The organism is Roseateles sp. 22389 (assembly GCF_052044995.1).
GTDB lineage: Bacteria > Pseudomonadota > Gammaproteobacteria > Burkholderiales > Burkholderiaceae_C > Roseateles.
On sequence record NZ_JBQEOF010000005.1, the window covers coordinates 1 to 57,671 of the forward strand.

The 57,671-nt window shown below is 63.4% G+C and carries 33 protein-coding genes (1 of these 33 running past the window's edge); 22 read left to right on the forward strand and 11 right to left on the reverse strand.

Annotated elements, in window-relative coordinates; all coding sequences use genetic code 11:
• Positions 1-307 (reverse strand): H-NS histone family protein (locus ACTJKJ_RS08600; protein ID WP_440820175.1); only part of this gene is annotated, 307 nt, incomplete at its 3' end.
• A 211-nt stretch (positions 308-518) separates the two neighbouring features.
• Positions 519-1,331, reverse strand: coding sequence for a hypothetical protein (locus ACTJKJ_RS08605; RefSeq protein WP_440820176.1), 813 nt, complete (start codon positions 1,329-1,331; stop codon positions 519-521).
• A gap of 209 nt (positions 1,332-1,540) precedes the next feature.
• On the opposite strand from ACTJKJ_RS08605, the gene ACTJKJ_RS08610 reads away from it, so the two are divergent.
• Complete coding sequence (locus ACTJKJ_RS08610; RefSeq protein WP_440820177.1) at positions 1,541-1,783, forward strand: helix-turn-helix domain-containing protein; 243 nt, start codon at positions 1,541-1,543, stop codon at positions 1,781-1,783.
• 176 nt (positions 1,784-1,959) lie between these two features.
• On the opposite strand, the gene ACTJKJ_RS08615 is transcribed toward ACTJKJ_RS08610, so the two are convergent.
• Positions 1,960-2,208, reverse strand: coding sequence for a hypothetical protein (locus ACTJKJ_RS08615; RefSeq protein ID WP_440820178.1), 249 nt, complete (start codon positions 2,206-2,208; stop codon positions 1,960-1,962).
• Positions 2,205-2,390: a hypothetical protein gene (locus tag ACTJKJ_RS08620; protein ID WP_440820179.1), complete on the reverse strand. Its 186-nt coding sequence runs from the start codon at positions 2,388-2,390 to the stop codon at positions 2,205-2,207. Before ACTJKJ_RS08620 ends, ACTJKJ_RS08615 begins: the two co-directional genes overlap by 4 nt.
• 718 nt (positions 2,391-3,108) lie before the next feature.
• Between ACTJKJ_RS08620 and ACTJKJ_RS08625 the strand changes: the two genes are divergently transcribed.
• The 6 genes from ACTJKJ_RS08625 to ACTJKJ_RS08650 all read left to right on the forward strand — a co-directional run bounded on the left by ACTJKJ_RS08625 (position 3,109) and on the right by ACTJKJ_RS08650 (position 17,873).
• The gene (locus ACTJKJ_RS08625) at positions 3,109-4,992 is read left to right on the forward strand and encodes a peptidase domain-containing ABC transporter (protein WP_440820180.1); all 1,884 of its coding nucleotides are present in this window, start codon (positions 3,109-3,111) and stop codon (positions 4,990-4,992) included.
• Positions 4,993-5,004: 12 nt separating this feature from the next.
• The gene (locus ACTJKJ_RS08630) at positions 5,005-5,502 is read left to right on the forward strand and encodes an N-acetyltransferase family protein (protein WP_440820181.1); all 498 of its coding nucleotides are present in this window, start codon (positions 5,005-5,007) and stop codon (positions 5,500-5,502) included.
• A gap of 136 nt (positions 5,503-5,638) precedes the next feature.
• A complete protein-coding gene (locus ACTJKJ_RS08635) occupies positions 5,639-6,076 on the forward strand; it encodes a hypothetical protein (protein ID WP_440820182.1) in 438 nt (145 codons plus the stop codon).
• Positions 6,077-6,136: 60 nt separating this feature from the next.
• Positions 6,137-15,949, forward strand: coding sequence for a Calx-beta domain-containing protein (locus ACTJKJ_RS08640; protein WP_440820183.1), 9,813 nt, complete (start codon positions 6,137-6,139; stop codon positions 15,947-15,949).
• Between the two features lie 111 nt (positions 15,950-16,060).
• Positions 16,061-16,519, forward strand: coding sequence for a toxin-activating lysine-acyltransferase (locus ACTJKJ_RS08645; RefSeq protein ID WP_440820184.1), 459 nt, complete (start codon positions 16,061-16,063; stop codon positions 16,517-16,519).
• Positions 16,509-17,873 (forward strand): HlyD family type I secretion periplasmic adaptor subunit, encoded by a 1,365-nt coding sequence (locus ACTJKJ_RS08650; RefSeq protein WP_440820185.1) that lies wholly within the window; start codon positions 16,509-16,511, stop codon positions 17,871-17,873. The genes ACTJKJ_RS08645 and ACTJKJ_RS08650 overlap by 11 nt, the downstream gene beginning before the upstream one ends.
• Positions 17,874-17,918: 45 nt before the next feature.
• Here the strand turns inward: ACTJKJ_RS08650 and ACTJKJ_RS08655 are convergent, their stop codons facing one another.
• Positions 17,919-18,920, reverse strand: a complete 1,002-nt coding sequence (locus tag ACTJKJ_RS08655; RefSeq protein WP_440820186.1) for a glycosyltransferase family 2 protein — start codon at positions 18,918-18,920, stop codon at positions 17,919-17,921.
• Between the two features lie 303 nt (positions 18,921-19,223).
• On the opposite strand from ACTJKJ_RS08655, the gene ACTJKJ_RS08660 reads away from it, so the two are divergent.
• Complete coding sequence (locus tag ACTJKJ_RS08660) at positions 19,224-19,640, forward strand: hypothetical protein (RefSeq protein WP_440820187.1); 417 nt, start codon at positions 19,224-19,226, stop codon at positions 19,638-19,640.
• Positions 19,641-19,796: 156 nt separating this feature from the next.
• A complete protein-coding gene (locus tag ACTJKJ_RS08665) occupies positions 19,797-20,339 on the forward strand; it encodes a hypothetical protein (protein WP_440820188.1) in 543 nt (180 codons plus the stop codon).
• 427 nt (positions 20,340-20,766) lie between these two features.
• On the opposite strand, the gene ACTJKJ_RS08670 is transcribed toward ACTJKJ_RS08665, so the two are convergent.
• Positions 20,767-23,859, reverse strand: a complete 3,093-nt coding sequence (locus tag ACTJKJ_RS08670) for an STAND family AAA ATPase (protein ID WP_440820189.1) — start codon at positions 23,857-23,859, stop codon at positions 20,767-20,769.
• A 288-nt stretch (positions 23,860-24,147) separates the two neighbouring features.
• Here ACTJKJ_RS08670 and azu point away from each other — a divergent pair, with 288 nt between their 5' ends.
• The 3 genes from azu (at position 24,148) to ACTJKJ_RS08685 (ending at position 26,037) form a co-directional block, all read left to right on the forward strand.
• The gene (gene azu, locus ACTJKJ_RS08675; RefSeq protein ID WP_440820190.1) at positions 24,148-24,594 is read left to right on the forward strand and encodes an azurin; all 447 of its coding nucleotides are present in this window, start codon (positions 24,148-24,150) and stop codon (positions 24,592-24,594) included.
• Between the two features lie 168 nt (positions 24,595-24,762).
• Entirely contained in the window at positions 24,763-25,761 is a 999-nt protein-coding gene (locus ACTJKJ_RS08680) for a DUF3883 domain-containing protein (protein ID WP_440820191.1), read from the forward strand.
• A 75-nt stretch (positions 25,762-25,836) separates the two neighbouring features.
• The gene (locus ACTJKJ_RS08685; RefSeq protein ID WP_440820192.1) at positions 25,837-26,037 is read left to right on the forward strand and encodes a hypothetical protein; all 201 of its coding nucleotides are present in this window, start codon (positions 25,837-25,839) and stop codon (positions 26,035-26,037) included.
• Between the two features lie 328 nt (positions 26,038-26,365).
• Here the strand turns inward: ACTJKJ_RS08685 and ACTJKJ_RS08690 are convergent, their stop codons facing one another.
• Positions 26,366-27,043, reverse strand: coding sequence for a hypothetical protein (locus ACTJKJ_RS08690; protein WP_440820193.1), 678 nt, complete (start codon positions 27,041-27,043; stop codon positions 26,366-26,368).
• Positions 27,044-27,385: 342 nt separating this feature from the next.
• Here ACTJKJ_RS08690 and ACTJKJ_RS08695 point away from each other — a divergent pair, with 342 nt between their 5' ends.
• The 9 genes from ACTJKJ_RS08695 to ACTJKJ_RS08735 all read left to right on the forward strand — a co-directional run bounded on the left by ACTJKJ_RS08695 (position 27,386) and on the right by ACTJKJ_RS08735 (position 53,682).
• Complete coding sequence (locus tag ACTJKJ_RS08695) at positions 27,386-27,886, forward strand: phage integrase N-terminal SAM-like domain-containing protein (protein ID WP_440820194.1); 501 nt, start codon at positions 27,386-27,388, stop codon at positions 27,884-27,886.
• Complete coding sequence (locus tag ACTJKJ_RS08700) at positions 27,855-28,067, forward strand: hypothetical protein (protein ID WP_440820195.1); 213 nt, start codon at positions 27,855-27,857, stop codon at positions 28,065-28,067. Before ACTJKJ_RS08695 ends, ACTJKJ_RS08700 begins: the two co-directional genes overlap by 32 nt.
• Before the next feature lie 337 nt (positions 28,068-28,404).
• Positions 28,405-38,688, forward strand: coding sequence for a hypothetical protein (locus ACTJKJ_RS08705; RefSeq protein ID WP_440820196.1), 10,284 nt, complete (start codon positions 28,405-28,407; stop codon positions 38,686-38,688).
• Between the two features lie 20 nt (positions 38,689-38,708).
• Positions 38,709-45,683, forward strand: coding sequence for a hypothetical protein (locus ACTJKJ_RS08710; protein ID WP_440820197.1), 6,975 nt, complete (start codon positions 38,709-38,711; stop codon positions 45,681-45,683).
• Positions 45,684-46,036: 353 nt separating this feature from the next.
• Positions 46,037-46,618: a L,D-transpeptidase gene (locus ACTJKJ_RS08715; protein WP_440820198.1), complete on the forward strand. Its 582-nt coding sequence runs from the start codon at positions 46,037-46,039 to the stop codon at positions 46,616-46,618.
• A 281-nt stretch (positions 46,619-46,899) separates the two neighbouring features.
• Positions 46,900-48,348, forward strand: a complete 1,449-nt coding sequence (locus tag ACTJKJ_RS08720; RefSeq protein WP_440820199.1) for an IS1182 family transposase — start codon at positions 46,900-46,902, stop codon at positions 48,346-48,348.
• An 827-nt stretch (positions 48,349-49,175) separates the two neighbouring features.
• Complete coding sequence (locus tag ACTJKJ_RS08725) at positions 49,176-51,245, forward strand: hypothetical protein (protein ID WP_440820200.1); 2,070 nt, start codon at positions 49,176-49,178, stop codon at positions 51,243-51,245.
• A gap of 932 nt (positions 51,246-52,177) precedes the next feature.
• Complete coding sequence (locus ACTJKJ_RS08730) at positions 52,178-52,651, forward strand: hypothetical protein (protein WP_440820201.1); 474 nt, start codon at positions 52,178-52,180, stop codon at positions 52,649-52,651.
• A complete protein-coding gene (locus ACTJKJ_RS08735; RefSeq protein ID WP_440820202.1) occupies positions 52,651-53,682 on the forward strand; it encodes a serine/threonine-protein kinase in 1,032 nt (343 codons plus the stop codon). Before ACTJKJ_RS08730 ends, ACTJKJ_RS08735 begins: the two co-directional genes overlap by 1 nt.
• A gap of 533 nt (positions 53,683-54,215) precedes the next feature.
• Here ACTJKJ_RS08735 and ACTJKJ_RS08740 read toward each other — a convergent pair.
• The 4 genes from ACTJKJ_RS08740 to ACTJKJ_RS08755 are packed head-to-tail and all read right to left on the reverse strand — an operon-like array spanning position 54,216 to position 57,136.
• Positions 54,216-55,766 carry a ThiF family adenylyltransferase gene (locus ACTJKJ_RS08740; RefSeq protein WP_440820203.1) on the reverse strand — a complete coding sequence of 517 codons (1,551 nt, stop codon included), beginning with the start codon at positions 55,764-55,766 and terminating at the stop codon, positions 54,216-54,218.
• Positions 55,767-55,770: 4 nt separating this feature from the next.
• Positions 55,771-56,310 (reverse strand): Mov34/MPN/PAD-1 family protein, encoded by a 540-nt coding sequence (locus ACTJKJ_RS08745; RefSeq protein ID WP_440820204.1) that lies wholly within the window; start codon positions 56,308-56,310, stop codon positions 55,771-55,773.
• Entirely contained in the window at positions 56,307-56,801 is a 495-nt protein-coding gene (locus ACTJKJ_RS08750; RefSeq protein ID WP_440820205.1) for a hypothetical protein, read from the reverse strand. The genes ACTJKJ_RS08745 and ACTJKJ_RS08750 overlap by 4 nt, the downstream gene beginning before the upstream one ends.
• 8 nt (positions 56,802-56,809) lie before the next feature.
• Positions 56,810-57,136 carry a hypothetical protein gene (locus ACTJKJ_RS08755; RefSeq protein ID WP_440820206.1) on the reverse strand — a complete coding sequence of 109 codons (327 nt, stop codon included), beginning with the start codon at positions 57,134-57,136 and terminating at the stop codon, positions 56,810-56,812.
• 367 nt (positions 57,137-57,503) lie between these two features.
• Between ACTJKJ_RS08755 and ACTJKJ_RS08760 the strand changes: the two genes are divergently transcribed.
• Positions 57,504-57,671, forward strand: the 5' portion of a protein-coding gene (locus ACTJKJ_RS08760; RefSeq protein WP_440820207.1) for a helix-turn-helix domain-containing protein. 156 nt of this gene lie beyond the right edge of the window; 168 of the gene's 324 nt are visible here — the first part of the coding sequence; its start codon is at positions 57,504-57,506; the stop codon falls past the right edge of the window.

Consider the following 57,671-nt stretch of genomic DNA (forward strand, 5'->3'; position numbering starts at 1 on the left):
CTCGCCCGTTCGCCAGCGCCTCGACGAACCAGGCCGGACGCTTGCCGACACCGCTCCACGTGCGCCCGTCGTCGCTCTGGTACTTCGGCACGCCGCGGCCGCGCTTTGCCACTGTGCTCGAGGAAGTAGCAGAACCCTTCGCCTTGCGCCCAGCGCGCCCGAACAGCTGCTCGGGCGTCAGGTTGTAGTGGGCGATCGCCTCTTGGATGCGCGCCACGACTCCCGACACCTCCTTGGCTCGAAGCGAGTCCGCTTCCTTCTGCAGTTTGTCGATCTGGCTCAAAACATGTTGCAGGGACTTCGGCATGACTCTCTCCTTTTGGATCTATGGTCGTCGCTCGTGGCGACGCGGCGCCATTTAACCAGACCCCAAGGAGGCGTTAGGCCTTCTTCCATGTTCGGTGACAGCGGGGCGGCTCTGACGTTGCGTCAACAGGTCGCAACGCCTGGCCCCCTGCACACCGGGCAGCAGAGGGTCCAGACGACCAACAGCCGCATGGTCGAAGTTGGCCGGGGGATCAGCGACGCATGCCCGCCCGGAGTTCTCCGAGCCAGCGAACGTAGTCGGTGGGCTCGTTCAGGGATGTCACCGTCAGTCCGCTCCCGTCGACCCTGATGGCCATAGCGAGGTCGCCGAGCTGCACGGTTGGCGAGAACGCGTCGAAGCTCGAGACCTTCTTCGCTTCCACCGCACCGTTGACCATTACTGCAACTTCGAAGCTAGCCGAGGCACCGGCCAAGCCCAGGAAGGTCACGGCAACCGCCTGGGTGCGCGGCTTGGTCAGACCAGCATCCGCTGTTTGGCTGATCAAGGGCTCCTGCTGGTAGACCGTCGGCATGCCAACGGCCACCAGCTTGTCATCCAGGCGATCCGAGCAGAGGAACCCTGCGTCGTCGACCAAGGTCAGGAAACCGCTATAGCCGCTGCCCACGCCGACCACGTCATAACGTCGTCCGCTGTTGCTCGTGAAGGTACCGAGCACGGGTAATGGCATCTCGGGCGTGATCTTCACATCCGGTGTCATGGGGCTCGAATCGATGACCTCGATCTGCTTCTTGGCCCGATAGACCTTCTTGCTTTCAGCCAAGCTGGCGTAGAAGACGACCTCGCCGGGAGCCAGAACCTTGCCGATGGACAGGCGCCTGTTGGCGACGTTCAGACTGGTACTGCCGCGCACCAGGGTGCCCATGGCAGTCAACGACTCGGCGCGGCTGGCGCCGCACTTCTTCTGCGCCACGTTGCCTTCGGTGGGGGTGAGCCCGGCCAGAGCCGGAGAGGTCATCGCCAAGCTGGCGAGGATCGAGATGAGTGACCTGGATGCGAGAGACATGGCTTCCCTGAGATTGACGTTGTCGAGCAGCCCCGGGGACCGGGGCTCCACTTGCTCCGTACGGCCGTGAAAACGGCCGCGATGTCACGTCCCGCCAGCGAGCGAGGAACGCTCACTTTGCTGTCAGTTGACACGTGTCTTCAGTTTACGATCCATGAAAACTGCGTCGCGCAATGCGACCCAGCAGGAATCCGGAATTAATCGACGCCATGGCCGTGGAAATCAAGGCCAGACGGATTGAGCTCGGCTACTCGCAGGAAGATCTGGCCGGCCAGTGTGACCTTGACCGCCCCTACATCTCGCTGATCGAAGTCGGGCGCAAGCAGCCCACCATCAGCGTGCTGTTCAAGATTGCGGCCGGCCTGGAGTTCACGTTCTCGGAGTTCGCCGAGCGCATCGAGGTGCGCTACAAGCGCTCACTACGAGCGAAGGCCAAGACCGCCAAGCAATGACGGCGACCCTTCGCCGACGAGCTCAGGCGAAAAAAATCCAGCCGAACTGGCTGGTTGAGGCCGCACGCGGATATCAGGGAGGGAGGCGCGCGGGAGTGGGCCGAATTCTAGCCCTGGCTGGGGACAGTCCCGAACGCCAGCAGCGCCCCGACGCCTGATCGGGACGCTCACCCACTTCAGCCCTTCGTGCCCCACTGTTTGAAGACGAAATCGCTGAACCGCTCATGGAGCGGGCGGATCGTTGGTGTGTCGTTAATGTCGAAGGCGTACGTCGGGAGATCGTCGCGGTAGGTTCCCGCCAGCACGTAGAGGAATGTGTCCTGGAACTGGAGGAACGGAATGGCGTTGTCCATCCCGAGCAGCGGGATGCCCTCGGCCCTGTAGCGGCTGACCCAGTCGGCCAGCCAGTCCTGCATGTACTTCATCTCCCGAGTTCCACGATGTGGTACTCGGAATTGGGCGGGCTCTCGCCCATCAACAGCAGGCACTCCCTGAGCACGGCCGGGATCGGGAGACCCAACTCCCGCTCCAGCTGGTCCACATCATGCGCGGCGGAGCCAGCCAAGGTTCTCAAGACATCGAACGGTACGAAGGAGAGACGTTTCATCTAAAAGAGTGCGCAGCCGCTTGAGGGGCGGTGTCGGGTCTTCTACAGAGTCCGCGGCTCGTCGCTTCGCCGGCCCCAACCGACCTCTCACGAACATCCGACGACCCGACCGCATAACGGTGCAGGCGTCGATGGCATACAGGATGGGTCGACATGAACAGCCATGCGAACCTCTCAGCACCGATGTCAAGCGCTTGGACAGAACTGTATCCCGACTAAAGGCGCTCACTCAGAAGATGCTAGAGGTGCGGGGAGATGTCTTTGAGAGACGACATCGCAGTTATTGCGCCGTTAAAGTTCCGTTGTCATCTCCAACGAATCGGCGTGAAGATGTCGCATTCAGCCCTCAAAGTGGCCTTGCGCCCCCACAAAGAGGGGTGATGCGCCGCGTTACGGATCTGTAAATTGCACGCCCATAACAAATGAGGGCGTTGTGAAGAACAGTCGTAGGGAGGTGCCTCAGGAAGAGATCCTGTGGGCGTTGGGATCGATGTGCGCGTTGCATCGCCGGCCATTCGCGCCGGAGCTCGTGGCGAAGGACTTTCCGCCACCGTGCACGACGCAGACGCTGGTTGCCGCAGCCAAGGCGCTGTCGTTTCGAATTAAGCCATTCGCGGTGAAGCCCACGCGCATAGCGCAGATGGCCTTCCCTTTGATCGTCGCGTTAAAGACAAGCGAACCTGAGGAAGGCCGGCCCCTAGCCCCCGCGCTAGCGATCGTGACTGCGGCGCAGGACGACGCCATCGTCTTCTTTCCTGCGGGACAGAACGCGCCGCGCACCGCCACCATCGAGGAGTTCGCAGAACTGATCGAAGGCACGGGCTGGATGCTCGCGCCGCAGGGCGATGCGGTGGAGGACCCCGACACGCCCGGCCACGGGCGCCGTTTTGGCTTCTCCTGGTTCGTGCCCGAGCTGATGAAGCACGGCAAGGTCTGGCGCGACGTACTGCTGGCCTCGCTGGCGTTGCAGCTGATCGCGCTGGCCACGCCGCTGTTCACTCAGGCCATCATCGACAAGGTCGTTGTCCATCGGACGCAGAGCACGCTGATCGCCGTGGGCATCGCGATGCTGATCTTCACGATCTTCACGAGCCTGCTCACCTGGGTGCGGCAGTACTTGGTGCTGCACACCGGGAACCGCGTCGATGCGGTGCTTGGCGCAGCGGTGTGGGACCACCTGCTCAAGCTGCCGCTGCGCTACTTCGAGAGCCGACCGACCGGGGTGGTGGCCGCGCGCATGCACGGCGTGGAGAGTATTCGCGAGTTCATCTCCGGTGCGGCGGTGTCGCTGATCCTCGACCTCCCCTTCCTGCTGATCTGCCTGGGCGTAATGTTCTGGTACAGCGTGACGCTGACCATGATCGTCGTGGGCATGCTGCTGGTGGTGGGCATCGTCAGCGCGGTGGTGGCGCCGATCTTCCAGAAACAGCTCAATGAGCAGTTCCTGATGAGCGCGCGCAACCAGGCCTTCGTGACCGAACACATCGCCGGCTTCGAGACCGTGAAGTCGTTGCAGATGGAACCGCAGCTCAAGCGCCGCTATGCCGACTACGTTGCGGCCTTCTTGCAGTCGGGCTTCCAGACCAAGCAGATCGGCAACACCTACAACGTCTTCGCCTCGACGATGGACCAGGCGCAGACGCTGCTGGTGCTGATGATCGGCGCGTACACGGTGATGAACGAGCCCTCGTTCACGATCGGTATGCTGGTGGCGTTCCAGATGTTCGCCGGCAAGCTGAGCCAGCCGGTGCTGCGCATCGTGGGCCTATGGAGCCAGTTCCAACAGGCGAGCCTGTCGGTGAAACGGCTGGGCGACCTGATGAACGCGCCGGTCGAGCCCTATAGCCTGGTCCCGAAGCGGATGACCGATGGCAAGGGCCGCATCGAGGTCGAGGGCCTGGCCTTCCGCTATGCGGAGGACCGGCCGCTGCTCTATCAAGACCTCGCGCTGACGATCGAGCCGGGGAAGGCCGTGGCGATCATGGGCCCGTCGGGGACGGGCAAGAGCACGCTGGCCAAGCTGATGCTGGGCTTCTACCAGCCGAGCGCCGGCAGCATCCGCATCGACGGCATCGACGTGCGGCACATGGCGGCCAACGAGTTGCGCAACTACTTCGGCGTGGTGCCGCAGGAGACGATGCTGTTCAGCGGCACGATCCACGCGAACCTGATCGCCGGCAATCCGGCGGCGTCGTTCGAGCAGGTGGTGCAGGCTTGCAAGATGGCCGGCATCCACGCGGTGATCGAGGGACTGCCACAGGGTTATCAGACCGAGGTTGGCGAGCGCGGTGTCGGCCTGTCAGGCGGGCAGAAGCAGCGGCTGGCGATCGCGCGGGCGCTGCTGAAGCGGCCGCGGGTGCTGATCTTCGACGAGGCGACTTCGGCGTTGGACCAGGACACGGCGGAGGGATTCGCCAAGACGGTGAACAACCTCAAGGGCAAGGTGACGATGCTGTTCATCACGCATGCGATGCCCAAGGCGCTGCAGATCGACGAAGTGCTGCAGTTGGGCAAGGACGGGTTACAGAAGCTCAAAGTCGTATCGGGGCCGACGCCACCGAGCGAAGGCGTGAAGCTCTCCACGTCCATGTATCGCGCTTGAGCGGGAGAGACCATGGCCATTCGACTTGCGCAACTGGAAGACCTGCCGTCGCTCCTCGACGGCGCGCGGCGCATGCATGCCTTGACGCGTTTCCGGCACCTACCTTTCAGCGACCGACGCGTCGAGGCGTCGTTCCGGGAGTTGATCGAGAAGGGAGCGCCTCGCTACGCATTCCTAGTCGCAAGTTCAGGATCGCCCGAGCGCATCGTGGGCGCGCTGATTGGGGTATTGGAGCGTCACATTTTCAGCGAGACGCTGACCGCCAGCGTCATGCATTTCGACGTACTTCCCGAGGCTCGCATGGGCGGCCACGCGGTCCGGCTGCTGACGGCCTTCGAGGGCTGGTGCAGGAACCGCGGCGTCGCGGAGATCGCGTTTGGAACCAACAGTGGGCACGATGAACGCAACCTTGTCGGCCGCTTTGCGATCAAGGCGGGATATGCGCGGGTGGGTGAGAACTATGTCAAGTCCACTGCCGGAATGACGCCGAACAACATTCGCACAGAGTGAGCGATGTGCATTGTTCAAGACGACTCTAGGCACGCTTTCATTCGTGCGGCGGCGAGCGCGATTGAAACCGAGATTAACCAGAGCGTTGGTGCGGTGGTTAGAAACTCTATTGATTATTCTCAGCGGGAGAAAAAGTATGCGTGCAATTGAACGCTTTCGTCACTGTGTCACTCTGCTCGTCGCCTGCGCTCTGCTGTGGGGTTGCAGCTCGATTCTTCAGCCTCGACAGGCAATCAGCTTTGTCGTTCAGAACAAGAGCAGCCAATGGCTGGATCAGGTGGTGGTCGATCTTGACGACGATGCCAGGTTGAGACATCTCGCCTCGGTTCGACCCGGCGATTACAACGTGGAAGTCGGATTCAACCGTGTTCCGTCTCGAGCAGTGATCACATGGACGCAAAGGGGCGGGATTCGACGCTCTGTCACCGTGCCGGTGGGCAGAGAAATCCAGTCAGGCGAGCGGCTTTGGTCTATCGTCTTCGAAATTCGCGATCAGGAAATGACCGTATTGGTGGGAACCAATTCGGTTGATATCAACAAGGGTAGTCGTGTGATATACACGAATAAGCAATGAGCGTTCGCAAATGCAGCGGACAACAACAACAGTGATCGGGGAGGAATGATGGCACTCAGTATGGAAGCACCAGTCGTCGGCAATTACACGCCGGAAGCCCAGACCAAACTAGATGCGTTTAAGGAGTTTTCAAGGCAGGAACGGTCTCCTAGCTTTGATCCGAGCAAGAACAACTCGAAGATGTTCTTCGTCGCATTCGACGGCACGAGCAACGACCGTGCGGTGGACTCCGAGAATGGCTTGGAAACCAACGTCGCGCGTATTGAGTATGCCGTCAAAAGCGGGCTGAAGGCCGCCCAGGTCGGTGATTCGATCTATCTCGCGGGCCCGGGGACTGGGGGTGGAGCGATCGGCAACCTTGTGGACTCGGTGTCGGGGGACTCCGTCCCGGGAATTGCAGAAAACGGATATGCGCAATTTGCCGCTTATGTCCGAGAAAATCCTACGTCCGACATCACAATTTCTGGCATCGGATTCAGCAGAGGTGCCGGTGTCATGAGCCAGTTCATGGCAATGGTGTACGAGCGCGGTGTGCCCGACCTTTCCAGTGAACGCATCGAGATTGCGGCCGACGGCACGAAGATTGTGACGTACGACAAGTATCTGATCCAACCCGGCGATGCAAAATTCGGAACGATGGTTTCGCTGGACCGCGTAGCTACGAACGAGCGCGACGCCACGGATCGGATGGCACTGATTCCGTCCAAGAGCTTGAGACTTATCTCGATTGAAGCGGAGGATGAACACCGCTCGATGTTCGCGAAGGACGGGTGGGAAGATCGCGAAACTGGAGAGCTCGATCCACGCGTCAGTAAAGTTCTGTTGAACGGCGCACACGCCGACATTGGTGGCGGATACCTGCTGAACGGCATCGCACTGAATGTTCTCGAAGGTGTGTATAACATTTTCCAGAACGATGGGGTGCCTTTGGCCGCGTTGCGGCCACAAGACTTGCCCGGCGACAAGCCGCTGGCGATTCACAACTCGTATGCAGGACAGTCCAACAGCTCTGATCCGAATTTTGGACCGGAGGAAGGTGGGTATGTCTCGGAGCCGCGCGACCAATGGGCCGTGCGCTATAAGAATCCTCCGGCCGTGAAAACCGAGTTCGAAGAGCGGTTTGACGACGGTTCATGGGCCAAGACGCGGACTTATGCAGACGGAAGAGTGGAGCGGATCACGATTGACAAGGACGGGATGCGCAGTTCCGTTGAAGTCAGTGCGCAAGTTGGCAACCGCGTGGAGACCGCAATACTGGACGGTCGCGGCAAGTGGATTTCGACGAAAGTGGTTCAATATTTCGACGATCCCGAGGGGCAGTCCCGAATCGAAACCGTCCGAACCAAGGACGGCACCGAAACCCGAGCTTTCGATACAGGTGGTCGTCAAATTACTCGGGACTATAATGGTCGTCAAGAGACCGAGGATCCCGATACATACGTCCAAGACTCTGACTTCCGCTACATCATCTCTGCGCTTCCTCCGGGGGCGGGCGCCAGCTCGGTCATCCGGATTGGCAACGATACCTATCGGCAGGCGCTGAGCGGCGAGTTCGTGATTGACTTGGGCGATGGGCAGCGGAAGATATTCGATCCGACGACCGGAAAGACATATCTCGACGCCGCTGGTCAAGTGACTGAGATCAAGACCGGCGAAAAGATCGCCGTTGACGAGCGGGGCATGGCCCGCGTCATTCCTGACGAAGCTCCTGTGCCGGCGACCACGGTGTCACAAGCCGCACACTTGGCGTCCGTCATCGGCGATGTCACTTCTCTCGTCAATGCGATTAAGGCTGGCAAGCCTTTGCCCATCACAGCCAGCGGCATCAAGCTGCTAAATACGGTCACGGACGGCAATGTGCCGGGGCTGGCTGCGGTCAACCAAGTCGCTCAAGGGGCTTTGACGCTCTACAACTTGCATAACGCCTTCAGCGGCGGCGCGAGCGACCTGACCAAAGTGAGCGCAACGCTAAGCACTGTAGCCCTGATTAATCAGGCCTCCTTCCTAAGCAATGCGGCGGTGAATTCCGCTCTGCTCGGGAGTAACACAGGCATCTTGGCGGGCGGCCTTGGCGGCACGGGTGTCCTACCCGCTATTGGACTCATCACTTCCATCAAGGCGAAGGACCCGATCGGCGTTGCGATGAGCGTCGGCGTTTTGCTCGACGGAGCCGTCTTCTTGACCACGCCGCTTGGCTGGGTGCTCATGGCCGCCGCCTTTGTCAAGGCAATGAAGGAACCGCCGGAGGCCTGGGGTGTCGGCACCTTCAAGTTCGGTGCTGGCACGTCGCTAGAGCTGCAGACCCAAGGCGAGTCGTTTGGCAAGGCGCGTGTCGACATGCTCATGAAGGGCAACGGCAAGCCCGCGGGTGATCCTGAGTACTTCGGCGGACTCGAGGGTTACCTGCGGGATCAAGTGATCGGCCCGATGCTGGCGGCTAATCCCGATGAGCCCCTCGGCATCATTCCCCAGCGCCTGCCCGTGCTGACTTGGCGCGAGGCGCGCCAGTCCACGCCTGGCTACGCGATCTCCGACATCGACCCCATCACGGGCAAGGAGCGCTATCCCGGCCTGCGCTACAACGATGACTGGACGCCCTATAACGCCGATCCGACTGATCCGGAGCAGCGCCGCAACATATTCGAACGCCTGATCGTGTCCGCGCTCGGTCGCGAGGCCGTGGCGCCGATGTGGGAGGTCCGGACCGCACGCATGCAGCAGGACGCTGGCGACCCAAATGCGGGGCAGACTGAGGAGGTTCGCGCAGCCCGCCGCGGCTTCAATGCCAGTGCCGATCCCGCCACCAACAAGCTGATCCCCGGCGCATTCCGACCCGTTGCACTCGACATGAATGGCGACGGCGTCATCAGCGTCGTGTCTAACGCCGACAACGACCGCTCATTCAACTGGGACGGCACCGGTTTCGACAAGCAGGTCGGCTGGGTGGGGGCTGGCGAAGCCCTGCTGTTCCTCGACCGAAACCCCAATGGTGTGGTCGACGGCGGCAAGGAGTTGTTCAGCAACAGCAACGTGGCCGACGTTGCGAAGGGACTGCGCAGCCTCTCCTGGATCGATGCCAACGTCGACGGCCTGATCAACGCGCTCGATCCGGTCTTCAACGAGCTCAAGATCTGGAACGATGCCAATGGCGACGCCGTCGCCCAGGCCGACGAGCTTCAGACCATGGGGCAGGTCGGCATCACGGAGCTCGACTACAACAATGGTCGCTTCACGCGCAACGGACAGCTGTTCGCGATGAAGAGCCAGGATCTCGAAACCTCGTCCACCGGACAGAAGACTTCGGTCACGCCGGACGGTATCCGCGTCGAATTTGACAATGGCCAAGTGCAGGTGCACGCGACCCGCGTCACCGACGCGAGCATCTTCCCCCGCGTTCTGAATGTTTCCAGCGCCTCGGCACTGGAAGGACAGCCGATTCAATTCGTCGTCTCGCTTAGCGCCGCCGCTTCGAACCCGGTCGAGATCGCGCTCGCACTCGAGTCCGGCACTGCGCAAGTCGGATCCGACTTGGCTTCGGCGATCGAGTATTCGCTCGATAGCGGCCGCACATTCTCGACCTTGAATGGCCCAACGCTGAAGGTGCCGGTGGGCACTGCCAACATCGTCGTGCGCGTCCAGACGACGGACAATGAGTCGATCACGTCGTCCAAAGACTTCGTCCTGAAGGCTGCCACAGGCAAGAACGCGAACTGGGTGACCGGTCGTGGCGTTATCGCCGATGACGATGGTCCGCCGCAAATGGTGCTTAGCGGCCCCGCCAGTGCTGATGAGGGTGCCAGTACGCTCACTTACACAGTGCGCCTCTCTCATGCTGCGAAGAGCGCAGTGACGGTGAACTATGCGACCGGCTCGGGCACTGCCATCGCCGGTAACGATTTTGACGGCGTCGACAGTCAGTTGCGCTTCGAAGTCGGCGAAATTGAGAAGACCTTCACCGTGACGCTGCGCGAGGACGCGCTGGTCGAGGGCTCGGAAGCCTTCGACGTGCATCTGTCCAATTCGCAAGGCGCCGAGATCGCCTTCGGGGCGATGCAAACGACGATTGTCGACAACGACTTCCTACCGGTGGATCCCTATGAGATCAGGGACGACGATCTCGGCTCGTTCAACGAGGACATGAGCGCGACGCCGACCCACACACCGGGCATGCTGGTGGTGAGCTACGCCATGCTGCTGGCCAACGACCGGTATAACGAAGGAGATCCGGGCGCCAACTTGGTCATCGTGGGCGTCCAGGACGCACGCAACGTGCAGGTCACGCTCGACGAGGCCCGCCAGGAACTGCGCATCAGCCCTCCTGCCGACTACGCCGGCGAGGCTTCGTTCCAATACCTTGTCCGCGGCGCGGACGGGGACACGCGCGCCGCCCGCGTTTTCATGAATTTCCGCGAAGTCAACGACGTTCCGGACGTGCGCGTCGAGTTCTCGCCGATGCCGATCTACGGGTACGGTCCTCGGGGTGAAGAGTCCGAGCAGGAGGGGACCGTGCTGGGAATGCGCGGCTACAGCAACCAGGGCATGGTGATGAACCGGCCTTACGTCACCATCGGCGGCCGCGCCGAGCGCTACGACAAGTGGGGAACGGTCATCGGGTACGACGACTACGTAGACCTCGGTATCACCGAGGACTACTACAACCGCCGTGTACATGCGTACGACTATTTGTACAACAGCTTTGACGGCTGGGATGGCTCGATCCGCCTAGCCATGAACGGCAAGGTGTACAGCGTGCCGGTCGATGCCCCGCGGTATGGTCATTCGACGCCGATCGCATGGGAAGAGGGCAACGATGGACGGGTGGTCGCCAGCGACAGCGACGGCGCGGCAGGCTTCCGATTTGAGGTCATCCAGCGCCCGCTGTACGGTCAGCTTGGCGGGGCGGATCCTTCCGATGACATCGATCCGGTTACTGGGGCCTTCAGCTACACGGGTCGTAGGTATGTTGAACAGGACGCGGATGGCAGGTACGTTGGTCAGGACGTCTTGACGGACGACCACGGAGTCCTGGAACCGGCCAACGTCTGGTACGACAGTTTTACCGTTCGCGTATATGACTTGAGCGATACCTCCAACCAGACCTTCCAGGACAAGCAGGTCAACGTCCGCCACTATGGTCCGGCCCCGGGCGCGCAGGTGCAGAGCGGCGGGAAGAAGCCGATCGCTATCGACTTGGACGGCGACGGCTTCCACTTCACCGACGTTGACGACTCCAACGTCTTCTTCGATGTGAACGGCGATGGCTGGCGCCGCAAGATTGCCTGGAACAATCCGCGCGACGGCTTTATCGCCTTCGATAAGAACGGTGATGGAAAGATCACCGACTTCGACGAGATCTCGTTCGTGCCCTACAAGCCGGACGGTCAGACGGATCTGGAAGGCTTGCGTGCGTTCGACACGAACGGCGACGGCATCTTCTCAGCAGCAGACCAGAAATGGTCCTCGTTCGGCGTTTGGCAGGACGCGAACAGCGACGGCGTTACTGATCCGGGCGAGTTCCGTTCGCTCGACGCAATGGGCATCGCCAGCATCGGATTGACTTCCGATGGCCGCTTCCAGGTCATCGACGGGCAGTCCGTGCACGGGACGGCATCTGCAACGCTCGCAAACGGTGGATCGCTCGCCATCGCCGACGTGACGCTGCGCTACAAGAACGTTGGCAAGCTCGGCGATGCCGGACAGGAGGGCCCGATAACCCCCGTGCCGACGGTGTCGCCCGGCACGACCTTCCAGGGTACGGCCGGCGCGGATCTGGTGCTGGGAACGAACGGGTCTGACCTCTTCGACACCGGTGATGGCGACGATGTCGTCACTGACGATGCAGGCAACGACGGCGTGACCACCGGCGTGGGCAAGGATCTGGTCTACACCGGTGAAGGCAACGACTATGTCGACGCCGGGGACGGGGCCGACGTGGTATTTGCTGGGGTTGGCAATGACGTCGTCATGGGCGACGACGGCGACGACATGCTCATGCTGGAAGCCGGCAATGACGTCGGCTTCGGTGGCGACGGCAACGACATGGTGTCAGGCGGCACCGGCAACGACGCGATCAGCGGCGATGCGGGCGACGACCAGTTGCTGGGCGAGGATGGCTGGGATGCGTTGTTTGGACAGGAAGGCAATGACGAGCTGTGGGGTGGCGACGGGAACGACGCACTGTACGGCGGTGATGGCGACGACATGTTGGCCGGGGGCGCTGGCGACGACGCGATGGAGGGCAGCACGGGCAACGACACCTACGACGTCGACAGCACCGGAGACACTGTTCTCGAACTCGCGGGCGGGGGTGTAGACACAGTGCGCTCGACTCTGGGCTACCAGCTGGGCGAAAACGTGGAGAACCTCACACTGCTGGGACACGCCACCATCGATGGCACAGGCAACTCGGCCGACAACGTGCTCGTCGGCAACGACGCGAATAACGCGCTAAGAGCCTTGGGCGGCAACGACACCCTGGATGGCGGCGCCGGTGCGGATACCTTGGAGGGTGGTGCTGGCGACGACACCTACGTGCTGGACAACGCCGGAGACGGGGTGATCGAGCAGGTGGGCCAGGGCAATGACACGGTGCGCGCGAGCGTCACCGCGACCTTGTCGGCGAACGTCGAGAACGTTGTGCTGACCGGAAATGACCGGATTAACGCCACCGGCAACGGGCTCGACAACCATCTCACCGGCAATGCTGCAGCGAACCGGCTGGACGGTGGTTATGGTGCCGATGTGATGGCGGGTGGCCGCGGCGACGACATCTACGTCGTTGATCAGTTTGGCGACCAGGTCGTCGAGCGCGCGGGCGAAGGCATCGACACGGTCGAGGCGGCTATTGAATACACGCTGGGCGATAACGTCGAGAACCTTGTTCTTACGGGGTACGCCTCGCGGGGCGAGGGCAATGCTCTCAATAACACGCTGCGCGCCAACGACAACGGCAATGCGCTGTTTGGCGGCGGTGCCACTGACCTGCTGATTGGCGGCAAGGGCCGCGATACGCTCGACGGGGGCACCGGCGTCGACATCTTGCGCGGCGGCCAGGGCAACGACACTTACGTCGTCGACAACGCCGCGGACGTCGTCGATGAGATGGCCAACGGCGACGCGACCCTGATTCGGGAGATCCGGAAGGTCAAGAACCAGATCGGCTGGGTACAAGGCGGTGGCGAGCTGGTCGACGCGATGGTCGACTACATCGCAGCTCATCCCGACGAGTCCCTCGACGTGCCGGCGCTGGCCGACCGCTTCAGGGACATGGAGGGGGCATGGATCATCGGCTGGAACCAAGACTGGTTCAGCCCCCTGCTGACCCTTGACTACACCCGAGGCTCCCGCGTCGACGGCGGCAAGGACACAGTTGTCTCGTCGACTGACTACACGCTGGGTGGCACGGTCGAGAACCTCACGCTTGTCGGCGACGCGCTGTCCGGCACCGGCAACGCGCTGGACAACAAGCTGATTGGCAACTCGGGCAACAACGCCCTGGACGGACGTTCCGGCGCCGACTTCATGGTCGGAGGAGAGGGCGACGACCTGTACTTCGTGGACAGCGTGGGCGACCGCGTCCTCGAGGCCGATGCCTTCGACAAACCGTGGAGTTATGGTCTGCGGGACATGACGCAGATTTTCAAGAGCGCCGTGAGCGAGGACTGGTGGCCCGCACTGATCGATGAGCGCATGGGGCAGGTCCAAGCCTCTCTAGAAGTCGCTTTCGAGCAAGGGGCCACCAGCATCTGGGAGACCGATGTCTCCTCGATCCTGATGGAGTTCTACAGTGCGCAATACAGCAGCCTGCTCGATGAGCCACTGCCCTACTTCACTGACTTCCTGTCGATGACCTGGGGCGACACGCGCCTGACTGGCGGCCACGACGTGGTTCGCGCCAGTGCCAACTATGTCGCCGACGCCGGCGTCGAGGACGTCCTGCTATCCGGCGAGGCGATCGCCGCCACTGGCAACTTACTGGACAACCTGCTCACCGGCAACGAACTCAACAACGTGCTCGACGGCGGTGCAGGCAACGACACCCTGATTGGCGGACGAGGCAACGACGCCCTGATCGGTGGTGAAGGCGATGACTTCTTCGAATGGAAGGATTCGGACGGACTCGATGCGATCAGCGACCTGTCCGGTCTTGATGTACTCCGTCTCGGCGACGGGCTCAGTGCCGCCTCGTTCGACTACACCACGGAGGAGGTCGATGGACGACAGCGAACCACCCTGATCCGCCTCGATGCTCAAGGGCAAGCGAGCGGCGAAGGCGTGCAGCTGAATGGCAGCGCCGCCACCGGTTTCGAGATTGAGTCGATCCGTTTCTCCGACGGAACGAACAGCACCGTCGAAGCGCTGCTTGCCGCCATCGACGCGCGCAAGAAGCCGGCCGATGGCAGCGAGGACTATGTCGGTACCGAGGGCAACGACACCTTCCGCCTGGCCGATGCCAAGTCGGGCGTTGTCAATCGGTATCACGGTAAGGCCGGCACCGACACGATCGTTGGCGGTTGGGGGTACGACCACCTGCGGGTGTCGTCTACTCTGAGCAGCCTTGACTCGATCGAGGTGCTGGACGGCGTCAACGCGGACTTCAAGACGAACTTCATCGACGGCACGGATGGCGCTGACCGCTGGGACTTCTCCGGCAAGACAGTGCGCAACTTCCTGATCGCTCCCGGCGCAGGTGATGACGTTGTGATCGGCACTTCTGGCGGCGACCTCATTGAAGGCGGTATGGGCGCCGACCAGCTGTTCGGCGGCGACGGAAATGATTCCTTCCTGCTGACCAGGGGCGACCAGTCGGTGGACCTCTACGACGGCGGCAACGGAGTCAACACCATCCGCGACGAGTATGGATACGACGTCCTTCGCGTTGAAAGCGGCCTGACCAACCTGCGCAACATCCAGGTCATCGATGGTGTGGACCGGGATCTCGGCGTCAACCGCATCGTGGCCTCGGACAGTGCGGACACGCTGGACTTCTCCGGCAAGACGGTCCGCAACTTCACCATCGAGGCAGGCGGGGGCGACGACATCGTCACCGGCACCAGTGGTAACGACCTAATCCGTGGCGGCGCCGGCAATGACTCGCTTTCTGGTGGCGATGGCGACGACACGTTCCTGCTCAGTGGGGGCGATCAGGACGGCAAGGATCAGTTCGACGGCGGTGCCGGCGTCAACACGATCCGAGGTGGCTACAACGTCGATGTGCTTCGTGTCGAGAACCATCTGGCCAACCTGCGGAACATCCAGATGCTGGATGGGCTCAACCGGCCTGGCGAGGGTGATCGCATCTCCGCAAGTGATGGCAACGACACGCTGGACTTCTCGGCGATGACGGTGCGCGGGTTCGTACTGGATGGCGGAGCCGGCAGCGACGACATCACCGGAACCGCCGGGGACGACATGTTCCGCGGTGGGACGGGCGACGATGAGCTCAAGGGCGGTGGCGGCAATGACACCTACCTGTGGGGCTACGGCGATGGCAACGACCACATCCGCGACACGGCCGGAACCAACCTGATCCGCCTGCAGGACGGCATCGAACGCAGTGCGGTCAGTGTGGTCTCGTCCGACAGCAGCTTTGCGCTTCGCGTCGGCGGTGCGATTCTGACCATCGATCGCGTGCTCGACGCCTCGATGCAGGTCCGCATCGGGTCGACGACCTATGCGATCGAAGACCTGCAGGAGCCGGCCGTCATGAAAACCCAGGTCACTGCGACCGCCTGGGCGGAGGCTGACGGTGGCGCGTCCGGGCAGGAACTGGGCTGGAGTGACGGTTCCAGCACGCCGGTGTCGCCGAGCGATGACAGTCACGCGACGACCGGTCTGATCGGCACCTCAACGCGGCGCATGAGCGCCTATTGATCGCGGCCGGTCCGGTAATGACCGCATGAAGCCGCGCCTTCGGGCGCGGCTTCACTCTCCCCCATGTCCGCCGGTCGCGACGCGATCGGCGCAATGCAACAGGAATCCGTGATGACTTCTTCCCCTATCCCCGACGAGACTCAAATGGCCTCGGCCCGGCGCGAGCTGGCCAAGCTGCCGTTGCTCGGGCCCGTGGCCTGGTTGCTCGCACGTGACGCGCAGCGCCGGTTCAATTTCTTCGCCGACATCGACTGGCGCTACACGCCGCCCCTGGTGCTGGACCAGTGCAAGCTCTACAACCGTTCGGAGATCCCGTGGGCCTTCGTCAGTTGGGCATGGGTCAGCGACGCCGTGGACGAGCGCCTGCGCTCCGGCGTGCCCACCATCGCGCCACATGAATGGCAGGCTGGCCCACATCTGTGGTTCATCGATGTGCTGGCACCGTTCGGTGGCGCCGAAGACATTGCACGGCAGGCCCTGTCAGAGATTCCGCAGGCCAGCCGGGCAACGTTCTGGCGGCAGGAGGCCGATGGCCGGTCGCAGCTGACGGAGATCGGACATGGCGGCTGAGTCGGCGACCCCAGGGCGCCTGATTGCCCTGGCGCCCGAGGCGCTTGACTTCGCGCCAGACCTGCTGGCGTTGCAGGAGCGACCGCCCTCGAGGCTGCCGCGCACCATCCTGCTGTCGCTGGTCGCGCTGGTCCTTTTGCTGCTGGGGTGGGCGTGCCTCTTCCAGCTGGACATCGTCGCGAGCGCCGAAGGGCGACTGGTGCCGTTGACCTTCACCAAGGTCGTGCAGCCGGCCGAGGCTGGTGTGGTCGCGGAGATCCTGGTCAAGGACGGCCAGTCAGTCCAGGCGGGTGAGTTGCTGATGCGCATGGACGAGCGCCTGTCCACGGCTGACACCACGGCGCTGAAGAAGGACGTGGCACTGCGCCGCCTGACGCTGCGCCGCATCGACGCGGAGATGAGCGACCGTCCAATGCTACCGAGCAAGAGCGACCCGTCCGACTTGTATGCGCAGATCGAAGGGCAGTTCCGCGCGCGGCGCCAGGCCTACCAGGACTCGGTCGCGCAAGAGACGGAGGCGCTGAACAAGGCGCGGGCCGATCTGCTGGCAGCCCAGCAGGTGCTGTCCAAGCTGAGCCAGACGCTGCCGAGCTACAAGCAATCTGCAGACGCCTACCGGAAGCTGGTGCAGGAGGGCTTTGTCGGTGAGCTGGCCGCCAACGAAAAGACGCGTGAGGCCGTCGAGAAGGAGCAGGACCTCAAGACGCAGGCTGCCACCGTGGCGAGCCTGAACGCGACGATCGCCCAATCCGAGAAGCGACTGGCGGCACTGCGCTCTCAGTACCGCTCCCAACTCGAGAACGAGCGCATCGAGACCGTCGGTCAGCTCAATCGCGGTGAGCAGGAACTGGAGAAGTCCAACGTGAAGGCGGGGCTGCTGGACATCCGCGCGCCGACGGCGGGCGTCGTCAAGGATCTGGCGACAACAACGCAGGGCGCGGTGGTGCAGGCGGGCGCGGTGCTGATGAACATCGTGCCGAAGGAGGAGCCGCTGCAGGCGGAGGTCCTTTTGAGGAATGAGGATGTCGGCTTCACCGCTGTGGGTCAGAGCGTCAAGGTCAAGGTCGCAGCCTACTCGTTCCAGAAGTACGGCTTGATGGAAGGCGAGGTCCACATGATCAGCCCCGATGCGACGGATCCGAAGCAGCAGGTGCAAGGGCAGCCGATCCTGACCTACCGCGCCATTGTCCGGCTGAAGGACACAGCCCTCGTCGACCCTCGATCTGGAGAACGCCGTCCCCTGAACGCAGGGATGTTGGTGACCGCGGAGATCCACCAGGGGCGCCGTACGGTGATGGAGTACCTGCTCTCGCCAGTTCAGAAGGTTGGCCAAGAGGCAGCGCGGGAGCGCTGACAGGCAAGGCACGCGATTCGGCCCGGCTGGCAGGCCGGGTCGCGATCAGCGGGAGACCGGTTCGGGCAGGAGGCTCAGCGCCCGGCGCCGCAGCGACTTGGCAAGCGTCGTCGCTGTTGTGTGCCGGCGAGGTCCTCGCGCGATCAGCCAGGCGAAGTTCAGCAGTCCCAGACTCAGGTTGCCGCGTGCGACATGGGCGTCGGCATGACGCAGTCTGCCCAGGTGCTGCCGATACAGGAGCTCCGCACGATTGACGGTGCCGCCGTGCGGACACTCCAGGCCGAAGCGCTCCAGCAACTGCTCGCGCATATCTTCCGTGGCGTTGTGCCGCGGCACCCGCTTCGACAGCGAATTGGCGCTCTGCCGATAGAGGACGAGCGGCGTCGAGAGCTTGGCGACTCGCGTGAGCCGCGACGCGCGCGTGAAGTACTCCCAGTCGTCGGTCTGGTGGTCATCGCAGCGGAATGGGCCCAACCGGTCCGCCAGGCGCCGCCGGTACAGCACCGACGACGGCAGCGTGAAGTTCGTCATCACCATGAGCGGATAGATCCAGCCCGTGAGGCGGTCCTCCGTCTGCAGATTCCCGCGGCGAGTGAAAAACTCCTCGGCCGGCCCGCCGTGCCACGTCTGGAATTCGGTGAAGCAGAGGTCCACCTCGGGATGCTGCTCCAGCAGGGCGACCTGAAGGGCGAGCTTCTGTGGATGCCAGACATCGTCGGCATCGAGCAGGGCGACGAACTCGGAGCGGCTCATCGCCAAGCCGGCATTGCGCGTGGCGGACATTCCTCGATTGGTGTGCCGCACCAGTCGGACCCGAGAATCATCGAACGAACGGACGATGTCCGCAGTGCCGTCAGTAGAGCCGTCGTCGAGGACGATCAGTTCGAAGTCAGTGAAGGTGCTGGCCAGCACGCTCTGGATCGTTGCAGCGATGACTCCCGCGGCGTTGTAGGCCGGCACCACGATGGACACACGCGGAAAGGACGCAGTGGGGACAGTCGGGCGGCGTGCGGCCGCGTCACCCCGTGCCAGATCGGCAGACAACATTGCAGGAATTCCCTCGGACTCTTCGAGACTGCGACGGGCGGTCCGGGGCAGTCAATGCTTGTTCCGAATTGTTCCTGCTTCGAGCTCGCCAAGCATAACGAACCCGTTATCTGAGGGGGATGCCAATGCGCAATAGTGCGCGCGCCACAACGCTGCCTTGGACGCCCGCAAAGCGAGCGTGACGCATTTCCCGGTTAGGCTCGCACATCATGGACCCCTTCGTTAGCCGCGCCCCAACTGGCTCCGCCAATGTGGCTGTTGCCTCGTGTGACTGTCGACTCCTCATACTTCTAGAAGCTGTCAATGACTCTTGCATCCGATTCCCTGAAGCGTTCGATCGCTGCGCTTTGTGTCGGCCTCTTGACCGCATGTGCCGCCGGCACCGATCGCCACGGTCGACCGATCGATCCTCTTAAGGCGATGACCGTCGATACCAGTCCGGATCCCGGGCGGAAGCCGACGCCGCAGGAGGCCGAAGCTGCGATTCGGATGGCCGACAAGGGCGATGTGGTCTTCAACATCGTTGACATCCGAGATGCGTTCTGGGCCGAGGCCTTCACCGGAAAGCCGAAGTCAGGTTGGCTCGTTTGCTACGACCAGACTCGCAGAGGCCTCCTTGGCGTAGTCACAAGCCGGTGGGGGCTTGTCATTGAGCAGGACGGCAAAGACGGATTCAAGCCGACCTTGATGTGGGATACGAAGCTGAAGTGCAGGTCGTGAGTGGAGCGAGCCTCGTGCTCGAATGGCGCGGTCTGCACGGGCGAACCGGTGCGAGGATGGATCGCCGCGTTTTGCAGTGGTGCTCGCCGGCTCGCGATCGACGACGGCGTCTGTGGGTGCTGTTACGGCTGAGGGAGGCGAGGAATGGGAAGGCGAATGTTCTTCGCAATCGTCACGATTGTGTTGGCGGGATGCGCGTCACCGTCGATCAACGGATCAGGCAAGTGGGGCGGTGGCCGTGACTTGAACGGCGTGGTGAGGGGCGAAACAGAATCGCCTGCCCGCAGTTTGCTGATCAAGTTGCAAGGCGTGCTGCGAGCGGATCTGTTGTCGCATCCACAGGCGCTGCAAGACCACCTCGGATTCGCTGTTCAGAATGTCGGAGATGCGAATTCTGCCGACGTTGCTGCAAAAGGCGCCGCACCGCTTGGCATGACGGCCTACTTCAGTTCAACGATCGACACCCGAGGATCATCGCTTACCCTGCTTTGGATCGGTTCGCCGTCCGGGAAGATTCGACGTGAACAGGTGATCGAAGTATTAGGCGGACCGACCGAGGTGTCGCAGGTGATGGGATTTCATGGCCCTATGTTGACGCGAGACATCTATTTCATCGGCGACCGTTCTAATCGCTTGGCCATCGAGTACGAGTTCAAGACCAGCAACGTTTCCCAGATCGTGCTGACGCAGGCACGCTGAACAACGCGTCGAGTACGCTGAGCCCCGGCTCACGAAGACGTTTAGAAACCGCCTACGTCAGCATCTCTACTACCTGGAAACGCGGGGCATCGCCGCGCATGTGGCGGCCAGGTCATTTAATTCCGCAGGTGGGCCGTACAGGCATCTAAGTGGCCTCATCGACTATGCAAACTCGGTCGACCCTGAGTACGCAAGTGCGCTCAGGAGAAGGCTGGATGCACTTCCTTGGGGCAACACCATCGCGAGTGCATTGCCGTACCGAAGTTCGGTCCATCGAAGCAGCGATGCGAACATGACTTGGTTGAGGAAGAAGCCGGCGAGTGACACCACTAGACCCCCCCCCGTCGCCAGCGGTGGAATTCTGGGGCCTGCCCAACCCTCGAGGACCGAAGCCGCGTCCGAGTTCCTTGATCTTGAGCCGGCCAATCTAGGTCTTGGTCAGCCGCTTGGCTTTTCGCGTCTTGTAGTCAATGACGTGTTGAGTAGAGATCTGGATCTCCAACTCCTGAAAGACCTGTTGCTTCTCCGCCTCGGAGGTTTTGTACATGTGAATCCGCGTGAACACGATGTAGCGCAGGACGCTCTGTGCAAACGCCTGCTTAGATACGCGGCTGTTGAGGGCCTGCAGCTCGTCGAAGGGGATGCGGCCCGGCGTCTCCAACGAACTGCTCATGGCTACCAACTGGTTAGCGATGGTGTCGTTGCTGTCAACATAGCGCTTGATTGCTGGCGCCATGCTCTTGGAACCCACGGCCGAACCAATGCGACGAATGAACCAGAACGAGAAGCGTCCAATCACCTGAAAGATTCGGACCTTGACGGCGCGGTCCCGGTCGATGGTGTTTGTCGAGCTGAGTTCTTGGATCGCCGCGCCGAGTTCCGCAATGATGTGGTCGGGCACCTCGGAGAAGGCCTCCACGAACACGCGCAGTCCACGCAGGCCTCCCTTGAATAGTGAATCGATGAGCTTTTGCTTCGCGTCCGTGTCGATCGTCCCGAAGTTGGCCTTCATTGCCATGCCCAATAGCTCGATGCCTTTGATCAACCCGTTGACTTCGGCCAAGAGCTGTAGCACCTGACGTTGCTCATCGGATGCGATCCCCGACTCGAGTCCGCCGTTGGCAGCGTCATCAAAGGTCTGCTCGATATCGTGGTCCTCTACCTGCGCCTTCTCCCGTCCAACCTGCGTGTGCGCTTCGTTGAAGACAAGCACTGGCGCCTTGTCGACCATCTTGTCTAGTGCCTCAGTGTCCTGCTGGAACTGAAGCGGGGCCGTTTCTGCAAACCGAGAGTCAACCGCTTCCCGCAGCGCATCGAAAACGAACTGATCGTTGCTGTGGTGGGCCAGGAACAGGATGGCGTTGCCATTTTCACGCACATGCAGGTTCTGACAGCAGCGCTTGATGAAGCCAAGCGTCTCTTCATTCTGCAAATTCTTGGCGAGGTAGCGGCCAAGGAAGAAGAAGTAGCTGTAAGGGTAGCGGAACCCGACCTCGTCGCCCAGCTCAATGAATAGATCGGCGTCGAGCAGCATGCGCTTGCGATCTTCAAACTTGAGCTCCAGATCGAACTTAGTCTCAAAGGCGGCATGGAAGCTGCGAAGCTCCTTGTCGGACACCTTCTCCTTCTTGACGGAGTGAAGGAACCACGCGAACTGCGAGCAGTAGTTCAAGATCTCGTGCACATGCTCCTGTCGAACGCGCGGCTCCAGCGCCTGCAGGATCATGTACTCGTAGTAGTGCCCCAGCGCACTGTTCTCGAGTTCGCCAGCCCGCCCAACTTCGATGCTCTGCAGCAGGATCAGAACGTAGATGGGGAACGAGGGGACCAAGCCACGCCCTACCACCCTGGAGATGATCTTGTCCGCGTGTTGGGCCTCTTGTTCTGAACGCTTCGTCCGATCGTCCAGACCGAACCACTTGGACACCAATTGAAAGCGCAACCGGAATCCGAACTCGAGCAGTTGCATCTGCACAAAGCTGCGCAGCGAGCTGAAGTCCGCGGTCAACAACGCTTCTTTCAGGTCGAACGCGGGGTCGACCGTCGCGATGATCTTCAGGAACTGCCTGTCGAAGAATTTGAGGACGTCGGACATATAGCGGTCCGGAAACTCGCAACGATCCAAGTTGTCGAGCAAGAGGATGCGTTGCTCGGGCTTGGCTTGAAGCACTTTGCTCGCAGAGTCGGGAGCGTATTGATCGCTGATGGAGCGTTCCAGCAGGCGTTTGAGATCTCGGTCGGATGAGCTCTTCATCGACCGGCCGTTGATATAGACCGGGTAGAGTTCGCGCTCCAAGGCATCGGCGTACAGGCGTTTCAGCAACGCGGTCTTGCCGCTGCTTTGCTCCCCCTTGACGAGCGTTGACGCCGTGGGTGATGCAAGCTCCTTGGAGAGTTCCCTGCTCGAAACGATAAGCGGGTTCTCTTCGCTGTCTTCTTGCTGCTCCAGCTCGGGGTACACGTAAAGGTCAGCCAGATCAACGTGCTCGCGTCCTCGATGGGAGACGTTGGAACCCAGGTCACTGATGAAGTCCTGCCACTCGGGGTTCAGATTCACCACGTTGGCCTTGTTCGGCAGAGCCAAGGTCAACGGATTGCGCGCCGAGAGATACGCAGTGCCGTTCCACCTGAATTCGGTGGTCTCGATGTTGTTCGCCTCGAAGTCAATCAGCGAAGCGTTGAAGCCGGACACGTTTGAGTTGTTCCGATCCTGAAGGACTGCGCCCTCCACATACGCTGTCAGGCCCGTTTCGCTGTCCCGATTCGCACCCGCGTTGCTCTCGTGCTCGTGCCCTGTAAAGCAGATCTCCGCGCACTCTCGAGTGAAGCGGCGGAACTCGCGGTACTGATGCGAAGAGATCCAGTGTGCTGGATGGTGCATTAGCAGAATTCGAAGTGCGCCGATGGGATCCGCGCACTGGTGATGGAGCTTGGTCGGGAACCCCAGACTCCCAGGCGCCGTCCGAAGCTCGCAACTCCAGGCGTTGTTGACGCAATGAACATGGAGTGACTTCCCGCCGACGTCGATCTCGAACGCTCGCCAGATTGGAGAGTGCTTGATCGCAGTTCCGGTCTCGACCTTCTTGGCAAAGTCGTCATAAGCGTCAAACACACTCACACATTCTTCGACGTCTGCCAACTCGATGTTCGACACATGCCCAGACTTGAGCGTGTTCAGCACGAGCGTGCGGATCCGCGCACGTGGTGATTCGAAATCCGCGTCATGATTGCCAGGCACGGTGATGATGTCCGGCGGCTTACCGTGGCGACTCTCGATGTCGGCGGCGATGGTGTGGATGAAACCCGTCGCCAGGTTGTACTCAGCCGATTTTCCAGATTGGGCGATATCACCCGTGATGATGAGTACCACGCGCGTCGCCAGCGGCAACAGAGGTTGCACCGCAGCAGCTATCTCGGCAGTCCGCTTGAGCACCGCATCGGTCGGCTCCTGAAAGTGGATGTCCGAGATCTGAATCAAAAGCGCACGGGCCGCCGGACCGGGGGCGGAATCGCCAGACATAGGTCTCCTCCAGAGATGTTCTATTCATATTTGCCGACCGACAGGCAAGCCGTTTCCATCGTCTGATCGGCTTCATCGCAGGTACGTTGAGACCATGAAACTCGATGTGGCTGCTTGACGCTGCGCAGCGACCTCGGGCGAGGCCTTAAACGTTCTCTCCTAAGGAGAAACGGATTCGGTCTATGGATCCCGACATCCGATTAGCCGAACCCCTTACATGAGGGGGGGAGGCGAGCGCCAAGACAGCGCCGGCGTAGCACCCTCTTCTGACCATTCCAAGGATCAAGCATGAAGATCTTCACCGTCGCCGCGGCACTGATGTTGTCCGTGTCCGCTGCTCACGCCGAAGACTGCGAAATCGCTGTCGCCGGCAACGACCAGATGCAGTTCGACAAGAGGTCGATCGTCGTTCCCAAGGCGTGCAAGACGTTTAAGGTGAACCTCACGCATACCGGGAAGTTGCCCAAGAATGTCATGGGACATAACTGGGTCTTCACCGAATCCTCCGCCATGCAAGCCACGGCCACCGAGGGGATGAGCGCGGGCGCGGCGAACAACTATGTCAAGGCGGGCGACGCCCGCGTGTTCGGCGCAACGAAGGTGATCGGGGGTGGCGAGTCGACCTCCACGGAGGTGGACGTCTCCAAGCTCAAACCCGGCACCGAGTACAGCTTCTTCTGCAGCTTCCCCGATCACTGGACCATGATGAAGGGCACATTGACGGTGGCGAACTGAGAGGGGGAGAAGCGCTGGCGGCCGATCAGCGACGATAGGACGCAACGCGTCGCTAGCAGCCACCAGGCTGACTGCAAACACAGGGCGCGCCCTGTGCGCCTCCCCTCCGCAGCGGGATTCGCGAGGAAGCGCGCTGCTAAGCTGAGCTCCCCTTCCCGCCCTCGCCCCATGCGCCAAGAAGTCGCCCCGAAAGTCCTCGCGATCATCGACCAGTACCTGCGCGATCACGGCAAGCAGAACATCTACGACGTCCTGCAGCGGCTGGGCGTGCGCGACGCCAACAGTCAGGCCACGAAAATCGAGTACGCCTGGGAGGTTCCCACAGGAGCGCCGATCTTCACGATCTGGGCCGAAGGCGTATGCGTGCATCCGCTCTCGGGCGGGATGTTCTCGGTGGAGAACATGAAGGAGCGCAACACGCTGATCAACGGAGACCTGATGAACCCGGGTCAGCTGCGACGCACCAACGAGCGTCGCCGCTTGATGCGCCAGGTGCTCGGCGGCCAGCCGTTCATCGCCGTGCTGCAGACAGACGTACGGTCCAGGGCTGAACTGATGCAGGGCATCAGCGCCAAGCCCGACCTGCGCATCAAGGATTCGCCATGGCATGTCGCGCACTGGGATGCGGCGAAGCAACGAGCCATCCTCGTACGGGGCGAGCCAGGTTGGTGCCCGAGCGAGGCCGAGGTCGATCAGTATCTGGTGCACGGGCATATCGTCAGCCCCGACCAGCCAGGCTTCCCTGAGGCTCCTCCGAGGGAGGAAAAGAACTCGGGGGTACCGACGCTGACCTTCCCCGACCAAGCGCATCGCGACTTGGTCGAAGCAAGGTCGATGGCCGCGATGATGCAGTTCTTCGTCGACGAAAGTCTGTTTCCCGTCGACGTCAGCAATGACAACCTCGGATACGACATCGACGTACGAAACGCCGACGGGGTGAGCGTCTTTCACGTGGAGGTCAAGGGGACGGCGTCCAGTGAGCCGGGCTTCTTCCTCACCCGCAACGAGTGGGCGACGGCTGGAGTCGACGACCTGTGGGAGCTTGCCCTTGTCACCAACGCGTTGAGCGCTTGCCACATCGAGCGATACGCCGCTTGGGAGGTCAAGAAGCGGTTCCGCTTTGACGAGCTGGTGTGGCGCTGTGAGCTCAAGGCGCGCGCTGACTGATCAGCCCCGGTTCGCCTCGGACGCGTCAGCAGAACGCCTGACGGCGAAGCTCAGGGACATCCTCTGCTGGCCAGGTTGCACAAGCCGGATCCAAAGCTGCCCGCCGACAAGCAGGACAAGCTCGCCGTCATCCAGGTCGAGCCGGAACACTGGGCGACATGGCTGACCGGCACGGTGGACGAGGCTCGCGCGCTGTTTCGGCCAGCCCCCGTTGAGGTCTTCGACCAAGCCGACGCGGCCATGACGGACGCCATCCTCCCAGGAGCGGGACGCTGACCGATTTGCAGCGTTCTCGGTCGGTCGACGCCGCGCGTGGTGCGACCGGTCATCAGCGCATTCCTGTCATCCAGGCGCCGACCGGCTCAAGCTCAGACAGACCGGGCTGGTGGCCGGACCAGGCGTTCCACGATCCCGCCCGCGCTCATGACTTCTGAGTGACCGCTGCCAAGCCTCGCGACCGTCGCCGATCGACCCGAAGCGGAAGTTGCCCTTGGTGACGTGAGATGCCCCAAAGCTGACGTTCAACGTTCAACGTTCAACGTTCGAGGTGAGGCGGGGCCGACGGCATTGCGCCTTGCCTCGACCGAGGGGTTAGGCGTCAGTGCTACTTGCTACCTGTGAGGCCCTGAAATAGCGACGCGAACTTGTTGACTACATATGGAGCGAAGAGCGTCATGCCTGCCGCAAGGAATTTGACAATGTCGCTCACTGACTCGGGTGCGTTGCCAGTCTTTCCAAAGCCGTAGAGTGCGAACGTGCCGAAGCCGATGAACATGAACAGGATTGAAAGCATCCCCATTAGTGCAATGACTCGACTCGAGCTGGCCTTTAAGACTGGGATGAGAACTGGCTTGCCCTCCTTGTCGTAGAGCGGCTCCTCGGTGACAACGTCTGGTGCTCCGTTCTGTCCCTTTGTGGTGACTTCCTTGATGACAGGAAGCGGAACCTCTTCGGACAGGGCATCTGCAAGTGACCACGAATCGGGAAGAGACTTCCGAATTGCCAAGATTGCAATCAGTGAGCCGAACAGAACAATGATGGGAACGAGGTAGATGGCGATGTCGGAAGGGGGAATCCAGGAAGAATTAACGGCGGCTGCTGAAGCTGACGAGGCTGCTGCTTCCGCTGCCTTCGCCGCTGCTTTCGCGGCCTGTTGAGCGGACGCTGCGGCTGCTGATGCTTGATTGGCGGCTACGATAGCCTCGGTTTGTGCGCTGGCGGGTGGCGTGCCTACAACGATGAGCACGACGACTGCTGCCCTGAATAGATATGTCTTGAACACTCGCCCCTCCGATCATGGACAAAAAGTGGCGCAGCGAAGTCTAGGGTGGATGCCTCGGTGGTCAGCCGACATGCTTCCACAATGCTGATGATGCCCGGCGTGTGACTCTGAGGCCCAACGTCGGCCCTCAGCGGGAGGCGAAGCCGTCCGCTGCAGCAAAAGGTTGAACGTCATCGCGGCACCATTGGACGAAACTCGCCCAACGCGTTCCACTCGGGATCAAAGTAGCTCGTGATTTTCAGTGGGCTCGCAGCGTTCCCCCGCAGGTCTTGGTTGATCGACTGCACGAAAGAGTCGGGGTCAGCCGTGTGATAGCGCCACTCCTTCTTGCCGCCGCCGGTGATGCATACCCCAGCACATCGTCCGCCGCCATTGACGGCCCCTCTGCTGCTGGACCATCAGCGCGAGCGCATCCGCTACCTGCACTACAGCCGCAGCACTGAGGACATCTATGTGTACTGGTGTCGCGCCTTCATTCGGTTCCACGGGCTGCGCCACCCGCGGGACATGGGCGGTCCGGAGATAGAGGCCTTCTTGACCTGGCTAGCTGACGAACGACAGGTGGCCAGCGCCACGCACAAGCAGGCGCTGTCGGCCTTTCTTTTCCTCTACACCAACGTGCTGGACGTGGAACTGCCGTGGGTCGCATGCATTGAGCGTCCGCGGGTGCACCGCCGGCTGCCTGTTGTGCTGAGCCGGGAGGAAGTCGCGGCGGTACTGAACCTCATGACAGGCGAGCTTGGCCTGTTGGCCCGGTTGCACTACGGCATCGGCATGCGCATCAACGAGGCGCTGCAGTTGCGCGTCAAGGATGTTGGCGGCAGCATGCCAGCTTGGTCTTGAGGGCGTCATGCTCAAGAAGGCCGACTCGCCGTATGTCTCCAAGCGGAGCGACACCTGGCTCAAGCTCAAGTGTCAGCGACGACAGGAATTCGTCTTCGTCGGCTTCATCGATCGTACGAACTTGGCCCGCGAGGTGGGCGCCTTGCTGCTGGGGTGCTACGAGGGCGCAAAGCTGCGCTAGAGGATTTCGCGTTGCACTCATGCACGCAGGCTCCCTTGGGCGCACGTAGCTAGCCCGTGTAAAGCGTGCTTCCCCGCCAATACTGCAGTTCGGGGTCGGCATCAATCGAGTCGGACCCACGTCTCTCCGCCAACTTGATGAGGTGCACCAACCCGAGACTCGATCGCATCGCGTTGCGCGTGTAGTCTGATGCGCTGGGCCGCATTGGGAGGGAGCGGTGCACTTGATCCTATATTCTGCGGGCGGCCCAGCGGGGTTGCGCATCGAGGTCGCTACCGATGCATCGGGGCGTGCGGAAGCGCTGGAACTGCATTGCGAGGTCCCGGCGAGGGCGTCCGTGTCCTTCAAGGTGCGCCAGCCCTTCGGCATCCCTTCTGGGCTATTCGCCAAGGACGATGCCGGCGTCGCCCGGTTGAAGTCGTTGGCCGCTATCCGCAGGGACGTCGCATCCGCGGAAAGCGAGGCGGTTAAGGATCTCGAGAGCCGCTGGCGCGACTTCGTGCAAGCCGTCTCATCGACGCAGGTCGTGCTGGGCACGAGCGGTGAGTTCGCGGGTGCTCGTGTTTTTCCTGCCGGCGCCGCCTTCGCGTATGGGCGGGCCGATTTCAACCTCGGCGCCTGCCTATCGCAGGATGGAAGTGCGGCCGTCCTCTTCAGAGGCACCGTCGAGGTCGCGGCCGAGTGTCAAGCGCAGCTCGGCGCGGCCGGCGAGGCGAAAGTGACCATCGCGTGGCGAATCGTAGTAGACGCGGAGGCCATCTCTCCCGGGCTCGAGCTGCACCTTCCCACGCTTGGCATGCGCGGCCCCTCGCTGTCGTTCCCTTCGTTCGACTGGAAGCCCGGCTGGACGCTCGATGCGTTCGACCCGCGCCTAACCCTCCCGCAGCTTCCCGGCCTGCCGCTGAAGGTGGTGCCGAAGGCGGTTTCGTTTATCGCCAGCTATGCGGCCGGGCCCAAGGAGCTGACGGCGACGCTGAAGGTTTCCGACGTGACGATCAGTGCGCCGGTCGTCGGGGACATCCTCATTGGGACCCTCGACGTCCACTTCGACGGTAGCACGGTGAGGGTGTCGCCGTTCCAGGCGGCGCTCAATCCCGTCCAATGGGAAGCTTCGCCCAAACCCCTGCCACCGCCGCTGGATAACTTAGTGCTGCACGCGGAGCAGAACATCCTGCATCTCGCGTTCGATGTCTCGGGCGGCGCGACTGCATGGATCGGCTGCTACGAGACCACGCTGTTGGTCTATCCCGCCACGCAGCCATCCAAGCGACTGAAGCTGGTGCTGGAGCTGCCGTTCAAGAACGGCCGCTTCGGGGATCGCGTGAGCATAAACGGCAGGGATCACACCCGCTCCGTTCGCGTGCTCGAGCCCACCATCCAAAACCTGGCTTCGCTGATTCAGCAACTACCTTCGATGGGCGGCATCGCGTTGCGCTTCGGCATGAAGGGGCCGGACCTGCCCGACGCGGATGCCTTGATCGAAGTGCTGGCGGCGATCCTCTCGGCCATCGCGCGCGGCGCCGCTGGCCTGGCCGAGGTGGTCCGCGCGGTGCTGGAGAAAGTGTTCAGGCTCCTACGTTCGGCGGCGCAGATGCTGGGCGAGCTGGAGATGCTCGTCATCGTCGACGAGAAGACGTTCGCGTTGCAGCAGGTGATCGTGTCGCTGACGAAGAGCCGCGTGACCGAGACCTTCCGCGAAGAGGCTGCGGGCTTCGAGCTGACCGCGCCCGGCTCCGCGGAGCTCGCGCTCCTTATCGATCTGAGGGCTGGCGCCCGCGATGCCTATGCGGTGGTCACCTTGACCGATGACCAGTTGTCCACGCTGTCGCTGGGCACGGACCTGTGGTTCGGCGGCGCCACGCTGGAGCGGCCCGCGGGCCAGTTGCCGGCCCCGGGATCGAGCGCCCCGCCGCAGAAACTCGTGAGCGTGCAGTTCACCACCAAGGGCGCCGGCGTGAAGCGCCTGAGCCTCGTGCCGCTAGGCGTGCGCAACGGGCAGCCCGCTTTCCTGCGGGCCCTGAAGACCGCGCTGCCGCCGCTGCAGGGCGCCGCGATCGACTACACGGGCTACGAATTCGAGCCGATCGACCAGCAGGTGAAGGTGATCGCGGAGTTCGGCAAGCTCAAGGGCCGGCTGCTGCCCTTCCTCGCCTCGCCCGCGGCGCAGGGCGAACCCGGTGCCGCCGGTTGGCTGAAGCAGTACATCGAGATCGATCACTCGGGCACGACGGCCAGCCTCGTGCAGGGCCGCCTCACAACCGACCTGTCCGTGAAGCTGCACCTGCTCGGCTCCACGATCCAGTCGCAACTGAAGCTGCAGCTTGATGCGCTCAAGATGACGGCCGGCATTTCCAGCGGCCTCGTGCGCATTTCGGTGAAGGAGGAGTTCTCGCTGTTCGGGATGAAGGTGGAGTTCTCCAGCGACACCGAGCAGTTCATCCTGGACCTGCAGGGCTCCGACCCGCGCCTCTACCTCGCCGACGGCGTGAGCGCACGGCTGGTCTTCAAGGCGATCGGAACCGACATCAACGGCAAGCACCTCGCCTTCGACATCTCGCACTTCACGGTGCACGGCGGCGGGCTCGACCTCGACGCGAAACTCGCTCAGCCCTACCGCATGCGCCTGAACGGGCTCGGCACGGAGTTCACTTTCTCCACCGCGGACATCAAGGTCTGCAACGGGCAGGCCGAGTCGTTCCTGCTCAAGGCCAAGGGGAAGCTCCCGCCCGATTTGCTGGGCGACGTAGACGTCAAGCTGGAGCTGGACTTCGGCGTCAAGTCCGACGGCGCCATGGGCCTGCGCGATGGCCGCCTCGACCTCGCGTCCAACGACGCGCTCGTCCGCAGCGAGAAAACGCACTTCGACTTCCGCCTCGAATCGATGGGGATGCGCGTGTTCGAGTCGGGCGGGGACCTGCATTTCTGCGCCTTCATCACTGGGTCCGCCAAGTTCAAGCCCACGGTGTCCGAGCTGGCCGACGGCATGCTGAGTAAGCTCGCTGGTGTGGAGCTGCGCTTCACCGACCTGCCGGTGAGCGGCGACTCGGACGTCATCCGCCGCGAACTGCGCAAGCTCAACCTGTCGTTCGTCGTCGCGCTCGACGAGCCGATGCGCGCTTCGCTCTTCCAGATGTTTTTCTTCGAGGTGCGCAGCATCGGCCTGGAGCCCGGCTGCTCGATGTGGGGCGACAGGCCTTTCGCCCTGGTGATCGGCGGCCAGGTGCGCTTCGCCGACACCGGCGACGTCGTGCGCGCGGAGTGCGACTTCCACCGGATCTACATGGCGCCGGGCATCGGGACGATCGTGCCGCGCATCAAATGCGAAGGGCTCGGCGTCGCGCTGCGCCTGGGAAGCGCCTTTGAAATCGACGGAAAGGTCGTCGCCGTCGACGGCACGATGGAGCATTCGCTCGAGAGCCGCAAGCCCGAGCCCCGCCTGCAGGCCAACGGGTTCATGGGGCAGGGACGCGTGGCGATCCAGGGGCTTCCGCCGCTGGCCGCCTCCTTCGGTTTCGTAGAGGTGACCAAGCCCGGCTGGGACGCGCCGCGCCGCGCCTGGTTCGTCTTTCTCGAGGCGCAGCGCATCAGCTATCAATTCCAACTCGGACCGGTGCCCTTCTACCTGCGGGAGGTGGGAATCGGCCTGGGCTACTACTTCACGTATGTCGGCATCAAGGCGATCGACGAGGCACCGAACCTGATCGCGGTCATCAAGGAGCTGGACAAGATTGCGAGCACCGCCCTGGAGCCGGCCAAGTACGAAACGTGGGACATCTCGGACCAAGCCGACTACACGCTCGTCGCGCGCGCGATGTTCTCGATGAGCAGCGCCAGCGCCCCGCAGCAGCCGCTCACCTGGAACAAGGAACAGGAGGCCGAGCTACCAAACCTGATGCTGCTCAACGCCGTCCTCGCGATGCGCAAGAGCACCTTCATGATGACGGCCAATGCGTGGCTCGGCTACAGCTACTACGACTGGGACGACGCGCGACAGATCGGCGCCAACCAGCTCGCCGGCAAGCAGGCCCTCACGGGCTACGTGATCCTCGCGGGCGAGCGCAGCGAGTTCCTCGCGCGGCTCGTGAGCAACCCGGGCGCGGAGATCGGCTCCAAGCTTGCGCTGCCGGACGCCTTCCGCAGCGCGCTCAAGGAAGTTCAGTACGACGCCACGCTCTACATGCGGCCGGGGCTGCTGCACTTCGAGTTGGGCTGGCCCAACCGCATCCGCTGGACGAAGAACATCGCGGGCGTGAACATCACCGTGGCGGGCGGCGCGATCTTCCGCGTCCACGACGGCGCGCTGCTCGCAGGCCTGAACTTGGAAGGGCAGGTCAGCTCCGAGCTGTCGGGCCGGCTGGATGCGGGCGTCGTCGGCATCAGCGTGCAGGCATCGCTCTATGCGTCGCTCGTCGCGCGCATCATCGGCCACCTTGATTCGCGCAGCGCAGCCGCCTCCCTCTACTACTCGCTCTTCGCGCTGCAGGTGCGGTTGCGCTTCCAGGTGTCGGCCTGGCTGGAAATCAAGGCGTGGATGTGCAAGATAACGATCCGCGCGTCGTTCTCCTTCAGCCTGCAGATCGACCTGATGGCCGAACTCGCGATCCAGGGCGACCTGCGGATGGGCACACGGATGCGGGCGACCATCGCTGTTTCGGTCTTCGGTCGCTCGCTCGGACTGTCGGTGGGACTGGCGGTCACCCCGGGCCTCGTCGACAGCGCCGCCGCTCGGGTGGGCCGCTTTATGAACCTGAGCCTGATCCAGGACACGCCGTCCTCGGTCGCGCCCATCGGCACGCAGGACGACGCGAACCGGGAGGCCGCGAAGGTCGGCGAGGACCGGCGCAAAGCGCGAGAGGTCGCCGCGTCGGCCAACAGCGGGCCGCTCGCGCCGGTTCCGCACGACGAGTGGGTACCCCCGGCGCTGGTCGAGAAGCCCGAGCCACGCAACGACCCCATCGTGGCGACCGAGTTCACCGTCGTTCTGACGTACCCGAAGGTCGCGCCCCAGGGGCTTGAGGCGAACGTCACGCCGTCCGACTGGGTGTACATCACTTTCGTCCCAAGGGATGACGTGACCGATTGCGCCTCGTTCTATGCGGCGCCGCGCCGTGAGGATGTTGCTACGGGCGACACCACTATTCCCGACCACTACATCCAGCTCCGATACATCCCGGCGTCCCTGGAAGGCAAAACCCTGTATGTCCACCAGGCCGGCGCGTGGCATGCATTCAGCTTGCCGGCGAGCCAGGCGGAACTCGAGACCTTCGTGCACTGGGACGCGACGATGGCCTACACCGAGTCAAACGAAAAAGACAAGGAGAACCACCAGCCTCAGGCTGCCAACGGGACGGCGAGCCTGACCGAGTTGTTCTTCGCATGCTTCCGCACGGAAGCCTTCGAGCACCCCGGGGTCGGGCTCGGCAAGCCGTATTACGAACCGAAGCCGCAACCGCCGCTCGATCCGAAGGCGCCCGCGCGGGCCGCGAGCGACCAGGAACGGTTCAACCGGCAGGAGCGCGGATACCTCGGCGCGATCATGCAGGACCCGGCAGACCGGCGCTGCCACGAAGCCCGTGACTTCCTGCTCCACAAGTTCGCCTCCGATCTCTTCGATCTGGCCGGCGATGGCCGTGTGCCTGAAACCGTGAATGCCGCGCACCTGGGGCTCACGCTGCTGGTCCCGCGTGCCCTCGCGAATGCGCTGGGGAAGGACGGTTTCGAAGCCGTCGTGCGCAAGCGCGTGGACGACTACGCGTCGTCCGCCTGCGGCCACGTGGATTCGAGGGCGTGCAAGGTCTTCAATCCTCCGTCCTCGCAGTTCGCGCTCCGCAGGCCGCGCTTCATGGGTACCGGCAGCGTCATCCAGGACCGGGTCGCGAAGCTGCAGTGGACGCTGCGCTGGCCCGACGAAACGGCCGAGGAAGCGGCGGAGGACTACGTGAAGCACTATCGCGTGGTGCGCCGCATCACCGTCGACGGGGTCGAATACGACAGCCCCGCTGTGACCGTGACCTGTGCCGATGAAGTGGAGCACGTGTGTGAGAACACCGTGTGGAAGCGCGTGCTGCACCGTTCGCCCTACCGCTACACAGACGACTTCGGCGACCTGCCCGTCGCGCTGCGCAACCGGATCTTCCGGGGCGACACGCAAGCTGTAATCCGCTACGACGTCACTCCCGTCTGCATCAGCGACACCGACGGCCTCGTGTGCAGCGATTTCATCGTCGTGCCCCAAGGGGCTTACCACGTGCCGCGGCTGAAGCTTGCGATGGCGACGCTCGAAGTCGACCCGCGCGAGTCAGCGAAGACGCCAGGCACCATCGAGCGCTTCGAGCTCGGTATGCGTGTCGAGGCGGACGAATCTGACCTCGATTCGGCGCCACAAGAGTTCCCGCCGCGCGACACGACTCTCGTATGGCGGATCTTCGCGCGCGGCGAGGACATCCTGCCCGCGGGCCAGTACGGAGCGGATGCGCAGTCGAAGCGTCCGCTCGCGGCCCTCGTCGGGGCCGGCCTCGAGGAGTTGCCCGGCGACGTGACGGTGAATATCTCCGCAGAGGATACGGACTGGCCGGTGCTCGTCATCGAACCGGGGGATGCGAGCGTCACTGAGTTCGTAAACCTGATCCGCGACACCGCTGCCCCGCGCGCATGGACCTTCTTCGTTCAGCTCGTGCTGCTGAGCAAGGAAGTGAAGCCGGTGGTGCTCGCCCGCTCGAAGCGCCTTCCGGTGCAGACGTTCGTCCGTGTTGCCTCCGCGAGCGGCGGCGCGCCAAAGGCCCCGATGCAGGTAACAGCGTTGGAATACGTCCGCATGCCGTTCGCTGCCGAGCGGGCCGACGTGCTTGCGCCGGTCGCGGCCGGCGACCTGATCGCCGTGCCGGGCCGCGCGGCGCTGCCGGAGCCCGTCCTTTCGCCCATAAACGGCGGCGATGACCTGCAGGTCACGCGCAACGTGCATCCAGAGTTTGGCGCGGTCTCCAGCCTGTCGTGGAGTCTTAAGCCGCGCGGCGTCGGACGCAAGGACGCGGCCCGATACCGGCTGCGTTCGGGTTTCGACGTCTATGCGCTGAGCCTGGACGCGGGCATCGACCCGCGCCTGCGTGTCTCCTGGCTTGCCGCCAGACGGCAGACTGCCGTGCGGCTCCTCAACCCCGACCACGCAATAGTGACCCCCGCGGAAATCGGCGATCCGGCCAACTGGAAGATGCGTTATCCGAGTCACGCGAAACGGCGCTCGTCCAACGGCGCGTGGTACTCGGACGCGGAATCGTTCATCGACTGGCCTGCGTTCCCCGTGCGCCTGCATCCGCTCCTCGAACCGGGTTCGGAGCTGATCCAGGCCTTGTTGGGCCGCGGCAAGCCCGACGTGATCGAACTGCGCATGAAGTGGCAGCGCGGCGAAGTCGTGAAGTGGCTCTTCTCGCTTGACCCGCCGCTCGGGTCAGGGTGGGAGCTGAAGGTCACGGCCGATGGCGCGGATCTCTTCGGCAGCTCCGCCGAGGGCCTGCGCGCCGCACTGCGCGCACTGCGCGCGCGCCCAGAAGGCGGGGATGCGACGAGCCAGAAGTGGGATCGCGTGGGCCGTTCGGGGTGGGTGCTGGAGCTGCGCCCCCGGTGTCTCGATCCCGATCCGAACGTCGACAAGCGCTACGACCTGCTCGATCCCGCCTTCGAGCTGGTGCCCATGGCGTACGAGCGTGACCTGCACCCGGTGATCGAGCATGTGCTCGCGCTGATGCGCCGTCCCGTCGACGATACGAAAGCCCCGTTGTTCGAAGTCGATCGCAGGCCCGCGCCTGTAGTCAAGGCCGATCGTCTGGGCGAGTTCATCGCGGAGACGGGCGATGCGGCCGATCCGTACGGCTGGGCCGCGCTCGACCGGCTTGGCCTCGGGGTCACGGTCCGCCTTTTCGACACGCATGATGACCGCTTCGTGCGGCCGGACGGGTTCCGCCGCCAATTGCGGGCAGCCATCGAGTCGGCGCGGGACGCGTACCCAGAATTCTCTGAGTACCTCTTTGTCGAATACCTGCTGCAGCCCGGCGCCATGACGCAGCGCGTGGATTTCACGCACCTGCCCGATGCCACCGGTGGATTCCCTTGGGGCGAACAGGACTACAGCATCGACGGCAAGACGCTTGCGATGGCGCGCATCTCGGTGCGGCCGCGCATCCGCAGGAAGCTTATATACAGCGCCATCGTGCATCACGGGAGCGTCATTGACCCCGTCTACGCCGCGGCCGCGACCTCACCGCACGCCGACGTCGTCTTTGGCAGCGACGGCGTACAGCGCAGACTGAAGGGCAGGACGCTCCACGACTTGCTCGCGCTCCCGGACGCGCCAGTGCCGCGCCACATCTTCTGGCGCGACGTGACGCCGCTCAAAGGCGCACGTGCGCTGGACGAGGAGCCGGGCTCAGCCGTCGCCAACGAACCTGACGCGTTCGGGCAGTTCGGGACCTGGGACGGATGGAAGGATGACGAAGATTTCCGCCAGAGCCTGGAGCGCTTCCTGCGCGCCGCGCGCAATGCGATGAAGGTGGAAGCCGAGCATCTGGCCATCCTGGAGGGGAACGCCGACGCTTTCGCCGCCATCGTGCCCGAATGGCTGGGCTGGAATCGGCGGTACTTCGAGTACTCGGCCGATCCCAGTCCGCCGAAGGGATCGACGATTCCCGCCGCCATCGGCGCGATCGAACAGATGGAGCCGGTGCTGGCCGCGCCCGATACGGCCAGGCGAATCTCGGTCACCCTCCCTGAACCCGATGGCTATGCGCATCGCCGCGCCTTCGCGGTGTTGCCGCGGTGGCGATACGAAGCCATCCTGGATGCGCATGGCTGGCTCCCGGGGCTGTCGCTGCAGGATTTCCTCGAAGCGACAGGGACCACGCAAGGCCCGCCGTTCGCGGTGACGAGCATCGAGCGCACCGCGCCCGTGCTGCCGCAGGCCGTCAAATCGTTGGGCCGGCTGGGCGACACGCATTGGTGGGCGAAGGACGGCGTCTATTACGCGCAGCGAGCGAACGAGACCGACGTCATGCTGCGGCTGCAGGGTTACGTGCGGGCCGGCAGCGTACCGGGGAACGCACTGGCCGTCGCCTTTCCGCATCATCCTGAGCAACTGCTCGACGAGTCCAATGTGGCCGTGGGCCGCAGCGTGTCGCGCTCCGGCCTGCAGTGGAACTTCGCGCTGCATGCGGCCGATGCGCAGTGGGCGGGTCCTTATCGCAAGGAGACGCCGGGCAAGGCCATCGATTGGCTCGACGCGGCGGAGCTGAAGCGGGCCGAGGGCACTGATGCCGTTCTCGGGCGCGAGAGCGAGACCTTCGCGCAGTCGAGGGTCAAGGTGGCGCGCTACCAGCCGCATTGGTACCGCCACACGGTACAGGCTACGTCGGCCGCCGGCACGGTCGTCGCGGAAACGACGGCGGCCTATCTCGCCGACGCGGCTGCGGTCCTCTCGGTGCCATCGGGCAGCGCCGTGACTCTAAAGGACGGCCATCCCTGGAAGGCCTTCCTCGACGGGGGCGTGGGGCCAGCAGCGGTCCCCGAATCTGGGGAAAGCGCTTCCGCGCGCTACAAGATCGTGATCCCCGCAATTCGCTATACCGACACGACGGACGCCGTCACCGCGAAGCTCTGGTCCGATCCCATCTCGCGCCTGCCGGACCCGGAAGTGGCCTACGACCTCGAGTTCGTGTCTGCTCCGACCGCGCTGCGGTGTCAGCGGGTGGTGAAGCCCCTCGCGCGCATCGTGCGTTCGGCCTCGACCGTTCCGGAGAAGCGCGCCCTGCGGGCGATGGTCACGGCGACGGATTGGAGCGTGCGCTGCAACCTGACCGAAGCGCACGGGCAGGCGCCCACCGTCACGGTATCCATCTCACCGCTTTCGCTGGCCGTCCCGATCGGCATCGACGACGACGCCGCGACGGCGATGAAGATCGACGAGTATGTCATCGGCGGGAAGGTGCGGGTCCCCGGCGGCTGGAGCGACGACTGGCTCGAGTGGTTTGTGGGCAAGTTCGTCGAGGGCGGCCGCCCCTCCCTCGCGGGAGAACTGTGGGCTTCCATGGCCATGGCGGGCGTCGGGTTGCCAGCATCGCAAGGATCGGCGCTGGCCGTGTTCCCGCAATACCTCCTCAAACGCGTCGTGTTGAAGAAACCGCCGACCGCGGACGAAGCGAAGGCGCTGGCCGCGGCTATCGACGAATGGATAGGTGTGCTGGCCCACAGCGGAACGCCCGTGTACCAATCGCTGGGCAAGGCCTATGCCGTCGTGTTCGGCGACGTGCGAGACCTCCGCTGGCCCTACGCGGGCGGGCAGCACACCGAATCGCTGCCGTGGATAGAAGGCATCCCCGAGCCGTCCGATCCCGCCGAGGTGGCGCCCGAGCCGGGCTCGCTGCCGCGGCACCTGGTCCCGGAGCTCATGACTCCGGCCGAGTTCGAGGCGGCGGCCAAGCGAGCCGCGGCTGACGGCAACAAATATGGCCTCGAGTACCTCCAGGAACTCTGGCGCGAACAGAAGGCCCGCGCTTGGGACCGCGGACGCCTGCAGGTCCGCGCGACCCGCGGCGACGCGGTTCCGGTGGAGCTTCCGCCGATCGACCTGCCGTAACGCAACCCGCAGGAGCAGACATGAAATTCGATGAGATCAGCCAGCTGGGTCGCCTGCATGTTTTCGGCGGCGTGACCGATAGCCGTTACGCGTGGCTTCTCAAAGGGCGCGCGGACCGCGTGCCCGCGAGCGGCACCGAACGGCCGGACGAAACACCGGGCGTCTTCAGCTTGCGAACATTGCTGCTCGGCACCGAGCGCAGGGAGATGTGGAAGATCGATCTAGGGACCTTCCCCTTTCAGGATGCCGCGCTCTTGGACTTCCATGCCGCCACGGCCGACCGTGACGATTCTGTCTTCGACCTCGACGTCATGGGCGTCTCGATAGGCGTGAAGCTGCAGGCGGTTGCCCGCTGCACGCTCTCGCCCTTGTGGGAGCATCCCGGCGGGCAGGAACCGGACGCGGCGGATGAACTCCTGGTCTCCGCCTACTCGCTGCGCGCGGGCTCGATGCGGATCGCCGTTTCGCACGCACCGGCGGTCGCCGCCGCGCTGCAGGGCCTAGATGCTTCGAGGGACGTCGAGCTCGTCACGGACGGCATCGAGTACACCGCGAAGGTGGTGGCGCCGGACGGCACAGGCATCGACTCGCGCGTGAAGCTCGTGGTGCAGGCAGATGGCGCCGGCCGTCTCGTCCTTTTGCGCAAACAGGAGCCTAAGGCCGATGCCGCTTGGCGTCAGGTCTGGAGGGCGCTCAACGACATTGCGGCCTGCACGAAGCGGACCGCGTGGTCGCGCCTCTCGTTCCGTGTCGATGAGAAGCTGCCGCAGCTCAGTTGGCGCGCCACCAGGAAGGACGGAAAGATCGCCATCGTATGGGACGAGGCGCGCTTCGACGACGACGCGGCGGAGATCACGCTGGCCGACCAGCCGCTGGAAAGCGTTCGGCTGCCGGCGGCGAGCGTGATGCGTCTAAACCGCGGCGCGACCTTGCGCCTCGGCCGCGGCACGCTCGTCGTTGAGACCTTCGGCGCAGGGAAAGCCCCCGACCTGGCGTACACCTGGAGCGCGGTGCCCGATCCGACAACCGGCAGGCCCGTCGAAGCACTGGCCCTCGTGCAGAGCATCCCCTTCGTGCACGCCGCGCCAACCGTCCGGGCCACGCTGCGCGGCATCCACGCGGGGAGGGAGCAGGAAGGCGGCACGGTCATCGGGTTCATGATGCTTGATGACGGGTGGGCTGAGATTCCCTTCGCCCATGACCTCGCCGACGACCGAAAGCTGCCCGCCGTCATGGTGCCGCGCGACGTCGACAACGCGCGCGGTTCGCTGCGGATTGGCAACCGGCGCCACGAGTTCCACGAGCCGGGCGCGACGCCGCTCGTAGCGCCCTGGAACCTCGTCATCGACGAGCCCTCGGATTTCTCCGCGCGCTTCGAATTTGATCTCGCATCGGGCCGACTGCTCGCCGCGCAGATCGGCTTGTCGGGCTCCGCCATGACGGCGCGCGGCATGGCCTGGCTCGCGGCTACCGCGCCAGACGGCGACGACGCGCTGCCGCGCGTTTCGGACGATGCCGACGCTTTCTTCGACATAATGCTGCAGCGCTGCGAGGGCAAGCCCGACGCGGCGCCGTTCCTCGTATCGAAGCTGCGCATGCAGGCGCCGGCGATGCCCGACGGGGGCTGGGATGCCTTCACGGCGGCGCATGAACGCCAGCCTTCGGTTGACGCCGCCCACGCCCTCACCGTCAACGCGCCGGTGCTGTCGCCATCGCAACGCGAGCAGCGTGTCTGGCTGCGGCACCCGACACTGCCGAGCATCCAGGTCGTCAGCGCGACGCGTTCGGACACAGCGTCCACACGGCCCCACACGAGCCGCTCCCTCACGCCTTTCACACGCAGTGCGGCGCCGCTGGAGCTCGAAGGCACGATGACCCTCTTGCCGGCGCTGGCCGCAGCGACCGCCGCATCCTTTTCCGCACCTTCGGTGAAGGGCGACAAGGCACGGCCGCTCGTCCCGCTCGCGAGCCTCACTCTTGCGGGCTTCGAGTTGCTGCCGGGCCGGCCGGGGCAGTTCAAGGTCTGCTCTCACTACAACCTCCCGGTGTGGGATGACCTGTACGTGCGTGCCGTGGTCCCGCCCCCGGACGACGTCGAGAAAGTGCCGCCGCCCGTGGTCACCGCACTGCAGCCGACCCGCCTTGGGCAGCTGATGGACGAAGCCGCCCGTCTGCGCGACGGCGCCGCGGTGAAGCACAGCCTGATGTTCGGCGAGGGCGCCTTCAACGCGGACGTCGCCTCCGCCCCGGGGAACCTGATGCCGGGCCTGACCTGGACGGCGTTGCAGCAGGTCGACCCTAGCATGGTGCTATCGGTCGACCTCATTCGCTTCGGAGCCGCCACGATTTCGGCGAAGCTGCCCGACGGCAAGGACGGCGAGCCGTGGACCGCCACGGGTGATGCGCTGCTGGAAGGGCCGAAGCGCAAGTTGCTGATCAAGGACACGCATTGCTTCGTCGAACCCGAGGGCGACTTTTCCCTCGTGGGCTGGTCGGTTGTAGAGCGGCTCGAGAACGGTTACGTGCGCGATGGGCTCGGCGTTTCGGTCGCGCAGGCGGTGAAGCAAGGGCCTTTTTTGCTCACGCGAGACATGAAGAATGTGGTTGGCGCGCCGTTCCAGCTCGTCACGACCACCGAGCCGGTCGTCGTCGAAGGCCCCCATGGCGTGGACTGGCGATTCACGCTGACCGACGCACCGGTCGAGAAGGGGGGGCTCATGCCGGGCGCGTCTGGCGCTCCCGTCTGGAGCTTGTCGAGGGCGCGGACGGCGTCGGAGGACCTGGCGATCGTCCCGCTTCCCATTGGAGGTTGCCTGCGCTTCGTGCCGACGGCCCTGCGCAAGCTCGATATCGCAACCGGTTCGGTGGCGCTCGCGGAGATCGATGGAACCCTCGTGCTCGGTGTGGACAACCCCGCGCTCGCGCAGGATTCCCTGCGCAGCGTGACGCTTAGGCTCGAAGGCGCTGACGGCAAGCTTAAGTTGAGCGGCGTAGCGGTCAACGATCCGTCAGGCCGAATCGCGTGGGAGCTCGATGCGGCCGCCGAGGATTCCTTGTGGGGCGGATCCGCCCGTTTGAGCGGCACGCTCGCGCTGGCCCCCGACAAGGGCCTGTTGTACGTCCAGAATGCCAGGATGTCGGCGTACGTGCTACGTGGCGAGATGGAAGTCGAGGTCCCGTCATTCGACGCCTCGGCCGTCGAGATCGACCTAACCGGCAGCGCCCCGGCGCGACCTCTCGACGTGACCCTGGCCTCCTGCAAGCTCGACCTTGCGCGTGGACGCCTCGCCGCCTTGGCGATTTCCGTGATGCTGCGGGGCGGGGTCGCATGCACCGTCGCGCACACGCAGCCCTACGGCCAGAAGGGCGCCACCACTGCATCGTCCGACTGGTTCGGCAACGAGCTGTCCTGGCAGGCCCGCATGGACGCGAGCCGCGGCACCTTCGTTCTGGAGCAGCCGGGCGCCGCGTCGCCGCTGGTCTTCTTCCCCGGCGGCTCGCCGGGCACGGTCGCGGGCGGGGTCGCGTGCATCGCCTGCGAGCCCGTCGAAGCCGGTGGCCTGCGGCTCGCTAGCCACTTCTTCGAACTGGCGATTGCCTGCGGCGAACTGCAGGTCACGCACATGCTGCGGTCCGATGCCTCCGGAAGCGAAGCCGACACCTTCCGCTTCGACGGCACGTGGCGGCTGCGCAGCTTGATCGCGTGGCCGATGCTGCCGCGTGTGGTCATCGATGCGCAGGATAGCGTCGTCGTGGACTTCGCCGGCCGCCGGCAGCTCGTGCACGAAGCGGCCATCACGCTGGCCGACCACCGAATGGACGGACGGGCCGTGAAGCTGGGGCCGAAGGGCAAGGGCATCGGTCCCGCCGCATCGACGCCCGAGGCCGTACGCACCTGGCTGGCCGAGGCAAAGCACACGTTCTCGCCGGACCGTGGCGACGCGGTCCTGCAGTTCCAGTGCCTGGCATCGCTGCAGTTCTGGCAGGCCGGCGCGCTGGCCGGCTTCCTCGAAAGCGTCCGCTTGCCAGGTAAGAACAGCGTCTTTGGATTCGTGCCTGGGTACATCGGCGGCGACCCGACCAAAAGCTTCCTGCGGCCCGGCGTGCGCCGCATCGACCAGGGTCATGCGGGCCTCTTCGACCGCCAGGTGACGGACGCGCTGAAGAAGCTTCCCGCCGAAACCTGGCTGCTGCTCGGAGGCATGACGGCCCTGTGTCCCGACGGCGCGCAGAGGCACGCATTGCTCCACATGCCCTTCATCGCAGGAATCTGCGATGGCAACGTCGCGCAGCCCCTGGCTGACAAGCTCGCGCCGCATGCCGTGGGCGGCACACAGACGCTGCGGATGTCGCGCCACGACGTGCTCACGACGCGGATGGCGATCACGGAGGGCGCTGCCGTTTCCACCGGCGCGCTGGTCGTGCGGCCCTTGCCGCGCGACCTGCCGTTTGCGCGCGACATGCGGCCTGCCGACGCCGTGTCGGGGGAGGCACTGTCGCGCGGCTGGTTCGACGCCGACGGCATGCGTGTCGCCGGCTGGCACGTCGAGCAGATCCAGAGGCCCGGCCCTACGCCGTACAACGCCGACGAGCTCAAGGCACTGCCTTTCGTCTATCCGCGGGCGGCCGTGATGCTCGCCGACCTTTTCGCAACGCCGGGAATCGGCAGTACGCAGGACGCGCTCAGCATCGTTGGCCGCATACCGGCGCGCGAAGGGAGGTTGAAAGATCGCCTGCCGATGAAGGTCTACGTCAAACTCGTCGCGCTGCCGCCGCGCCATTCCGCCGCGCCGAACGGACCCGAGGTCGCCGCGCCGCGCGGCGACCTCATCGTGGGAAGCAGCTCCGGCGTCGCATCGGCCGTCCTGTCCGAAGCCGACCTGCAGGTCCGCGACCCGAAGCACTTCATCGCCGTCGCCCTGCGGCTGGCGAGCGACCCCGCCTACGTGATCTGCCGTCGTGTGGGCACCACGATCGCCTACGAGGTGATCGATTTGCCGGGCCGGCAGGAGGATCCGCTTGAAGCTCCCGTGGCGCCGCTGCGGGCCGCGGCGGCAAAGGCGCCGGACGGGCGCATCACGTGGCCGTCGCCCGGCCGCAGCCGGGCCGGGGACCTCGATCTCCTGGTGCATCCGCGCGTGCCGCGCCAGTATTCCGCGCCCGTTGCGCTTGCCGCGGTCGAGGGACACGTCGAGATGCGTGCGCAGGGCGAGCCCTTCGCGCTTACCGAGGACGACCCGGGCCCGACCGATACGGTCTGGATGCAGGAGTGGGAACACGTCGCGTTCGAGACGCGTGCGGCGCCGCCCGACGATGCAGCACCCTGGATGCGCGACGCGGGCGCGCCGACGCGTCCCGTCGTGCCGTCGGTCACGCAGATTTCGCGCGCGCTGTTGCGCATGGACCCCGCGCTAGCAAACCAGGTGCCGACTATCCAGACCTACCTGCCGTTCCTCACCGATACGCTGGAGTTTTCAACGCGGACAGGAGCATTCGTGCAAATGGGTCTGCGGGGCCTGCGAAGCGTGAACGCGGTCCATCGCCCAGCCGAGCCGGCCGAGGCGGGTCCGGCCGTCATGCGCGCATTCCGCAGGCCGCGTCCCGTAGCCTTGCCGCCAAACGAGGACCAGCCCGATACCTGGCGCCGCACGGTCGGGTGGTACGGCCTGCCCGGGCAAAGCTGCCTCGCACTCGCCGACGAGTGGGACTCGGTCGCCGCGCCGTCCAATGACCAGGGGTTGCCGGCATGGTGCCTTTTCATCGGGCGAGCTATGCCTGCCGAACTCGAACCGGGCGAATCGCCGGACTCGCCGAAGCGATGGCGCGGGTCGGTGACGGTGCAGTGCAGGGTCAAGGACGCGAATCGCGACCTTCCAGATCCAGCTGGCATTGTCCTGCAGCTCCTCGAATTCGCGGCGACCGACGAGAGCCTGCGCACTGGGGTTCGCGCAGGTTCGAACTGGATCCCGTTCTCGGGAGTCGAGCGCTTGGATGACAACCGGCTGCTCTTCAAGGTTCCGAAACTCACCGAGCCGCCCGGCGCCGGCCGCTGCACGTTCGAGTGCGGGTTCATCCCAGGCCCCGAAGTACCTTCTCCTGCCTCGGGTGGTCTGCAGCTGAAGCCGCCGGTGCGCATGGGCCTGGACCGCGTCGAGTTTCGGATGCTCACGCTGTCGGCGCGGCACCTGCCCCGCGACCTCTTCCCGCTGCCCCTGCGGCGGCGCACCGTGTTCTTCGCGGATCCGTCGTTCGACCGGCACGTCTCCCGCAGCGACCCGCTGAGCGTCAGCCAATCCTTCACCGCCGGGCAGTCCGACGAGGTGTTCAACGCGTGGGTCGATCGGCAATCGGTATCGCCCGACGAAACCATCGTGCTATGCGCCAAGGCCGGCCCGCGGCGCCCGGACGGAAGTTTCTGGCTCGAAGCGAAAGTGTTGCGACGGGGCGCGAAGGAAGACGAGCACATGCGTTTCGAACTGGGCCCCGGGGACACTCGCGACAGCGTGCCGCTAGACGCGAACCGCTACTATGTCCTGCCGCTCGGCATGCTGCGATCCGCCAAGGCCCTCGGTGCACCGCGCGCGGGGGATGCCCTGATGCTCGACGTCGTGTGGGCACCGACGGTCGATCCCACCCTGAAACTAGAGCGCCGCGCGAGCCTGGTGCTGCCGGTCAAGTCCAGATCCTGCCTTCCACCGCCGCAGGCGATGTACTCGTTGATCGGCTACGACACGGCGAACCTGAAGGCGTGGTGCGCCGCGCATTCGAGCGTGCCTGCGCCCGACACGATGACGACGCAGGTGCTGCCAGCCACTGGCACCCAGCAGGACCGGCTGCTGCGCCGCGGAGTTTTCCGTTGGACGAGCGTTGATCGGCCCGGCAAGGCCCGGCTCGGCTATTCGATCCTGAAGTTCGACAAGACGACCGAGAGCACGCACGTTCCCGGCAGGCCGGAGCTCGAAGAGGATGTCGAACGACGCGTGGCACTGCAATAAACCGACACACCATGCACTGCGTTTACCCTGCCAATACCCACTGGGCTTGCATGAACCACCCACAAGAGAATCCAGCATGTCTGCTTGTTCGCGTTTCCCGGGCGGCCTTGCCGGGCGGCCGAGTGCAACTTTCTAACGGAACTGTGACACCGGATGAAAGTGCCAACATGGTAGGCACCGGGGCGCAGCTCCACTGTCTTCCCGAATTGCCAACTGAGTTCAGGCGACCGATAGAGCTGAAGCCGCGGCTGCTGATGTTGGCCCCAGCCGTCACGCGCGACGCCCGCAACTGAAAGTGTTCCACAACTTGCACCTACAGAGCCGACTAAGCCTTTCACCCGGGAGCATTCCACATGAGCATGAAGATCGAAGTCGAGTTGCCCACGGACCGCAAGAAGACCGGAACCCTAAAGCTGGTGAGTGCCACCAGCGGCTTGGTACTGTTCGGCCCCGTTGCGGTCTTGGGGCGGGCCGCGCGCAATACCGCCGCTGCAAACGGCAATCCGAACGGAGACGCCCTGCTGCCGTTCGGTGACACGCCTGTCGGCACGTACAGCGTTCCCGCGATCGTGTCGAACGGGGGCAGCACATCGCGTCCCATCGCGCAATATGGACAGAGTGGCTCGATTCTCCTTGATCCCAAGGGTGGCGACGCACTGCAGGCTAAGAACAACGGCCGCACTGGGCTGCTCATCCACGCCGGCCGACATGCGTACTCTTCGGTCGTCGATTCGAAGGCGCTCAAGCCTACGAATGGATGCATTCGGATGCGCGACTGGGATCTGCAATTGCTCATCGACGCCATTCGCAATAACGGCTTGCTGTTTCCGGGGACGCTGACCGTCACGGTAGGCCCCGCAGGCGTTCAAGGTGATATCGACGAGTCTGTGTCAGATGGAGATCCTCCGCCCTTGGATGGACCTGTACTTCCTTGACTGAAGCCATATCTGATTGACGATCCCCATGCCCCCATTCGGAGGCAGTCCGATCACTTGACTTGGCCTAGCGTAGTGTGGGGGTTCGGGTTTCCACAAGGCTTACCATGGCCTGCTGCGACTTGAAACACGCGTGTCTAGAATCGCCGCGGGTCCGGCGGGTCGGCGCGGACCGACCGCACGAAAGTCCGCTATGGGCAGAGGCTGTGTGAAAACCCTCCTGGTGATCTGACCGACGCTGCCTAGATTCATCGTGTCGATGCGACATGGTGGAGGTGACGATGGCGCGATTCGTCGAAGGTCAGGGGCGGCATCAAGTGACGCTGCTGCCAGAGTGCCTGGATGACTTCATCGCTGAAGACAATCCTGTCCGCGTCATCGATGCCTACGTTGAAGAGCTTGATCTCGAAGCGCTTGGCTTCGCTGGCGCCACGCCAGCGGCGACAGGACGCCCGGCCTACCACCCGGCGGTCCTGCTAAAGATCTACATCTACGGCTATCTCAATCGCGTCCAGTCGAGCCGGAGGCTCGAGCGCGAAGCACAGCGCAACATCGAGCTGATGTGGCTGACCGAGCGCCTGGCTCCGGACTTCAAGACCATCGCCGATTTCCGCCGTGACAACGGACAGGGCATCCGCAACGTCTGCCGTCGCTTCGTCGAGCTGTGCCGGCAGCTGAAGCTGCTGAGCGGTGACGGCGTGGCGGTCGACGGCAGCAAGTTCAAGGCCGTCAACAGCCGCGACCAGAACTTCACTGCCACCAAGATCGAGAAGCGGCGTCAGCAGATCGAGGAGAGCATCCAGCGCTACCTCGCGGCACTCGACACCGCGGACAGGACGTTGCCGCTCATGGAGTTCGGTCCAAGGTATGCCCAGCTCAGTCACAAGCTGGATGGTCTGCGTGAGCAGATGCAGCGGCTAGACGAGATGGAGCAGCACGTCCTGAAGCAGCCAGACAAGCAGATATCTCTCACGGATCCGGACGCACGCGCGATGGCGACCCAGGCCGCGGGCAGCGGTGTCGTGGGCTACAACGTGCAGGCAGCGGTCGACACCAAGCACCACCTAGTGGTGGCGCACGAAGTCACCAATATCGGCAGCGACAAGGGCCAACTCAGTGGGATGGCGCGCGCGGCCCAGGAGGCGATGGACAAGCAAAGCTTGAAGGTCTATGCCGACGGGGGCTACTTCAACGCCCCGCAGATCAAGCGCTGCACGGATGACGGCATGAAGCCCTTCGTACCCAAGCCGATGACCTCGAATGCGAAGGCTGAGGGCCGCTTCGACAAGACCGACTTCATCTACATCGCTAAGGACGATGAGTACCGATGTCCAGCGGGCGAGCGAGCCACCTATCGCTTTACGCGCGATGAAGACGGGCTGCAGATCCGTCGCTACTGGAGCAGCGCTTGTCCCGGATGCTCGATAAAGGCTGAGTGCACGCCTTCCAAACATCGCCGGATTTCCCGCTGGGAGCATCAAGAGGTGCTCGATGCAATGCAGCGACGACTGGACCGAAACACCGATGCGATGATGATCCGGCGAAGGACCGTGGAACACGTCTTCGGCACGCTCAAGCACTGGATGGGCAGCACGCACTTCCTGACGCGCAAGCTCGGCAACGTCAGCACCGAGATGAGCTTGCAGGTCCTGGCCTACAACCTCAAACGGGTGATGCAGATCTTGGGCATCAAGAAGGCAGCGCAGGCGATGAGGCTGGTGGGCGCGTGAGCGCCCTTTAAACATCGCATCGCAACTCGGATACCCAGAGCACTCCTCAAGCTCCGACGAGCCCTCGGAGAGCCCGTTGGCGCTTCGCAGGGAACGTGCTTGACCCAAGCTCGTGGCGGGCCGCAGTCAAACTGCGTTTCCACACGGCCTCGGCAATGAGAGAGTAAGGGGCGATGTCTCTGATGGGTTGGTCGCTGCCGGTCGCCGGGGATGCCTGCAGTCGCTCGCGTCTGATGTGGGTTGCTCGCAGTCGAGTGAGCGCTGATGCGCCCGCAACAGCCTGCCGACAGCACGGTCCCTTGAACGACCGCTGCCTGCAGGCGCTGACATTCAGACGGACCAGTGCGACCTGCCGGGTTCAGCCTAATGCGGTCACCCGGCGTCGTGTGGCCGCTTTGCAGCGGGAGCTGTCCTTCTCCGTAGAGAATGCACCGCCCAGAAGCTGTCGTCCAGCGCCAGAGCGGTGACTTCGTCGTCGTCGAGTGCACGCTGACGTTATTGCGCGCCGACGGCAAGCTGTCGCAGCTGGCGGCACGCGCTGCCCGCCTTCGCGATGCGCTCTGCGAGAGTAGGCTGACCTTCCTCTCAACCTCGTCCTGAGCCAATATCCATCACTGCGTTGCGACGGTCCGCGACGCCTCTGAATTCCTAGGCCGTACTCACCGGGGCTGACTTGCTTCGACCACATCGTGAAGGAAGTTGCGAGCTCGGCCAGATTGCAACTCGGTCACGTCGACGCGGCTCTGAACCTGCACCGTGCTCATACAGAATGAACCGCAAAAGCAAATCACTTCGCGGGCCGCCGCCAACTTTGACCAGGGGGAAAGATGTCAGACGAAATCAGCGAAGAAGTTATCAAAGGCGCGTTGAAGGCGCTGTCGTGGGATGCCCTTGCGGCACATCTCGAGAGCGCCAATCTAGACGACTCTCAGATCGAGAAGTTGCTAGGACTGGTTAAGAGAAGCGAAGCGTTGGTCCAGAAGCGGACCGCGCCAAAGCAGGAGGCGAAGCGAGACAAGTTGCTTGAGTCTCTGGCTGACTTCCTCGATCAGCATAAGCGCGCAGAAGCGGCCACGCACGTACGGTCATACGCGGATATGTTCCGCATGATCGACGGCTGCTATCAGGGAATTCTGGATGAACTCAAGGAATGTGACGCGGCTTCATTCTCCCCAGAAAAACGAGTGTCGGCGCTGCTTGCGCGCTCCAACCACGAGTACGCTGATTTACTAAAACGTGGGAACGATGCTGTCGAGCGAGGGGAAATGCACTTCGGCCAAGTGACGCTGAAGAACGCGGAAGGGAAAGACTTCAACGTCGCAGCTGTTCACTCCGCACTTGTTGATGCACTGGGCAGCACCATCGGAATGGAAGCTCACCTGAACAAGTGGTTCGACAGCGAAGGAATTGTCGTACTTCCATCCCTGCCGGACACCATCGACGAAGACCATTACGCCGTCGGTACGGCGCAGGTGCTCGCCATTTCATGGAGAAACTGGCAGCGAGCCGAGCGACGTCATCGATACCTTGATGGAGTGTTGCGGGAACATACGCAAGGACTCGGCCCGAACCTAGTTGAGATGGGCGTGTCGCGTTTGATTGAAGCCTTGCCGTCAAGCGACCTGGACAGATATGACTTCATCGCCAATGCGCGGCTTGATGAACGATTCAAGCAGCATCTTCTCGACCTCTCTTCCAAAGGGGACCTCCGCAGTCTGTTTGTCGGTGTCGAGGGAGTCGCCTCGCTGACTCCTCAGCAGACGGTCTCCGTTTGGGAGATGCATGGGGCGACGAGCTTGAGTCAGCTTTTGGCTCACGACGTGACAAGCGATTTTGAAGAGTTCGCCGGGCTCAGGATTGTTGAATGGGTACGGGGGTATGCGGTTCTGCAAGCCATCGCGGAGGCTTGTCGCGATTTTGACAAGCCAGAGAGCATGTCCATTCGCTTCAGCAGGTCGGACTTGGTCGCTCGGCTTCAGCGCCTCGGCCTTGCTGGGCCGAAGGCATCACTGTTCATTGACCATGTGACGTTCAGGCGTGAGAGTCGTGACCTTTTCGACCAGCCGCTACTGCGCTTGCAGGACGGAAGTCTTGTGCTCGTTGGCCTTGCCGCTGGCAACTGCTCTATCCCGCGGGCAGTTCTTTCGACACTCGGCATGTTGAACATCAACTTGGACGGGAAGGGAAGCAGGTTCGAAAGCTATGTCATTCGTACGTTGAAGCGGCTTGGCCACGAAGCGAAGAGGATTCGCTGCAAGCGCGCCGGAGAAGAGTACGACTATGACGTGGCATTTGTTTGGGGCGACTATCTCTTCCTCCTTGAGTGCAAATGCAGGAGTCTTTCTGGGAACGACCCCATCGGGGCGTACTACTTCTCGCTTGGCATCAACTCGGTTGTGGGCCAGGTCAAGAGGCTTGCCGAGGGGCTGCGCAAGCACCCCGACATCCTGTTGGAGTACATGCCGGAGGCTGTCGGTAAGCAGGTGGTCTTTTGCGTCCTGAACTCACTGCCCTACGCGCTGATCGGCGGCATCGACGGAATTCATTTCATTGACGAATCATCGTTAATGAGGTTCTTCATGCTTCCCAAGCTTGGCAGCAGGAGGCTGGACCCGAAGTCTGGCTACGGAGACATCGAGCCTGGCACCCTCTTGGCCTCGTTGTGGCGAAGCGAATCTCCGACGCCCGAAGACCTAATTCGGCATCTCGAGAATCCCATCCAGGTGGTCATCTCCAATGGTCATGTCGAGCAATCCCCCGCCTGGAACCTGCTTGGCAAGGGAACGATGGGCGCGCTGATCGAATACGGCCAAGTCGACATGACGCCTGAGAGCATGCGCGCCGCTTTGGACGCTGGCGGTTTCAGTGCACCGGCGAACGAGGCCCAAGGGCAATAGGGCAAGTCGAGAGCCGCGAAGTCCTTCCCGTTGAGGAGTAGGCCGCGCCGCAACTCTCCGAGACGCAATGCAGGTTGCGATTCAGCCATGGCTATTGAGCCTTGCGGTCGCCGCAATCACCCTGCTGACAGCCGTGATTGTGGGCTCAGCATTGGGGGCTGCCAGTGCAAGCGGCCCACTTGCCTTCGCGGCGGCGGCTCAGCGTCACGGGTTGTTCTATTTGGTCGCAACCGTTCTGTCGCTGTCCCTCCTGTGCCTGGCGTACTTCGGCTCCCGCTTCTGGCGTTTGGAACGCACCTAGGCAGGCAAAGGCTGCCCGCGTCGAGACCTCAACCAGCGGCATGTATGCAGCGAGTGCGGTCCTTCAGCTGCTAAGGTTTAAGGAACGCTGCCGGCCCCATCTCGGTCATTGAAGCCACCGCCCCCGGGTGTTTTAGGGCACAGTTCGATGTCTATTCATGCTGTCGCCCTCAGTTCAAGCGCATGGCGTTGCCTGCGCCATCGGGCGTTTGCCCGGTCCAATCCTGAAAGTCCAGAAGAAGGAGTTGGGGGCTTCGAAACCGAGCAGTAAGGCGATCTCGCAGCGGGACGCCGTCGTGTTGCCAAGTTAAGGGCACACCAGACTTTCGCCCGTCCCATTGACCAGCGCCCGGAAGCTCGCGCCTTCGTCTTCGAGGCGGTGTTGCGGGGAGCGCTTGCTCATGCCAGGCGCTCGGCCGGCTTTTCGATGGCGGCGGCATTACTCGGCAGCAACTCCAGCAGCACGGCTAGCATCCGCCACGGGCCGAATCTACGTAGAGCATCGACCGGTCCGCGTGGACCAAGCCGCAGGGTATTCGTCTTCCAACGACAGCATCTGAATACCGCGGCTGACCCCAAGTCTGATTGCGCAGCATTCGGTAACATGTCTCGCGTCAGAGGAGGAAAAGAAGATGTCCAAGCGACTCGCCAGCTTCGTGGTTTCAGGCGATTCAGTCAAAGTGGTCGTGGCGCAGGTGTCGACCGACCCACACGACCCTATCTCAATCGAATACGACCAGACGTGGAACCTGCAGTCCGGCGCCAGAGAGCCTGCGCTGCACGTGCTTCACCAACGGTGCGCGAGCTTTCTGAAGGAACAGCAAATCAAGGCGGTGGTCTTGAAGGCCAGCGCCGCGCCGCGCTCGATGGCCACGCTCTCTCTCCTTCACAGTGCCGAGGTCCGCGGCGTCGTTATCGCCGCCGCCGCTTCCGTGGCAGAAGTTCGGTCGCTAGCCAAGGGCGTCATCAGCCGCACGTACGGGGACCGCAAGGTCGACGAGTATCTGAAGGATGAGGCCTTCTGGAATTCCAAGACCACGGGCTCGGCGTTGCGCGCGGGAAGCCGTGAGGCCGCGATGCTCATCATTGCCGCCAAGGAGATCTGATGGCCGTCGTTCCGCCTTTGCAGCTCTTGGGCAAGCTAGGGGCCGGCGCGTTCGGCGAGGTCTACGAAGGCCGGGATGGGGTTCACGGCTGCGTTGCCGTCAAGGTGATGTCGCGGCGTCCGACCGAGACCGCGGCGGATTGGGACGACCGCAAAGCTGGGTTGCTGGCCGAGGCGCAGAGACTTTCTGCGGCTGAGCACAGGAATGTCGTGCGTGTGCACAGCCTCTCTGAGACCACCTGCGGCGACAGCATCCATCTTTGCATGGCGTATTGCCCGGGCGGCTCGCTGCAAAGCGCCTACGAGCAAGGCCCCATGTCACTCGACGCGGTACGCAAGATTGCCACCGACGTCACGCTCGGTCTAGATGCGCTTCACGCGCGAGGCATGCTCCATCGCGACATCAAGCCCGGCAACATCTTGTTGGACGCTCAGGGCGTCGCCCTGCTTGGGGATTTCGGTCTAGTGACGGACCGCTTGCTACTTGGCTACGGCTCCGCAGTCGGCTACACCGATCACATTGCCTACGAGGTTTGGTCGACCTTTTTGACCAGCCCGAAGTCCGACATCTGGGCGCTCGGTATGACGCTGTACCGCCTGCTCCACGGCCAGCGCTGGTATCAGGCGGACCCTGCACCGCGCACCACGGTCCCCGCCGGCGGCTACGCAGACAAGCTGCGCTGGTTGCCGCATGTGCCCAGCGGCTGGCGCCGCATGATTCGCAAGACTCTCAACGATGACACCAGCCTACGCTTCCAGTCCGCACAGCAGCTCCTAAATGCTCTGTCTTCACTGGATACGACAGCCTGGCGGGTGCAGGTAAATGCCGATTTCGTACGCTGGGAACTCACGATGGGCGACAGGCTGAAGGTCGTTGAATGGTCGTGGCAGTCGCCGCGCAAGCACCGATGGGTTGCATGGTCTGAGCCGCTGGGGTCAACGGGCAGAAAGAAGACGTTGGGCGGATGCGCCACGCTTCAGGGAGCGCGGCAGACCATTAGGGAGCTCGAGGAGTTCTTTGAAGGATGCTAGCCGCGACGCAGATATCGAGGCAGGAGATGCGAGCCTAGCGGCTGCGGCAGAGCTCGCCGGCCACCGAATGCCACGAGAGCCGAAACGCGCCGCTCATCCGAACAAGCATCACAATATGAGTGGTTGGCAGACACCCCTTCTGCCGGTAGCCAAGACCGGCCACAGAACCGGCATCTTGGAGCTGCCACATCTAGCGTTGTCGACTTCTTGGGCATTCTTCGTCGCCTTCCCCTGGACGTTGCCTCAAGGCTGTTTATATGTACAGTATAGGTGCCAGCCAACGGCCTTGCAATGCGAAGGGGGACAACTGTCTGCTGGTCTTCTTGCGCTATTCGCACCGGTGCGCCGTGGTGCTCCTGCCCTTCGCAAGCCGGATTCGCGCTTCCGCTGACTGACTCTAAGCTGTCCCTGGTCTTCGCGACTGAGGGCGGTTCGAACGTCGAGTGGGCGAGGTAGTGCCGTGCTTGCAAGTTTGAAGCATGGACCGCGTGCGCAAGACAACGTAGCCGGTCGCGCTCAGAAACCGAAATGAACTAGCGCCGGTATGAGCTAGACCAAATGCCCTTCCAGCGAACGCGAAGGAGCGGTTCGCAGTCGCAGCTCTGGTCGTTGCCAACCTGCAGCGGGCGAACCCTAGCCCGAGCGAACGTCGCCACCGCCATCGCGCCATCCTGTGTGGCATCAGCTGCGCCAAGCTGCAGGTAGCGGAGAAGTTGAACAACAAGTAGGACGCCCGCTGTAATCGAAACGAAGCCGACCGACATTTCCGGCGTGCCCGCGGAGAACCGCTCCAGGTCGCCTTCCGACAGCTTCCCGCAGCCACCCGCGCTGAGAAGGAGCTCGACGTCAGCTTCGGTCAACCCCAGCTCGCGGGCATAGGCCAGTCGCGCTTCACCCTCGAGCATTTGAAGGCTTGCTCGACGCGCCTGAATGACGGTGTTTCGGGACTGCAGCGGGTTATGGCACTTCAAGCACGCGGTGCCCGCGCCCAAATCGAAGATGCTCGCCTTCGCCGTCAGCCCGTCCGTGCTGCCGCCGATGAGCAACTGCGGCAAAGCGTTCTGAAGTGCGTGTCGTGGCTTGTTCTTATCCACGCAGGAAAGCACGATGGGGAACTTGAACCCACGTTCAAGTGTGCGCATTTCAGGGTTTGGCGCGAACTTGCCGCCGCTCGCAGCAAACGTCTCCCACCACTCGGGCAGAGCCCTGCATTCAAAGCCATGCGTTTGCAGATAGGCCTGCAGCATTTGCGCCTTAGATGCACCGTCGTCGTCCCGCGTCGATAGCGCGTAGCGGTTGTCATTGGTCAGGTCCAGGTCGTCCTTGTCGACGGCGCTGCACGAGCCCTTGAACCCCGAGCTTCCCAAGCAAAGCGCAGCGGCCTGGGCAACGGCACCAGCGCCAGCGAAATAGAAGTGGGGCAGCAGGCCAAACTCGGCGGCCGCAGGGCCGTCTCCGAGCTCAGCCCAGCTGTCGGCGTTGGACACCGTCCACGCCGAGGTGAAGAGAGCACGGACGAACTCACCCTTGCCGGGCTTCATGCCGCGGAAGAGCTTGAACACTTCACCAGCGGCGTAGCTTGCGCACAGATACGGGCCGATGGACAGGCCGCTCTGCGGAGGCGTCGCCGGCACCTCGCCGTCAAGGCCCACAAAGTAACGCCAGCCATCGGCGTAGAGCCGCCAGTGCCAGGGCGCCACCGGCGTACCGTTCCCGATGAGCAAGGCCACGTCGTGCTGCGTGCCGAGCCCAGCGCGCGCGACTTTGATGTGAGGGCCGCTGACCAGGCGCACGCACTCTTCAAGGGTTTCAAGAAGCGTGGCCTTGACCCCAAACGCGGCCACCCCCGGCTGCACCGGGACAGTCGCGGGAACATCAAGGACAACTTCGTCAACCACCTTGAACTGGCGGCTGAGGAGGTTCACCAGCATCCAGACCAGGTGCTGCACGCCAAGCGCAGCCGCCATAGGCTCGCTCACCTGCACGAGGACAACCCCGGTCTTCGTGGCCGCCTGTTCGTCGAGCACCCCCTGGGGGTCAGGGCGCAGGTGCCGGTCCGCGAGGAAGTCCAGTTCGCTCTTCATGATTTCACCGCAGATCAAAAACTGGGCTTTCAGCCTCGTCCGACAGGGCGACGCGCAGTTGCGCATGTTCGTCCGACAGCAGATGCCAGTACTTTTCGAAGTACTCGTGGACGCCGAGGCCGTTTGGCCATCGGCTATGCCAGTGCCCGTAGCGCGGCATCACGATGGACACAGCCCGCCGGCTCGGCGTCATCTCGTCGTCGTAGGTGGAGTGTTCGACGCCGGTGCCAGGGTGCGAATGGATGGCGCCGACGACCGTCCATCCGTGCTGGCGCGCCAATGCGGCAACCTGGACCATTGCCGGACCCGGCACCGCGTAATACCGCGGGCGGTTCACCTGGGCGGGCAAGACCAGCGCCTGCACTTGGGCGTCGCCCTGCTCATCGAGAAGGCCGAGCCACAGGCAGGCCGACTCGAGTGCGCCGGCCGTGCGCAACATCATCGCCGTGCGTGCCACCGTTGTCGTCGGCACCGTCAGCACCTTCCCGGTCGGCCTGTACGCCGAAGGCGGCCGCGGACGCCAGAGCGAGGTTTCGTCATTCATTGTGTTGAACGCCCGCGGTAGTTGGTCGACGCCAGCGCGCGGCGGATGGCCGACAGCGTCGTCAGGAAGTTCATCCGCTCAGGGTCCCAGACGTGTTCCGGCTTGACGTCGTGGTTCACCTTGTAGAACTCGAGCGTGCTGGAAGAGCAGACGACCTGGCCGGAACTGCCGCCGTAGTTGGTATGGAAGTGGATGTCCGGCAGGCCCTCGCAGGAGGGAACCCAACGGACATCATCAGGGAACACGTAGTTCATCGTGACGGGGTTGATGAACTGGGCGCTGGGAGGGCCCTTGGGATAGTGGTCGAAGACCAAGCGCAGCAGGTACAGGTCCACCTGCCCTTGCTGTACGTTCTCGGCCATCATGGGGACGAGCAGCGTCAGGTCGTCGGGCTGACACCAGCCCTTGTCCGTCAGCGTGTTGTCCTTGAGGACGAGTTGCAGGTCACGCTGGAAGGCCTCCCTTCCGGCGTGAACGTCCTGCACTGGCATCGGCGCAATCACAGCCCTGCGCCGCCGGTCGGGCCGACGATGACGAATTTGTGGCTCTTCGTGCGCTTGTCGTCGAACAGCTGCCGCATGGTGTTGCCCAAGTAGGGCGTCATGTCCACTCCGCCGTCGGTCTGCAGACGGTCGTCGGCGCGGCGGTCCTCGCCCAGCTCTTCGTAGGCCTCGTCCCACGCAGTTTGCAGGGTGTCGGTCCAGGCGACCCGGAACTTCACGGTTTGCACCGATGCGACGTGCTCGAAGTGCAGGTTCGGGCCGTGCTTGTCGTCGTCTTGGTCATCGCCGCCCTGCGGCTTCTTGTCGAGTGCTGCGTCGTTCACTTGATACCTCGCTTACGGTTTGCGCCGGTTGTACGGCGACTGATTTACGGGTTTCAGCGAGACCCCTTTGTCGGAGGCCTTGCTCTGGACAGCGGCGGGCGAGCGCTGTAGCTTGAGGGCTATGACTCTCGTTGGCGTATTTCCCTCTGCCAGGGCCTTCAGCCGTGCTACCTCGGTGTCGCTCCACCGGGTTCCTGTCTTGGCTTGGCTCATCAAAATTCCTTCGAGGAGTTGTGACACGGCGTAGTGTACCAAATTCGTTCGCCATACCGAACGACACTATCCAAGTGGATTACTTGGATACCGACCTCATTCGTTCGGTGTGGCAGTACAATCGAACGTTTGCCCGCAACGGATTGCGATAAACATGGCCACACTCGGTGAGAAGCTCAAGGCGAAGAGGGCAGAGACCGGCAAGTCCCTGGACACACTGGCGAAGGACGCACGGCTCAGCAAAAGCTACCTGTGGGAGCTTGAGAACCGAGAGTCCCCCAAACCGTCACTGGACAAGCTTCAGGCGATAGCCGGCGCCCTC

Bases quoted from the DNA above. Each gene is read 5' to 3' on its own strand.
- ACTJKJ_RS08605 (WP_440820176.1), bottom strand. From the start codon at position 1,331: ATGTCTCTCGCATCCAGGTCACTCATCTCGATCCTCGCCAGCTTGGCG.
- ACTJKJ_RS08610 (WP_440820177.1), top strand. From the start codon at position 1,541: ATGGCCGTGGAAATCAAGGCCAGACGGATTGAGCTCGGCTACTCGCAG.
- ACTJKJ_RS08615 (WP_440820178.1), bottom strand. From the start codon at position 2,208: ATGAAGTACATGCAGGACTGGCTGGCCGACTGGGTCAGCCGCTACAGG.
- ACTJKJ_RS08620 (WP_440820179.1), bottom strand. From the start codon at position 2,390: ATGAAACGTCTCTCCTTCGTACCGTTCGATGTCTTGAGAACCTTGGCT.
- ACTJKJ_RS08630 (WP_440820181.1), top strand. From the start codon at position 5,005: ATGGCCATTCGACTTGCGCAACTGGAAGACCTGCCGTCGCTCCTCGAC.
- ACTJKJ_RS08635 (WP_440820182.1), top strand. From the start codon at position 5,639: ATGCGTGCAATTGAACGCTTTCGTCACTGTGTCACTCTGCTCGTCGCC.
- ACTJKJ_RS08640 (WP_440820183.1), top strand. From the start codon at position 6,137: ATGGAAGCACCAGTCGTCGGCAATTACACGCCGGAAGCCCAGACCAAA.
- ACTJKJ_RS08645 (WP_440820184.1), top strand. From the start codon at position 16,061: ATGACTTCTTCCCCTATCCCCGACGAGACTCAAATGGCCTCGGCCCGG.
- ACTJKJ_RS08650 (WP_440820185.1), top strand. From the start codon at position 16,509: ATGGCGGCTGAGTCGGCGACCCCAGGGCGCCTGATTGCCCTGGCGCCC.
- ACTJKJ_RS08655 (WP_440820186.1), bottom strand. From the start codon at position 18,920: ATGTTGTCTGCCGATCTGGCACGGGGTGACGCGGCCGCACGCCGCCCG.
- ACTJKJ_RS08660 (WP_440820187.1), top strand. From the start codon at position 19,224: ATGACTCTTGCATCCGATTCCCTGAAGCGTTCGATCGCTGCGCTTTGT.
- ACTJKJ_RS08665 (WP_440820188.1), top strand. From the start codon at position 19,797: ATGTTCTTCGCAATCGTCACGATTGTGTTGGCGGGATGCGCGTCACCG.
- ACTJKJ_RS08670 (WP_440820189.1), bottom strand. From the start codon at position 23,859: ATGTCTGGCGATTCCGCCCCCGGTCCGGCGGCCCGTGCGCTTTTGATT.
- azu (WP_440820190.1), top strand. From the start codon at position 24,148: ATGAAGATCTTCACCGTCGCCGCGGCACTGATGTTGTCCGTGTCCGCT.
- ACTJKJ_RS08680 (WP_440820191.1), top strand. From the start codon at position 24,763: ATGCGCCAAGAAGTCGCCCCGAAAGTCCTCGCGATCATCGACCAGTAC.
- ACTJKJ_RS08695 (WP_440820194.1), top strand. From the start codon at position 27,386: ATGCATACCCCAGCACATCGTCCGCCGCCATTGACGGCCCCTCTGCTG.
- ACTJKJ_RS08700 (WP_440820195.1), top strand. From the start codon at position 27,855: ATGTTGGCGGCAGCATGCCAGCTTGGTCTTGAGGGCGTCATGCTCAAG.
- ACTJKJ_RS08710 (WP_440820197.1), top strand. From the start codon at position 38,709: ATGAAATTCGATGAGATCAGCCAGCTGGGTCGCCTGCATGTTTTCGGC.
- ACTJKJ_RS08715 (WP_440820198.1), top strand. From the start codon at position 46,037: ATGAGCATGAAGATCGAAGTCGAGTTGCCCACGGACCGCAAGAAGACC.
- ACTJKJ_RS08720 (WP_440820199.1), top strand. From the start codon at position 46,900: ATGGCGCGATTCGTCGAAGGTCAGGGGCGGCATCAAGTGACGCTGCTG.
- ACTJKJ_RS08725 (WP_440820200.1), top strand. From the start codon at position 49,176: ATGTCAGACGAAATCAGCGAAGAAGTTATCAAAGGCGCGTTGAAGGCG.
- ACTJKJ_RS08730 (WP_440820201.1), top strand. From the start codon at position 52,178: ATGTCCAAGCGACTCGCCAGCTTCGTGGTTTCAGGCGATTCAGTCAAA.
- ACTJKJ_RS08735 (WP_440820202.1), top strand. From the start codon at position 52,651: ATGGCCGTCGTTCCGCCTTTGCAGCTCTTGGGCAAGCTAGGGGCCGGC.
- ACTJKJ_RS08740 (WP_440820203.1), bottom strand. From the start codon at position 55,766: ATGAAGAGCGAACTGGACTTCCTCGCGGACCGGCACCTGCGCCCTGAC.
- ACTJKJ_RS08745 (WP_440820204.1), bottom strand. From the start codon at position 56,310: ATGAATGACGAAACCTCGCTCTGGCGTCCGCGGCCGCCTTCGGCGTAC.
- ACTJKJ_RS08750 (WP_440820205.1), bottom strand. From the start codon at position 56,801: ATGCCAGTGCAGGACGTTCACGCCGGAAGGGAGGCCTTCCAGCGTGAC.